Raw genomic sequence first — 55751 nt, 5'->3', positions numbered from 1 at the left:
CATCGTCGGCGAGGACAAGGTCGAGGGCGTGAAAGTGGTCGAGACCCGTCTCGGCGAGCCGGACGCTCGTGGTCGTCGCAGTCCCGAGCCGATTCCGGGCTCCGAGGAAATCATCCCGGCGGAAGCCGTGCTGATCGCCTTCGGTTTCCGTCCGAGCCCGGCGCCGTGGTTCGATGACTTCGACATCCGTATCGACACCCAGGGCCGTGTGGTGGCGCCGGAAAAGGCTACCTTCAAGCACCAGACCAGCAACCCGAAAGTGTTCGCCGGCGGCGACATGGTGCGTGGTTCTGACCTGGTGGTCACCGCCATCTACGAAGGTCGTAACGCGGCGGAAGGGATTCTCGACTACCTCGGTGTCTGATTCATCCGCTTCCCGACGAGGCCGGCGCATTGCCGGCCTCGTCGTATCTGCACCTTTGCTGACCTGAGGCAATGCGCCGCGTTTTCACCGCCCATACCTTACCTCCAGTGCATTTCTCCGGAGGTTCCCATGCTCACCACTGCCATCTTCCCCTCCCGTTACGTACAGGGCCGTGGGGCGCTCGAACAGCTCGGCTTCGAGCTGTCGCGTTTCGGCAGCAAGGCGCTCGCGCTGCTCGACCCGTTTGCCGACGATCACCTGGGCGGCGTGGTGGAAAGTAGCTGTGCCGGGCAGCTCGACTGCCAGCGCGTGCGCTTTGCGGGGGAGTGCAGCGACGAGGAAATCATCCGCCTGGTGACCCTGGCGCGGCAGGTTGGGCCCGAGGTGATCCTTGGCATCGGTGGCGGCAAGGCGCTGGATACCGCCAAGGCCCTTGCCTATGAACTGCGCCTGCCCGTGGCGGTGGTGCCTACGCTGGCCTCCAGCGACGCCCCCTGCAGTGCGCTTTCGGTGATCTACACCGCAGAGGGCGCCTTCAAGCGGTATCTGGTGCTGCCGCGCAATCCCGACCTGGTGCTGGTCGACAGCCAGGTGATCGCCCAGGCGCCGGTGCGTTTTCTGGTGTCCGGTATGGGCGATGCCCTGGCCACCTGGTTCGAGGCCGAGGACTGCCGCCTCAGCGGCGCCGCCAACCTGACCGGCCGCCAGGGGCCGCGTACCGCCCACGCGCTGGCGCGTTTCTGCTACGACACCTTGCTCGAATATGGCCTCCTGGCCCTGCAGGCCTGTCGCCAGCAGGTGGTGACGCCAGCGCTGGAGCACATCATCGAAGCCAACACCTTGCTGTCCGGCCTGGGTTTCGAAAGTGGTGGCCTGGCGGCTGCCCATGCCATTCACAACGGCTTTACCGCTCTCGAAAAGACCCATGGCTATTGGCATGGTGAGAAAGTCACGTTTGGCGTGCTGAGCATGCTGATGCTGCGCGACAGCGAGCCGAAGCTGATCGATGAGGTCTACGGCTTCTGCCAAACCGTCGGCCTGCCCGTCACGCTGGCTGACATCGGGCTTGCCGATGCCAGCGACGCCGACCTGCTGCGCGCTGCCAGACTGGCTTGCGCCGCCGGTGAAAGCATCCACAACGAGCCCTTCGCGGTGGATGCGCAGAGCGTGCTGGCCGCCATGCGCACTGCGGATGCGGAGGGGCGTCGACGCAAGGCGGCCTAGCCGCGCACCTTCTCTGCCTGCGGCACGGCGTCCCACGCCGTGCCTTTTGGTGCCTGCTCTGCGACAATGTGCACACTTTTTGCTCACCGCTTCTGCCCGGGAAAGCCCATGACTGCCTTGAAGAACGACCGATTCCTGCGTGCCCTGCTCAAGCAGCCCGTCGACGTCACGCCGGTGTGGATGATGCGTCAGGCCGGTCGTTATCTGCCGGAATACCGGGCCAGCCGTGCCAAGGCGGGCGACTTCATGAAGCTGATGATGAACCCCGAGTTCGCCTGTGAGGTGACCCTGCAGCCGCTGGACCGATATCCGCAACTGGACGCGGCCATCCTGTTCTCCGACATCCTCACCATCCCCCATGCCATGGGCCAGGGCCTGTATTTCGAGACGGGCGAAGGCCCGCGCTTTCACAAGGTGATCAGCAGCGCGGCGGATGTCGACGCACTGCCGATTCCCGATCCCGAAAAGGACCTGGGCTATGTCATGGATGCGGTGCGTACCATCAAGTCGGCGCTGGGCGGCCGGGTACCCCTGATCGGTTTTTCCGGCAGCCCCTGGACCCTCGCCACGTACATGATCGAGGGCGGCTCGTCGAAGGACTTTCGCAAGTCCAAGGCGATGCTCTACGACAACCCCGAGGCCATGCACGCGCTGCTCGACAAGCTGGCGCAGTCGGTCACGGCCTACCTCAATGGGCAGATCCGCGCCGGCGCCCAGGCGGTGCAGATCTTCGATACCTGGGGCGGCAACCTGTCGTCAGCGGCCTATCAGGCGTTCTCCCTGGCTTACATGCAGAAGATCGTCGATGGCCTGATCCGCGAGCATGACGGGCGCAGAGTTCCGGTCATCCTGTTCACCAAGAACGGCGGGCTGTGGCTGGAGTCGATGGCGGCAACCGGCGCCGACGCGCTGGGCCTGGACTGGAGTTGCGACATCGGCGAGGCGCGCCGCCGCGTCGGCGCCCAGGTGGCGCTGCAGGGCAACATGGACCCTACCGTGCTGTACGCCAAGCCGGCGGCCATTCGGGCCGAGGTGGCGCGCATCCTGGCCAGCTACGGCAGCGGCAGCGGCCATGTGTTCAACCTGGGCCATGGCATCACCCCGGAAGTCGACCCGGCCCACGCCGGTGCCTTCCTGGAAGCCGTGCACGAGATGTCAGCCCAGTACCACCGCTGATCGCCGTCACTGCGTCTGCGGCTTGCCGCGTGGCTGGCGCAGGCGGATGGTGATCAGCGTGTCATCCTCGCCGTGCTCGAACTGGGCATCCACCGGCTTTGGTTTGCCCTTGAGCAGGGACGGATTGCCGGAAAAACCGACCGGTTCGAGCGGAATACCGCGCGGGCTCAGGTCCAGCCTGCCGTTGCCGTTGCTGTCCTGGAACAGCTGCAGGGCGAATCGCCCCGGCGGCACGCCGCCCATGATCAGTTGTTCTCCACTACCTTGCAGCGCCTGCAGGCTCGGCTCCCAGCTTTTCTGCCCGGCCGGCACCAGTGCCACGTACAGCGTGGCCTCGCTCTGATTGCCCTCGACACGGATCAGCAGGTCACCCGCCTGGGCCGACAAACAGCCAGACAGGAGAACCACTGCGCATACCTTGCAGCGTTTGGTTACGATTTGAAGAATTCTCTGTGGCATAATCCGCCTATTTTGCAGGGATTGGCATTCAAATGCGCCGGGTTCTCGTCGTTCACTTCTCACAGACTGGCCAATTGAACCGCGTGGTGCAATCGGTCTGTGCGCCGTTGCAGGCGAGCGATGGCGTGCAGGTGGATTTCCTGGCGCTGCAGCCGGCCAAGCCGTTTCCCTTCCCGTGGCCGTTTCTCGGCTTCTTTCGCATTTTCCCCGAAACCGTGCTGATGAAGCCGCAGCCACTGCTGCCGCTGGCGGTCGACGCGAGTCTGGATTACGACCTGATCATCCTGGCTTACCAAGTGTGGTTCCTGTCGCCGTCGCTGCCGTTCACCAGTTTTCTCGCCTCCCCCGAGGCCGCGCGCCTGTTGCAGGGCAAACCGGTGGTGACCCTGATCGGCTGCCGCAACATGTGGCTGATGGCCCAGGAAAAGGTCAAGGCACGGCTGCAAGCCCTCGGTGCGCGGCTGGTCGACAACGTGGTGCTAACCGATGCCTGCGGCACCGCCGCGAGTTTCCTGGCAACCCCGCTGTGGATGTTCACCGGCCGGCAGAAACCCTACAGCTGGGTGCCGCGCGCCGGCATCGACGAGGCGGAGATGGCCGCTGCCAGCCGTTTCGGCGCCGCCATGGCGACCCGCCTGCTGGCCGACGATCTTGCCATCGATCGGCCGATGCTCAGGGGCCTTGGCGCGGTGAAGGTGGACGAAAAGCTGATTGCCAGCGAGAAGGTCGGTAATCGCAGCTTCACCCTGTGGAGCCGCTTGCTAAGCGCGCTCGGCCCGCAGCAAAGCAGGCGCCGTGGCGCCGGGCTGGTGGTATACATCGTGTTCCTGATCTGCCTGATCGTGACCGTGGTACCGATCACTGCCCTGTTGAAAAAGTTGTTGGCCCCGCTGTTCAAGGCGCGAATCCAGCGTGAAAAGGCCTATTTCGCTGGCCCGTCCGGCGAATGATGTAACCGAGGTAGTCCCGTGGCATCACCTGTATTCATCAACCGCATCAGTGCGTTCCTGCCCCATGACCCGGTCGACAACGAGCAGATGGAAGCGCGTCTCGGTCTGGTCGGCGGCAAGCCGTCGCGTGCCCGCAAGCTGGTGCTGCGCCGTAACGGCATCCAGCAGCGCCATTACGTGATCGACCCGCACAGCGGTGAGCCAAGCATGACCAATGCGCAGCTCAGCGCGGCGGCGATTCGCGGGCTTGCGGGGCCGGGCTTTGCGCTGCAGAGCCTGGATTGCCTGGTCGCCAGCACCTCGTCGCCCGACCAGGTGATGCCCGGCCACGCGGTGATGGTGCACGGCGAGCTGGGCAATCCGCCCTGCGAAGTAGCGACCACCGCAGGTATCTGCCTGTGTGGGATGACCGCGCTGAAGTACGCCTGGATGAGCGTGGCCAGTGGCGAAAGCCGCAATGCGGTGGCCTGTGGCTCCGAGGTCGCCTCGACGCTGATGCAGGCGCACAACTTCAACGCCGAATACGAAAGCCGCGTCGAGGAGCTGGAAAACCACCCGGAAATTGCCTTCGAGAAGGATTTCCTGCGCTGGATGCTGTCCGACGGTGCCGGCGCCGTGCTGCTCCAGGATCGCCCCAACGCCAGCGGCCTGAGCCTGCGGGTCGACTGGCTGGACATCCTCTCGTTCGCCGACCAGATGCCAGCCTGCATGTATGCCGGCGCCGAAATGGAAAACGGCAACCTGCGCGGCTGGAGTCGTTACGACGCCGACGAGCGCGCGCGGCAGTCGGTCATGGCGGTCAAGCAGGACGTCAAGCTGCTCAACGACAACATCGTCAAGTACACCGTGGAAGAGGCGCTGCGGCGCATCATGGCGCGCCGTGAACTGCGCGTGGAGGACATCGACTGGTTCCTGCCGCATTATTCCTCGGAGTTCTTCCGGGATCGTCTGGCCGTGGGCCTGGCCAATGTAGGGCTGCCGATCCCGGCCGAGCGCTGGTTCACCAACCTGACCCGCAAGGGCAATACTGGCGCGGCGTCGATTTTCATCATCCTCGAAGAACTGTTCAATGGCGCACAGCTGCGCAGTGGCCAGACGCTGCTCTGTTACGTACCGGAAAGCGGGCGCTTTTCCAGTGCCTTCATGCACCTCACGGTGGTCGGCAATGAAGCTTGACGAGGTACCCCAGGACCACAGTTCCACCTATGGCGGCCACAGCAAGCTGGTCTACGCCGTGGACGCCAGCGGCCATTATCAGGGCACCCAGAGCGATGGCTGGGAGCCGGAAGCCTATGCCACGCAGCTGGCGGTAGCCGAGCTGGAAACCCAGGAGGCCGAAGCCGAGGCTGCCTGGCGGCGCGGCGAGCTGTCGCCGTTGAAGTGCCTGATGTACCGCTACCGTATGGATGAGCCGGCACTGGCGCAGATCGCCGGGCTCTGGCAGTGGCGCGTGCGGCGGCATTTCCGACCGGATATCTATCGGCGCCTGAGCCCCGCGCTGCTGGCGCGCTACGCCGAGGCGTTCGGCCTGCCTGTCGATGAACTGCGGCGCTACCAGAAGGAATTGCCATGAACGCATTCGAGCACCGCCAGAGCGCCCATTGCGAAAGCGGTGTGATGGCCAGCCTGCTGACCCATGCCGGCCTGCCGATGAGCGAACCGATGGCCTTCGGCCTGGCGTCCGGGCTGGCCTTCGCCTACCTGCCGATCATCAAGCTCGGCGGCATGCCGCTGATTGCCTACCGCATGCCGCCCCGACACCTGATCAAAACCTTGAGCAAGCGCCTCGGCGTGCGCCTGACCAGTCGCACCTTCGCCAATCCCGAGCAGGGGCGCATCGCGCTGGATCAGGCGCTGGACAACGGCCGCCTGGCCGGGCTGCAAAGTTCGGTGTTCTGGCTACCGTACTTTCCGCCGGAGATGCGTTTTCACTTCAACGCCCACAACCTGCTGGCCTACGGCCGCGAGGGCAACGAGTACCTGCTCAGCGATCCGGTGTTCGAGGCGCCGGTGCGCTGCGCCGCTGAAGACCTGCAAAAGGCGCGCTTCGCCAAGGGCGCCCTGGCAGCCAAAGGGCTGATGTACTACCTGGACGATGTATCGCCAGAGCAGGATTGGCAGCGCCTGATTCGCACCAGCGTGCTTTCTACCGCGCGCATCCTCGACGGCATGCCGCTGCCGTGGATCGGCATCCGTGGCATCGGCCACCTGGCCAGTCGTGTCGAAGCACTCGACCCGGCCAATACCAAGTACAACCGCCTGTACCTCACCCACATCGTGCGCATGCAGGAAGAAATCGGCACCGGTGGTGCGGGGTTCCGCTTCATGTATGCGAGCTTTCTGCAGGAGGCCGGCGAGAAACTTGGCGACGCCACGCTGCAGGAAGCCTCGGTGCGCATGACCGCGGTGGGCGATGACTGGCGGCAGTTCGCCTCGGCCTGTGTGCGGGCCAGTCGCAGCAAGGGCGAGGCGCCGGACTTCAGGCCGATCGCCGACAGGCTGCGCGGCATCGCCAGCCAGGAACGGGTGTTGATGAAGGAACTGGGCGCCTGGGCCAAGCGCAAGGGCTAAGTTAGCGCTGCAGGAAGGCAGAGGCGGCCTGTTGTAGGGTGGACGACGCTTCATCCGTCCACCGTTCTGCGATCGCAATGGTGGATGAAAAGAGCGTCATCCACCCTACATAGCTAGCGGCTGCTTTCGCCACAATGCCGCCGCTGCTTTTATAGCTGCAAGTGCAGTACGTCGATGCCCATCGTCAGCTCGGCAAAATCGGCTGCCTGGCTTGGCTTGTCGATCAGCACCGCCTTGGCCTCGAACCCAACGTTCTCGTCGATCACAACCAGCAGCGCCTGGCTGATCAGCCCGTCTACCAGGTCCAGTCCGGCCAGCGCCTGCAGCTGTTTCCAGGTGTCAGGACCGGCGCCGATGAAGAGGTTCGGCCCCTCAAGCCCCAGTTGCGCGGCAACATGAAAGCCCGCCGCGTTGCTGACGCTGTTGACGAACTCGAACGGCTTGGGCTGCAGCTGATGAACGCACACCGCCTCCAGCAGCGAGCCCATGGTGCCCCGGGCCGGGTGGCGCGACGCCAGGTACAGCCCGCAGGTGCGGCCTATCTTTGCCCTGAGTGGTGCGGTGCACAGCAGCGCCTGCAGGATCAGGCGGTCGATGCGCCGTGGCGTGCTGGGTAGCCAGTGGATCAGCGCGGCCTTCAGGTCCTTGTCGGAATTGTCCGCGTCTCCGCGCACGCTACAGGCGGCTATCACGTTGTGCATGGTGCGCTCCCCGAGCAGCCTTGCAGTACCAGGCTGGCATTGTTACCGCCAAAACCGAAGAAGTTGGCCAGCAGCAGGCTGTGGTCGGCGACTTCGAGCGGCTCTGCCAGCAGTGGCAGCAGGGCTTCCCCTGCGTAGTCACAGGCCGGCAGATGGGCCAGGTTCTGCACCAGCAGCAAGGTTTCGGTCAGGCCGCAGGCGCCCAGGGTGTGGCCCAGCCAGGGTTTGAGCACGCACAGCGGTGGCAGCGCCTCGCCGAACAGCAGGCGCACGCCGTTGCTTTCGGCGCGGTCGTTGGCGCCGGTCGCGGTGCCGTGCAGCTTCACCACGCCGATCTGCTGAGCCTGAGCGCCAGCACTGCGCAGCGCTTCGCGCATCACCCAGTCGATATGGCTGCCGTCTTCGCGGGTGGTGGTCAGGTTGCTGGTGTCGCAGGCGCTGAACCCGCCGAGCAGGCGGGCCAGCGGCGCGGGCCCGGGTTCGAGTGCCAGCAGCGTGGCCGCGTAGGCCTCGCCCAGCACCAGGCCATCGCGCTGCGGGTGGAAGGGCCGGTAGTCGCCGCTGGGCGACACCAGCCCCAGAGCACCGAAGCCTTGTTGGGCGATAGCGCTGGGTGTTTCGAAGGCCAGCACCAGGGCGCGGCGATACAGGTTGGCGCCGACCATCCGCGCGCCGTAAAGCAGCCCGTTGGCGGCGCTGGTGCAGGCGGTGTTGAGGGTGAAGGCAGCGGCGAAGCCCCAGCGCTCACGCAACTGTTCGGCGATCAGGTCGAGGGAGGTCGAATGGTCGGGATGAAAGCCGCCATGCTGCCTGGCGAGCGCTTCCAGCTCATCGATATCCAGGCTGGTGCTGGCGACGATCAAAAGGCAGTCGTCCAGCGCCGCGGGGTCATCGCCCAGGGTTTCGTGAATCAGCCGGTCGAAGTGCTGGTCGCGGCTCTCGTCGCTTGCCACGGCCAGGTATTGCCGCGGCTCCTGCAGCTCATGGAGCATGAAGGTGGTGGTGTGCGGCCGCGCTGCGCTGCGCATGGCCTGGCTGGCCGTGCACAGGTCAGCGCCGAGGGCACTGTGCAGGGCGCCTCGCTGCAGGTAGACGGGCGTCACTGCTGCTGCCTGATGAAGGCCGCGATGCTGGCGATGCTGTTGAGAATCCGCCGGCCGTCCTTGGCGCCTTCGATACGTACGCCGTAGTGTTGCTGCAGCGCCAGCGAGACCTGCAGGGCGTCGAGGCTGTCCATCTGGATGCGGCTCTGCTGGCCGAACAGCGGCTCGTCGTCGTCGATGCTCTGCCAGTCGATGTCGTCTTCCTTGTCGCACTCGCGAATCAGCAATTGCTTGAGCTTTTCTTCTAGTAGTGTGTGGTCCATTGCGTTTGCTGTACTCGTTTGTGGAACAGGAACAAGCCGCTGGCGCCGGCCAGTGCTGCGAACAGCAACAGGCGTACGCACCACGGGGCTACGTCGTTCAGTGAGCCATGGCCCACCAGCAGGGTGAGAAAGGCGTCGAGGGCCCAGCTCATCGGCGATGCGTCCGCCAGTTGGCGCATGGCCTCCGGCATCACGCTCTTGGGTACCATGATGCCGCCTATGGCTGCGAGGATGATATTGATCCCGCCGCCAAGCAATAGGGCTTGTTCACTACTGCGCGCCAGGGCGGCAAGCAGCAGGCCCAGGCAACTGGTGGCCAGTGCGATGCTCGCCGCCAGCGCGGCGTACGCGGCCAGGCTGCCGTTGAGCTCGAGCGCCGACAGGCCAAGCAGCGGCAGGCCGTGCATGCCAATGCTCAAGAGCACGACGAATTGCAGCAGGTTGATGGCCAGGTAAGGCAGCATCTTGCTCAGCGCCAGGGTGCCGAGGCCCAGGCTCAGGCAGCGAAAACGTAGCAGCGCGCCGCTCTGCTGCTCGCGCTGGAAGCTGCCGGCCATGGGCAGAACCACGAAGAACATGCCGAAGATCAGCCACGCCGGCACGCTCATCTGTGTGGCATTGGCCTGATTGCCCAGGTCGCCGCTGGCCAGGCGCTGCCGTTCGTCGATCCGGCTCTCGGTGCGTTGCTGGACCAGTTCGAGCTGCTCGGCCGGTGTCAGGCCTTCCTCCAGCGCGCCGCTGTCCTGCAGGTAGGCGCGCAGGCGGGTCTGCGCCAGTGCGATGGTCACCGCAGCGTGCAGGCGCTGGCGCGAAAGGCGGTCGAACTGCGCAGGGAAACTCAAGCTCGGGCCCTGGTGGGGCGTGTCCAGCAGGCGCTCGTCGAAATCGGCGGCGAGGCGAATGCGGGGCATCTCCGCCGGACCGCTGCCCAGTAGCTGGCTATCTGGCAGTTGCGCCTGTAGCGCGCTCTGGAAGAAGCGGCTGGAATCGCTCTGCTGCGGCGCTTCGAGTACCAGCTCCAGTGGCGGCAGGCGATCCTGCAGGTAGCTGGACATGGCGCCGGCCATGATCACCAGGAACAGCGTCGGCATGATGAACAGCACGGCCAACGCGTGGGGATCGCGCAGCAGCAGGAGTATTTCCTTGCGAACCAGGGCGCGCAGTCTCATAGCCGACCTCCGTTGAGGCGCAGGTAGAGCTGCTCCAGTGACGGGCGGCCGAAGCGCAGCAGGCTGGGGGCCTGCGGCTGCTCGGCGATGAAACGGGTGATCGCCAGCAACTGCGTCACGTCCAACGCGGCTATCCGCACGCCATTGGGCAGGTGTTCGGCGCTGAGACCGAGGCTGGCGAGCAGTGGCGACAGGGCTTGGGGCGCGTGGTGTGGCCATTCCAGGAACAGGCCTGGCTGGTCACCCAGCAGCTGGTGTTTGTCGATGTCGAGCTGCACGCGTCCTTCGTGAAGCAGCAAGATGCGATCGGCCACCTGTTCCACCTCATCGAGGTAGTGGCTGGTGTAGATCACCGCCTTGCCGTCGGCGATCAGCTGCCGGACGGCGGCGAGCAGCAACTGCCGGCTGCTGGCATCGACACCTACGGTGGCTTCGTCGAACAGGTACAGCTGCGCCGGTTGCAGCAGGCCAATGGCGAAGTTGAGGCGTCGCTGTTCGCCGCCGGAAAGCCGCTCTGCACGACGTTCGAGTTTGTCTTCCAGGGCCGTACTGGCGATGCAGCGATCCAGGCGCTGGCGCCGTTCGGGGCCGCGTAACCGATAGAGGTCGGCGAACAGCGCGAGGTTTTCCTTCACCTTCAACCCGCTATAGAACGCCAGTTGCTGCGGTACCAGGCCGAGGCGGCGTTCGCCCTGCCAGGTAATTGCGCCGTTCGAGGGGCGCAGCACGCCGCTGAGCAGTGACAGCAGTGTCGTCTTGCCGGCACCGTTGCTACCCAGCAGGCCCAGGCACTGGCCGGCCTGCACCTGCAGGTCGATTGCGTGCAGCGCCGCCTGCGGGGCATCAGGGTAGCGGTAGCCGAGGTTGCTGAGCTCAAGCACGGACGAGCACCAGCAGCAGTTTGCCATCGAGCAGCAGACCCTCCTCGGCGTGCACGCTGAACGCGTACAGGGCGCCGGCCGGGCTGAGCGCTTCCTGCGCGGCACGGATCTGCAATTGCCCCTCGCGCTGCGAAGGATGTTGATGCAATTGCAGTTGCGAGAGTTTGCCAACCAGGGCCATTTCGATGGCGCTGTCGCTGCCGTATAAGGCACCATGCGCGGCACACAACTGGGCGGCGGCTTCGAACAGCAGGCACGGCGAAGCGTGCTCACCCAGACTGTCGAGGTGGTGCCAGCCGCTCAGGCCACGGATGGAGCTCGCATCGTGTTCGAGCAGCGCATCCAGCCAGAGCGCTTTGCCCTGGTGCGGCAGCAGTGTATGCAGTTGGGAGCGATCCATGGCGGGTATCTGGGCGTGCGAGCGCAGCAGTGTAACAGAGGGCGATTAGGGAGACGTGTGGTGGAGGTCTGGCAATTACTGGTTTTCGTGGCGCTGAGCGTGGTTCTCACGGCGCTGTCCTGGCGGTCGCTGGGCAACCCGCGCAGCCATGGCTTTTACCGCTACATCGCCTGGGAACTGATGGCGGTGCTGCTGGTGCTCAATGTGCCGTTCTGGTTCGAGGACCGCGATGCGGCCCATCAGCAGGTTTCCTGGGTGTTGCTGACCACTTCTCTGGCGGTGCTGTTCGCCGGCATTTACCAGATGCGGCGCTTCGGGCAGGCCGGCGAGCGGCGGCAGGATGACGAGCTGTTCGCCTTCGAGCGCACCTCGGCGCTGGTCACCAGTGGCATCTTCCACTACATCCGCCACCCCATGTACTGCTCGCTGTTGCTGCTGGCCTGGGGCATCGCCTGTAAGCAGCCAACCAGCGTGACGCTGGTGCTGGCGGTGCTGTCGAGTATCGCGCTGTGGCTCGCGGCCCGCTGCGAAGAGCGCGAATGTCTGGCCTATTTCGGCGACGCCTACTGCGGCTACATGGCACGCAGCCGGATGTTCATACCGTTCGTGCTTTGAGAGCCTGTTCATAATCTTTCAGCCCAGATTCGCCGATTTTGGCAGCTAAGTGGCGATAGGGGACATTCGTAGGGTGGACGGCGCTTCATCCGTCCACCGCTCTGCAACCGCAATGGTGGACAAAAAGAGCGTTGTCCACCCTACGCAGTGATCGGCTGCTTTTGCCTTGTAGCTGCTACTTCAGGCGCATAAAGATCGTGAACAGGCTCTGAGAGCTGCCATAAGCCGGTCGCCGAGAGCCGGAGCGCTCGGCGACCACTTCGCTTACTTGACGCTGGCGTACTTACCCTTCAGCGCAACGCCAGCCATGATGGCGCCAGCGTGGCATTCGAATTTGCTGCTGTCGCGGTATTCCTTGTTCTTGTAGTTGCTGGCCAGGTCGACCACGGCATTGGCGCCTGCGGCCTTGGCCGAGTTCTGCAGCTTCACCAGTGCCGATTGCAGCACCCAGCGGCAGGCTTCCTCATCGCTCTTGTTGAAGGCGTTGGTCTTCTGGCTGGTGGTGACGTTGGGATTGATGATCTTGGCGCCGCCCGGTGTCTTGTTCAGGTAGAACTTCACCGAACCGTCGAGACGGCCAGCCTGGGTGGCTTCGTTGACCACTGACTGGAAGTCCAGGAAGTGGGCGGTATCTCGGGCCTGGCTGACGGCTGGCAGCAGGGCAGCGGTGAGAAGGGCAACAGCGGTCCAGGTTTTTGCTTTCATGGGTATCTCCTTGATTTTTACTGGGGCATGTAAAGGGAAGGACTGCTCAATTCCTGCTGGATGCCGCGATCCAGGTTCTGTACCCACCGGTTGTAATTACGGTGGATCTTGCCTCTGCGGTAGTCGAGGTTGTGACTGTCGCGGTAACGGATCGCGTAGGTCGATGCGGTGTAGGGGATGGTCACTTGCGCTTGATGGCTGCGCCGGGTGATCAACGCCAGGATCTGGCCCTGGTCCGCACGCTCAACCGTCCACTGACGGCGCTGCAACGCGGTGAGGATGGCGCGGCGCATGTCGTCCTCGCCCCTTACGGCAGCCGGCGGTGCGCTGTTTTCGATGTCCACCACGGGCTTCGAGGTGCACGCGGTGATGCCCAGAAGCAGGAGGGCGAGCAGGGCGATACGGTTGAAACGAGACATCATCCATGTTCCTTGTCAGTGAACGGTTCGGTTAGCGCCAGCGACGGAAAACCAGCGAGGTATTGACACCGCCAAAGGCGAAATTGTTGTTCATCACGTACTCGTTGCTCATCTCGCGGAACTCGCCGCGCAGGTAGTCAAGCTCGCCGCAGGCCGGGTCGACCTGGTCCAGGTTGAGGGTGTGCACGTAGCTGTCGCGGTTGAGCATCTCGATGCTGAACCACGATTCCAGCGAACCGCAGGCGCCAAGGGTGTGGCCGAAGTAGCTCTTCTGCGAGCTGATCGGCATGCGTGTGCCGAACAGGCTGCTGGTGGCCTGGGTTTCCGCCACGTCGCCCTGCTCGGTGGCGGTGCCGTGGCCGTTGACGTAGCCGATCGCCTCGGGCGCCAGTGCGGCGTCTTCCAGGGCCAGTTCCATGGCGCGGCGCATGGTCGCCTGCACCGGCTTGGTGGCGTGCTGGCCGTCGGCGTTGCAGCCGAAACCGACGATCTCGGCGTGGATGGTCGCGCCGCGGGCCAGTGCATGTTCCAGTTCTTCGAGCACCAGCATGCCGGCACCTTCGCCGATCACCAGGCCATCACGGCCGGCGTCGTAAGGGCGCGGGCTGGTGTGCGGTGCGTCGTTCTTCAGGCTGGTGGCGTACAGCGCGTCGAACACCATGGCTTCGGTGGGGCACAGCTCCTCGGCGCCGCCGGCGAGCATCAGGGGCAGGCGGCCGAACTTGATTGCCTCATAGGCGTAGCCGATACCCTGGCTGCCGCTGGTGCAGGCGCTGGACGTGGGAATCAGCCGGCCGGTGAGGTTGAAGAAGATGCTGATGTTGGCCGCCGTGGTGTGCGGCATCATGCGGATGTAGGAGTTGGCGTTGAGGCCGTCGGCCACCGAGTTGAGCAGCATATTGCCGAATGCCTTGATCTCGTCGGTGCTGCCGGTAGACGAGCCGCAGGCCACGCCCATGCGGCCATCCTTGATCGAATCGTCACCAAGCAGGCCGGCGTCGGTCAGTGCGCGTTCGGCGGCGTACACCGACAGGCGCGACACGCGGCCCATGCTGCGCAGCTGCTTGCGCGTCCAGTGGGCGGGTACGACGAATTCGTCGACCGGGCCGCCCAGGCGGGTATTCAGTTCGCTGAAGCGATCCCACTCGTGCATGACACGAATACCGCTGCGGTTGGCGCGGAAATTCGCGGCGATGCTGTCCCAGCTATCGCCCAGGGAGGTAATGCCGGCCATGCCGGTAACGACTACGCGCTTCATGCCACTTCACTCTTGATCAACACAGACCGCCATTCACGGCGATTACCTGGCGGGTAATGTAGGCCGCCTCTTCGGACATCAGGAAATTCACCGTACCGGCCACTTCTTCCGGGGTGCCCATGCGCGCAGCGGGGATCATCTTGAGAATCTCCTCCAGCGGCACATGCTCGTCGAGGATTTCGGTATCGATCAGCCCCGGAGCGACGCAGTTGACGGTGATCTTGCGTTTACCCAGCTCGATGGCCAGTGCCTTGGCGGCGCCGATGATGCCGGCCTTGGAGGCACTGTAGTTGACCTGGCCGCGGTTGCCGATCAGCCCGGACACCGAGGTGATGCAGACGATACGCCCTGGCTGGCGACGGCGCACCATGGGCATCGTGAGGGGGTGCAGGACGTTGTAGAAACCGTCCAGATTTGTGCGCAGCACCACATCCCAGTCCTCCTCGCTGAGCGCCGGAAAAGCGCCGTCGCGGGTCAGGCCGGCGTTGCACACCACACCGTAAGGTGCGCCATGGGCCTCGACGTCGGCTTCCAGGGCCGTGCGGCAGGCGTCGCGGTCGGCCACGTCGAACTGCAGGATGCGCGCGCGTTGGCCGATGGCTTCGATCTGCGCCTGCACGGCTTCGGCTTCGTCGCGGCGCGAACGACAGTGCAGCACCAGGTCGTAACCGGCACGCGCCAGGCGCAAGGCAATGGCACGGCCGATACCGCGGCTCGATCCGGTGACCAGAATGGTCTCGCTCATGCAGACGGCTCCTGAGTTAAAGGGGGTTCCTGAATATAGGTGGCCACGTCGCGGGGCTGAAACACGTTCAGCCGGGCCTCGACGAGAATGTCCGGGCCTTGCAGGCGGCACTCGAAAACGCACATGCCGTTGTCGTCCTGCAGCGAGCGGGTGGCGCTGATGTGCAGTGTACTGCCGGCCGGGAAACGATCCACGTTGCAGGCGAAATTGCGTGTGCCGAGTAGGAAGCCGAGCTCCACCGGGTGGTTTTCCTGTCGGGCATGGCAGCCGGCGAAAGCCGCCACGCTCTGCGCCATCAGCTCGATCCCGACGCTGGCCGGCAGGCTGCCATCGGCGTTGCTGAACAGGCCGCCCGAGCGCACCACGAGGCGGGTCTCGATGTGGTCGGTGCCGAACTCCAGCACCTCGTCGATCAGAATCATGTCGCCAGCGTGAGGCACCAGCTCGGCGACGGGCCATACACTCACGGCAGGTCTCCTAAAATCAAGGACAGGTTGTTGCCGCCAAAGGCGAACGAATTGCTCATCAGGTAACGCCCGCCGCGGGCGGGCAGCTGTTCGGTGGTATCGGCGGGCACCAGGTTCAGGCGCGGCAGCTGCGGGTCGCCCTTGCCGTCCCAGATGTGCGGTGGCAGTTGCCGGCCTGTGTTGTGCTCGCTCAGGCTCAGCCAACAGAAGGCCGCTTCCAGCGCTCCGGCGGCGCCCAGGGTGTGGCCGGTCAGCGACTTGCTCGACGAGCAAGCCACGCCCGCCGGGAACAGCGCCTGCACGGCGAGGCTCTCCATGGCGTCGTTGTGGGTAGTGGCCGTGCCATGCAGATTCAGGTAGCTGATCTGCTCGGCTGCCAGGCCCGCTGCCGCCAGCGCCTTGCGCATGGCCTGCTGGGCGCCGATGCCCTCCGGGTGGGGCGCGGATATATGGTGCGCGTCGCAAGTGGCGGCGCCGCCGAACAGGGCGATACCGGGCGCCTTATCGGCCTGCTTCGCGTCCGCACGGGTCATCAGGAACAGCGCGGCGGCCTCTCCGATATTGATGCCGTGGCGGTTCACCGAGAACGGCTTGCAGCGCTCGTCGGAGACTGCCTCCAGGCTGGCGAAGCCGTTCAGCGTCAGCTTGCACAGGCTGTCGACGCCGCCGCACAGCACGGCGTCGCAGACGCCCAGCTGCAGCAGGCGCTGGGCGCTGAGCAGCGCGCGAGCGCTGGACGTGCAGGCCGTGGACTGGCAATACACCGGCCCGCTGAGCCCCAGCCAGTCGGCCAGGAAGCTGGCCGGCGCGGTGATTTCCTGTTGGCTGTAGCGGTACTCGTCAGACAGCACGCCGGTGTTCATGAAGCCGGCGATGTGCTCGCCCGCTTCAGCGATGCCCGACGTGCTGGTACCCAGCACCACGGCGATGCGACCGGCACCATGGCGGGCGATGGCGGCCTGGATCTCATCGTGGATCTCCAGGGCGGCGGCCAGCAGCAGGCGGTTGTTGCGGCTTGCCGCCTGTTCGAAGCCAGCGGGCATTGCCGGCAATGGCGCATCCACCGCACCGACGGTGACGCTGCGCCCGGGGATCCAGCCCTCCTGGCGACGCATGCCGCGTGTGTCACCGGCGAACAGGGCGTCGGCCACGGCCTGCTTGCCCTGGCCAAGGGCGCAGACCACGCCAAGGGCATCGAGTCGGGCGATCATGGTTGTGTCTCCAGCGGGCGCACGCGGTACTGCTGCGTGGCGGTGCTCAGTTCGATGGCGCGGCCGGCGCCGTAGCGGATGCGCCAGTCCGGCGCCAGCTGGCGACCCTCGGCGCCTTGCCGCCAGTGTTTGCCGGCGTAGCTGACCGCCAGTTGCTCATCCGGGGTAAGGGCGAACAACAGGGCGGCGAACAGTTCACGAGCAGCGCCATTGGGCGGCAGCAGGCCGTCATTGTGCCAGGTGCCGCCTGCCAGCGACTGCCGCGCCAGCGGCACGCCGAGCGGGTCGAACAGCGACCAGCGAAGGGCTGCGCCCTCGGCCTGGATCACCAGCAGCCAGTCCTGGCCATCGGCGGTGCTGACCTGCAGCGATATCGGTAGCGGCTGCGCCAGTTGCGGGGACGCCTCAGGCAACGGTGTGCGGGCGGCGCATGCGGTCAGCAGCAGGATGCAGGCGAGGGTCAGCAGGTGCTTCATGCCGGCTCCAGCGGTTTGCGCACCGCGGCGTTGACCAGGGTCTCGTTGCGCTGGCCAAACGGCTTGGCCCTGCGAATACCCCAGCGCTCCAGCAGGCCGAAATCCTCCGAGCGGCTCCACCACAGGTAGGGGTACGACACATTGCGCGGGCTGAATGCGAAGCCCTGCTGGCGCAGCATGGCCAGGTACTCGTCGGCGCTTTTCTGCACCTCCATCGGGTGGCGGAACAGCCAGCGGATCACCCAGGTATCGATGTAGTACTTGGTCGACTCGGCGAACAGCAGCAGGCCGCCGGGCTTGAGCACGCGCCAGAATTCGGCAAGCGCCTGCTGCTGCTCGACCAGGTGGTGGAAGGTCTGGTGACAGAAGAGCATGTCGACGCTGGCGTCGGGCAGCTGGATCGCCGCGCAGTCGCTGGCGAGCAACTGCACATCAAGCCCCAGGCGCTGGGCTTCGGCCCGCGAGCAGTCGAGGCTGTGCGGGTCGGCATCCAGGCCGATAATGCGGGTGGGCGCGAAGGCGCGCTGCAGCAGGCCGAAGGATTTGCCCTGGCCGCAGCCGGCGTCGAGCAGCACCGGAGCCTGCGGCAACGGGCCGTCGATCAGGCCGCGCAGGTCGTCGATCGCCACGCGCAGTACATGGTGCTGCCAGACGCGGCTTTGCAGAAACCAGAAACCGAAGCCGGTCTCCTCGACGTAGGTGGCCGCGGCGCGGTTCATCGAAGCGTTCTCAGGCACTGGCGCACAACTCCGCGAGCACCCGCAGGCGACGACGGGGTTCGGCGACGTAAGGGTTGCGCTCGTCCCAGGCATAGCCGGCGAGGATGGAGCTGATCATGGCGCGGATCTCGGGCGATGCATTGGGGTAGTAGATGACGTCCTGGAAGCTGCCGTCGTACCAGCCTTCCACATACACGCGGAAGGTGTCGACGCCGCGTTTGAGCGGGATCGCAAAGTCCTGTTCCCAATCCACCTGCTCGCCACTCAACTGGCGGTGCAGCAGGTTGGCCGCCATGCTCGCCGAGCGCATGGCGATGGTCACGCCGGAGCTGAACACCGGGTCGAGGAATTCGGCGGCATTGCCCAGCAGCGCGAAACCCTTGCCGTGCAGCGCCTTGACGTTGGCCGAGTAGCCCTTGATCTCGCCGACCGGGGTGTCCCACACGGCGTTGCCCAGCACCTTGGTGAGGCTCGGCGTCTCGGCGACGAACTGCTTGAGCGCGGCGTCCTTGTCCTCGGGGTAGCCGTCGAAGCGCTCGGCCAGGCCGACCACGCCCAGCGAGCAGCGGCCGTTGCTGAAGGGAATGGTCCAGAACCACACGTCGCGCAGGGTCGGGTGGGTGGTGATGAGGATCTTCTCGCGGTCGAAATCCGGGTGATCGATACGGTCTTCGATGTGCGTGAACAGCGCCTTGCGCATCGGCAGGTTGGACGGCAGCTCCAGGTCGAGCAGGCGCGGCAACAGGCGGCCGTAGCCGCTGGCGTCGAGCACGAAGGTGCAGCTCACCTGGTACTCATGGCCATCCGCGAGGCGGCGTACCGACAGCAGCGGCTGCGCGCCGCTGAAGTCCACGGCGACGATTTCCTCCTCGTAGCGGATGGTCACGCCCTGGCGCTCGGCCTCGTCAGCCAGCACCTTGTCGAAATTGGCGCGCTGCACCTGGAAGGTCGAACCGAAGCTTTTCGTGAAGGTTTCGCGGAAATCGAAGTCGGTATAGCGGTCGCCCCAGGCGAAGGCCGCGCCGTGCTTGGTCTGGAAACCCGCTGCGCGCACTGCGTCGATCATCCCGGCCTCTTCGACGAAGTCCAGGCAATGGGAGAGCAGGCTCTCGCCGATCGAGAAGCGCGGGAAGCGCTGGCGTTCGAGGATCAGCACCTCGTGACCCTTGCGCTTGAGAATGGCGGCGGCAATGGCACCGGCTGGGCCAGCACCGGCTACGACGATCCGATGCTGTTGGACTTCAGGAGACTTCATAGCGGCGTTTCGCCTCGCTTGTGTAAGCGTGCCGGCCGATCACGGCGGGCAGCAGGGTGGAGAACAGACTCATCAGCAGCAGGCCGAAGTACACCATGGCATCGATCAACTGCAGCTGCAGGAGCAGGTTGAGAAAAACGATTTCGGTCAGGCCGCGGATGTTCAGCAGCAGGCTTTCGTGCCACTTGATCCGCGCCGAGGCGCCGGGCTCGGCCCAGTGCAAACCCAACCAGCTGCCCAGCAATTTGCTGGCCACCGGAGCCACCAGCAGCACGCCGACCACGAACCAGGAATCGGCTGCGCCGATGCCGGCGAAGTCGACCCGCAGCACGCCGCAGGTGAGGATCAGTGGCACCGCCAGGCCGTTCATCAGCAGCTTCCACTGGCGCTGCGGCAGCGGCAGGCGAAACGCCACGCCGAGCGCCGCGAGGCACAGCATGTAGGCGATGCCGAATACCAGGGCGTTGAGCGTGAGCGTGTGCAGCAGCACCATCAGGGCGAAGAACGGCAGGCTGTAGAACAGCGGGTGGCGCACCTTCAGCACGTTGAGCAACAACGGCAGGGCGGCGGCCAGCAGCGGCCACAACAGGCTGGCCGGGTGGCTGCTGCCCTGGGCCAGGCCGAACAGGCTCCAGCACATGAAATCCATGAGGATCGCCGCGTGCAGCAGGCGTTTGGTGGCCGCTGGCGGGTAGCCGATGCTCTGCAGGAACAGATAGAGCACCGGAATCGCGGTGATCGAGAACAGCAGGCCGATACCCACCGCGCTGAGCCAGCTGTACTCGCCCGGCAGCACCCACAGCGCGCAGGCCAGGCCGGCCATCAGCGGTAGCAGGAAGCTTGGCAGGGCGATCTTCAGGCAGGCCGGGCTGAGTTCGAGGTCAACCACGTCGCTGAGAATGTACCCAAGCAGCAGGGCGAAGCTCAGGCCGTAGAGCAGGTCCACCCAGGCCGGTGCCAGCAGGTCCGCTGCGGTCAGGTGCAGGTGTGGCTCGACCCAGCCCAGCAGCAGCGCGGGTATCGCCAGGCTGGCGACCAGCAGCTGGACGACGATGGGGATCAGCCGCCGACCAGCGAGGATGCTCGCGAGGGCATACACCGCCAGTGCCAGTAGCCAGAAACCGAGCACGTTCATGCTGCAGCCTCCCGTTCAGGGTGTGGCGCCGCCCAGGGCGACAGCAGGAAGCAGAACATCAGACCGAGGCTGATCGCCAGGCCGAAGTTGGCGATGGCCGGCGTCTGGCTGATCAGCAGCAGGCCGAACGACAGCCAACTGGAGATGGCCGAGAGCAGCGTGCCGAGCAGGCTGACCGCCGGCCCACCGATGTTCTCGCGCATCAGGATGGCGTAGTCGACGCCGATCGCCGTGATCAGCAGCAGGCCGAACAGGCTGAACAGGGTCAGCGGCTGGCCCAGCCAGCCCAGGCAGGCCAATGCCGCCAGCGCCGCCAGCAGCGGCAGGCAGACCACCCGCAGGGCGCCGCCGATGCCGAACGGGATGCACAGCAGCAGGACGATGGCCAGGCAGGAAATCAGTTTGAGTTCGGCGGCGCTGATCTGGGTGGCGGCAAACAGGCTGTTTAGCTCGCCCAGGCGGTCGACCAGTTGCACCCCTTCCAGCCCATCCGCGGCGCCTTGCAGTACGGTGCTGTCGGTCTGCCCCTGCAGGCTGACGATGGCGGCCACGCCCTGTTCGTCGCGGCCCAGCCATAACCCACGCCAGGGCTCGGCCAGCGGGCTGGCAATGGCCTGTTGCAGGTCAGGCTGAGGCTGCTCCAGCAACTGCTGCAGCTCGGCCTGCAGGGCTTCGGCGGGAATGCCCAGGTCCAGCAGCGGCTGCCAGTGGGCGGGCAGCGCGCGCAGGGCTTCGCGTGCGGCATGCAACTGGTCGGCCGGGGCCAGCAGCTCGTTGAGCGACAGGTAGCTGCGCAGCTGGCCGCTGCCAACCAGCGCGTCGAGACGGGTGCCCAGCGCCTGCTGGCGCTGCAACAACTGCCCTTCGTCGCTGGCGCGAACCAGGAAGAACTGGCTGGTGGGCTGTTGACCGGTGAGTTCGACGATGCGCTGGGACTGGGCGAACAGCGCAGGGTCCTTGCCCAGCCACTGGCGCACATCGTTCTGGCTGTGCAACTGCCAGATGCCGGCCATGCAGAACGCCAGGAACAGCCCCAGCAGCCAGTAGGTGCCATTGCCCTGGCGCAGGCGCCCATGCCAACTCAGCGCCCGCGTGGCCGCGGCCAGCAGGCGCGGCGCCGGGCGTAGCTGCAGGCCGCTGAGCCAGGCGGGCAACAGGCACACCGAGCACAGGTAGGCGCCGATCAGCCCGGCGGCGGAGAACGCGGCGATCTGGGTCAGCGCCGGGAACGGCGTGAAGGCCAGCGCCAGGTACCCGATCAGGTTGGTGCCCAGGCTCAGGCTCAGGCCCGGCAGGGTGCTGCGCAGCGCGCTCCAACTGCGCCATTGGGCACGGCCCCAGCTCTTGCTCAGGTAGTGCAGCGGGTAGTCGGCGGCCACCCCGATCAGGCTGGCGCCCAGCACCAGGGTCAAGGCGTTGATCTGCCCGAAGATCAGCACGCAGGCGGCGCTCCCGGCCACCAGCGCCACGCCGACGGGCAGCAGGCTGAGCAGCACCCGCGGGCGCCGGAAGGCGATCAGCAACAGCAGCAGGGTACCGAGGCTGGCGGCGCCGCCGATCAGCGTCATCTCGCTCATCGCCTTGTTCTGGCCGGCTGCGGCGTACAGCACGCCGCCGGTGGCGAGCAGTTGCCCACCGTCCGCCTCGACGCGCTGGCGCGCCGCGTCGATGCCCCGGGCGATCACCAGTGGCGCCTGCATGTCGAAGGCATCGCCATGGCTGCGCAGGTGCAGCACGGCCCAGCTCATGCCCGCCTCGTTGACCAGCAGGGTGCCGCTGGCCAGGTCCGGCTGTACCCGGCCACCGAAGTTCAGCGCCTGCTGGGCGCGGGCGCCGAGGCCGAACCAGTCCTGTTCCGGAGGCAACAGGCTGAACGAGGCGAACGGGTCGAAAAGCGCCGCGGCGCGTTGTCTGACGAAGGTGTCCGGCTGTTCGATCAGCAACTGGCGGTCGGCGGCGGGCAGCAGGCTCAGGCGGCTGTCCTTCACGTGCTGGCGCAGGGCGTCGAGGTCGCTGTCGAGCTGCCAGCGCACCTGTGCGAAGTGGCCGCTATCGCGCCATTGCTGGCCGAGGGCGGCGGCCAGGGCGACGGCACGCTCGCGCTGCGGGTGGCCTACCAGCACCAGCAGGTCGCGTTGAATCGGTTCCTGCATGCGCGCTTCGGCCTGTTGCAAGCGCGCGTCGCCGGCGCCGCTGGGCAGCAGGGCGAGCATGCTGGCCGCCACCGGCGGGCCGTTGCGCCATTGCCAGGCACTCAGCGCCAGCAACACCAGCAGCAGCACCGCGAACAGCCGCGGCAGGCGGCGTTCGATCAGCGCGTGGCCTCGTTCAGCGGGCAAAATCGCTGCGCTCCTGCTCGCTCAGGGCATCGGCGGTGACACTCGCCGGCATGCGCATCAGTGTGCGGTCGCCCTGGGTTTCGTGCAGTTCGATGCGTTCGACCAGCTCACCACCACTGATGTCGATGCGGCTGAACACCTGCTTGAGCAACAGCGAGGTCGGCGTCAGCGCCAAGGTCCAGGCTTTGGCGTCGCCGCTCAGTCGTAGCCCGAAATCGCGCGACAGGCCGCTGTGGTTGCCCTTGAGCACGTCCAGAAACAGCTTGCTCTGCTGGGCGGCGACATCGCGCCCGGGCTGCATCTGCCAGCCCTCGGCGGTGCGCTTGGCGATGCCGTTGGCGTCGATGCGATAGTGCTGCTGCAGCGGTTTTTCCAGCGTCCATAACAGGCCGGCGTCGGCCGCCAGTACGAAGGTGCCGCTGCTGGTCAGTGGTTTGGGCAGGGCCCGCAGGTGCTTTTCCTGGATGAACGGGCCGCGCACCACCGGGTGTTGCGACAGCTGCCGGCCCAGTTGGTCGAGGGTGAGGGGCTCGGCCTGGCTGCTCAACGCCGTGAGCAGCAGGCCGATCATCAGGGCGATGCGTGCCAGGGCCTTCATCCGATCACCCGCTGCACGGCATCGATGAATACCTTGGGTGAGGCCAACTGCATCTCCCGGCTGGCGATTTCCACTGCCACCTGCACGCTGCTGCCGCGGGTCATGCGCTCGCCGGTAGCGGTGTCGCTGATCAGGTAGTGGATCTTCAGACGGTTCTCCCACTCCACCAGGTCGGCGCACACGGTGATGCGTTGGCCGAACTGGGCGCCGCGGATGTAACGCAGCTGCAGGTCGATCACCGGCCAGGCGTAGCCGCTGTCGCGCATTTGCGGGTAACCGTGGTCGAGGCGGTCGAGCAGCGCACAGCGCGCCTGCTCGAAGTATTTGACGTAGTGGCCATGCCAGACGATTTCCATCATGTCCACGTCGAAGAAGGGCACGAGGATTTCTACCTCTGCCTGCAGAACGCCTTTAGCGCGCATGGGTAGCGTCCTCGAGAGCGATGGCTATCCCTGTGGGAGCGCGCCATGCGCGCGAATCGTGGGCATGGCCCACTCCCACGACAGTCAGATCAGGCATACAGGCTCCAGTGCTGGGCGCGTATGCGTTGCAGGCACAGGCGCAGCTCGCCTTCCAGGGCGCGGTCCTCGATCAGCGGCGGGAAGTCCTCGCCCAATTGCCCATGCATGTCCGCCAGGGCGCTTGGCAGGTGCGTGGCTTCGGCGCGTTGACGCAGCCATACGCCCTGGTTGGCGGCGAGCAGCGTGGCGGCCGCGACTTGCTCGGCCAGCTCCAGGCTGCGCAGGGCGTCGCGGGCGGCGATGGTGCCCATGCTCACCTTGTCCTGGTTGTGGCACTCGGTGGAGCGCGAGAACACGCTCGCCGGCAGGGTGTTCTTCAGTGCCTCGGCGGTCCAGGCGCTGGCGCCGATCTGCACGGCCTTGAAGCCATGGTTGATCATCGCGGTTTCCACCGGGGCGCCGGACAGGTTGCTGGGCAGGCCGTGGTTGTAACGGGTGTCGACCAGCAGCGCGAGCTGGCGGTCGAGCAGGTCGGCGAGGTTGCCGATCAGGTTCTTCAGGCTGTCCATGGCGAAGGCGATATGCCCGCCGTAGAAGTGCCCGCCATGCAGCACGCGCTCTTCGTCCGGGTCGATCAGCGGGTTGTCGTTGGCGCTGTTCAGCTCGGTTTCGATGAACTGGCGCAGCAGCCCCAGGCTGTCGGCCAGCACGCCCAGCACGTGCGGGGCACAGCGGATCGAGTAGCGATCCTGCAGGCGATGCAGTGGTGCGGTCGGCGCGTCGATGGCCAGGTCCTGGCGAATCCACGCGGCGACCTGGTTCTGGCCGGGGTGCGGTTTGGCGGCGAACAGGCGCTCGTCGAAGTGCTCCGGGTTGCCCTGCAGGGCAATCACGTTGAGCGCAGTGATGCGCGTGGCCAACTTGAGCAGGTAGTCGGCGCGGGCATAGGCCTGGCAGGCCAGGGCGGTCATCACCGCGGTACCGTTCATCAGCGCCAGGGCTTCCTTGGGGCGTAGCACAAGGGGCGTCCAGCCCAACTCTGCGTGTACGTCAGCGGCGCTGCGGCGCTCGCCGCGATACATCACCTCGCGCTCGCCACACAGGGTCGCGGCGATGTAGGACAGCGGCGTCAGATCGCCACTGGCGCCCACTGAGCCTTCTTCCGGGATCAGCGGCAGCACGTCGTGTTCGATGAACGCCTGCAGGCGCTCAAGCAACTCCAGGCGAACCCCGGACATGCCCTGGCACAGCGACTGCAAACGGGCAGCCAGCACCGCACGGGTGGCCTGCTCGTCGAGCAGCTTGCCCAGGCCGCAGCCGTGGAAGGTGTACAGATGACGCGGCAGCGCCTCGACCTGATGCAGCGGCACTGCCACCACGCAGGAGTCGCCGTAGCCGGTGGTGATGCCGTAGATCATGCCTTCGCGGTCGAGCAGGCTGTCGACGAAGCGTGCGCCGCGGCCGATGCGATCGCGCCATTCGGCACTGCTGTCCAGCGCGCCGCGCGCCGTGCGCTGGGCCAGGCCGACGATCTGCTCAAGACGCAGCGGCTGTGCGCCGAAGGTAACGGTTTCAGGCTGCTTTGTTGTCATGGTCATTCCAGAACGGATAGAAGTTGAACCACTGCTGCGGGGCTTGCAGGCAGCGTTGTGCCAGGTGGTCGGCGTAGCGTTGCGCCCACCCCTGGATGACCGCCTGGCGCTCGCTGCGCTTCCACTGCACGGTATCGGTGAAGGGTTGCAGCATGACCTGGTAGCGGCCGTCGATCTTCAGGCAGTCGATCAGGTTCACCGGGCACTGCAGCAGCCCGGCGAGCAGCCAGGGGCCTTGCGGCAGCGGCGCCGAGTGGCCGAGAAAATTCACGTCGACGGTGCGCTCACCGTGCAATGGCACGCGGTCGCCGGCGATTGCCAGCCATTCGCCGCGCTCCAGGTGATCGGCCAGGCGCATCATCACTGCGGGGTCCAGCTCGCTGACCTGGATCAGCCGCAGGTTGTTGGCGCCGCTTTCCTTGAGCAGGCGGTTGAACTGCTCCGCGTGGCGGGTGTGCACCAGCACGTTCATGCGCACCTGGGCGCTCAGCTCGGCCAGGGCGCGGCACACCTCGAGGTTGCCCAGGTGCGCGCCGACCAGCAGTTGGCCGCGAGTGCCGCTCATCTGCCCGTGCAGGCCATGGGGGTCGATCAGCTCGATATCGCTGAAATTCAGGCGGCCACTCCAGACGTCGAGCTTGTCGAGCAGGCTGTCGGCGAAGGCCATGAACTGGGCGAACACCGAGCGGCGGGTCGGGCGCAGCTCGGCGCGACCGCTCCAGCTCGCCAGATTGTGTTGATACTGGCCAATGCTGCGGCGCGCCTTGGCGCCGAACAGGAAGAAGTAGGCGACGATCAGGTACAGCAACGGGCTCAGCACGCGGCGGCCGAGGTAACGGGACGCCAGGGCGGTGAACTTCATCGCCGCGAAACTGCCGCGCTCACGCTGCCCGGCCCAGTGCTTGCTCTGGTCCATCAACGCCACCGCCGGTAGAGCAGCACGGGCGCGCGGCAGAGCATGCCGAAGAACAGCCGGGTGTGCATTTTCGAGATCAGCACGTTGTCCTGCCAGAGGCGAAAGTGCGAAACGCCGTCCTCGGGGTAATGCACCCGGGTCGGCAGCCAGCGCATTGGCTGCTGTCGCCAGGACAGGCGCACGAGAATCTCCGAGTCGAAGTCCATGCGCGAGCCCAGTTTCGCCGAATCGATCAGCGCCACGCTGGCGGCCAGCGGGTAGACCCGAAAGCCGCACATGGAGTCACGAATCTGCAGCGACAGGCTGTTGATCCACACCCACACGTGGGTCAGGTAGCGGGCGTACAGGCGGCCCTTGGGCACGCTGGCATCGTACTGGGGGTAGCCACACACGATCGCGTCGGGGTGGGCGCGCGATTCGTCGAGAAAGCCGGGTACCGCTTGCAGATCGTGCTGGCCGTCGGCATCCACCTGCAGCGCGTGGCTGAAGCCCAGGCGCTGCGCTTCACGCAGGCCGGCCATCACCGCGCCGCCCTTGCCCCGGTTCGCCGGCAGGCGCAGCAGGTAGGTATCGGCCTCGCCGGCCAGCCGGTCGATCACCGCGGCGCAGGCCGGGCCGGAGGCATCGTCGACCAGCAGGCAGGGCAACCCGGCGGCCAGCAAGGTGGCGACCACGCCAGGCAGTGGCCCTTCGTGGTTGTACACCGGGATCAGCGCGCAGGGGCGATGGTTCAGGCCGCTCATGACGCCGCCCTGAGCAGGATGCGCCCGGACGAGCAATTGGCCTCGCCGTTGCGGAAGGTGAAGTACAGCTTGCTGCGCTCGACGTCGAAACGCAGGGTCAGTTGCAGGCGGTCGCCGGGGCGAACGAGTTGCTGGAACTTGAGCACTTCCATGCCACCGAACAGCGGTGGCAAGTCGCTGATCAGGGCGCGGGCGAGTTGCTGCGCCCAGTCGATCTGCACTACGCCCGGCAGCACCGGGGTGCCGGGAAAGTGGCCGCTGAAGTGCGCCAGGTCCAGCGGCACGTCCAGCTCCAGGTGCCATTCGCCGGCCTCTTCCCGGGCGCTTGCCGGTTCGACCCGGGTCGGCCTGGCGGCAGCCAGCAACTCGTTGACCTGCGCCTGGCCCAGCTTGCCCTGGCTGCTGTACGGCAGGTGCGGTAGCAGGCGCCAGCGGCGCGGCAGGGCGATTGCTTCGCAGTGGCCGGCCAGGTGCTCGCGCAGGCCTTCGGTCAGCTTGCGGCGGCCCTGGTTGCGCAGCACGTGCAGGCCCTCGGGCGACAAGGCCACCAGTGCGCCGAGAAAGGCTCGGCCCTGCTGCAGCACGCCCAGGCGCGCTTCGCTCACCCAGGCATGCAAGGCCAGCGCCTGTTCGAGCAGCGGCAGGGAGATGCGTTTTTCCTCCAGCTTGACGATGCGATCCAGGCGCGCGCCGAGCGTGAAGCGGCCGTCGGCACCGATCTGCACGGCGTCGGCCATCTGCTCCCAGTGGCCGGCCGGCAGGTAGGGCGAGCTGAGACGCAGGGCGCCTTCGTCATTCAATGCCAATTGCACATCGGCGAATGGTTGCCACTGTTCGCCGCCCTGGCGCCAGGCGATACCGCCGGTCTCCGAGCTGCCGTAAATTTCCGTCGGCCACTGCCCCAGGCGCTGCTGCACCGAGGCAGCGGCCTCTGCCGGCAGCGCGCCGCCCGAGGAGAACACCTGGCGCACGCGGCCCAGCGCTGCCCAGTCGAGGTTGTCGCCCATGCGCTTGAGCAGCGCCGGGCTGGTGACCCAGGCAAAAACCGGGTGCGGCAGGCTGGCCAGTTGCAGGTCTTCCGGGAAGGGCAGAGCCTTGGGCAGAAACACGCGGCCGGCGCACAGCGGCCAGAGCACACGGAACAACAGGCCGTAGATATGCTGGGCGGCCACGCTGCCGATGATCAGGGCATCGCCGAGGCGCTCGCCCCACAGTGCTTCCAGCGCCTGCACTTCATTGGCCAGTTGGCCGAGGCTCTTGTCGATCAGCTTGGGTTCGCCACTGGAGCCTGAGGTGCACAGCGTCAGCCGGCAGCGTTCGCGGTCGAGCTGCCTGGCGTGCAGCGGCGCAGCGGTCGTCGCCTCGTCGAGTCGTTCGACCCACAGGTCGACCTGGGCACCCAGGCGCTGGCGGGTCTGCGGCTGCGCATCGGCGGGCAGCAATACGTGGATGTCGGCCTGCCAGGCGGCGAGCAGGGCGATGGCCAGCTCGGCGGCATCCTCCAGGTGCAGGGCCACGCGCCGCACCCCTGCCGTCTGCCAGCAGGCGGCGAGGCTCAGGGCGCGCTGGCAGAGCTCGGCATGGTTCAGTTGCGGCGTGACCGGGCGACTGGCATCGGCCTTCAGCAGCAGGTCTTCGAGGTTCAGCCAGCTCATGCGTATCTCCTCACGCGTTGACGTACCAACCATTCGCCGGCGAACAGCAGGCCCATCAGGAGGTAGGAAATCAGGCCGGTATACAGCGCCCACCAGGCCAGCGGCGCCCATAGGTTCAGCGCCACCACCAGCAGACCGTTGGCGAGCATGAACACGGCCCACACCTCGGTGACCCGGCGGGTATAGCGCACGGCGACCTCGGGCAGCTCCGGCTCACGCAGGCGGGCCAGGCGCTCGGCCATCGGCATACCGATCTTCAGGCTGCTGGCGAACAGCAGGCCAAGCAGCACGCTGACCAGCACCGGGTACCAGCGCAGCAGTGCCGGCTCGTCGGCGAGCACCAGCAACAGGCAGAACACCAGCACGGCGCCGGTCATCTGCTGGCTGTTGCGGTCACGCGGGTTGCTGAGCAGCCGGGCCAGCCACAGGCCGCCGAGCAGGGCAGCGAAGAGTGTCGGCGACAGGTGGCCGGCACCAAAGTACACGGCGAACGGGTAGGCCACGCTGACCAGCGCGACCAGCAGGCCAAACAGACGGCTCATGCCGGTTCCGCGTTGACCAACTGGTACACCGCTTCGACCACGTCACCGACGGTGCGTACCGACTTGAACGCTTCGGCGGCGATTTTCTTGCCGGTCTGTCGTTTGATGTGGTCGATCAGGTCAACGGCATCGATGCTGTCGATTTCCAGGTCCTCGTAAAGGTTGGCATTCAGGCTGATGCGCTCGGGGCTCAGCTCGAACAGCTCCACCAGCGCGTCCTGCAAGGTGGCGAAGATTTCGTCACGGGTCTGCATGCGGGTGTCCTCAGGCTGCCTGGCGACTGGCAACGAAGGCCGCCAGGCTGGCCACGTTGGCGAAATGAGTGCGCGTATCCTTGGCTTCGGCGTCGATCTTGATGCCGAAACGCTTCTGGATCGCGAGGCCCAGCTCCAGGGCGTCCACCGAGTCCAGGCCCAGGCCCTCACCGAACAGGGTGAGGTCGTCATCGATGTCCTGGGGGGTTACATCCTCCAGGCCGAGCGAGTCGATGATCAGGTGTTTGATCTCAAGCTGTAGAGCGCTCATCTGTGGCGAGCTCCTTTATGAAATGCTGATGCAAGTGGTCGTTGAGTTTGCGGGACGCGACAGGCGCCGATCCCATGGCCGTGAACTGCGCCGGATCGATGTCCTGGCCCACTCGCAGGTGAATGTGAAAACGTCGCGCCGGAATGCGGTACCAGGGTTCCGCCTTGGTGAGCGTGGTGGGTGTGACGCTTATCACCACCGGGGTGATCACACGGGCGCCACGCAAGGCGATGGCCGCGGCGCCGCGGTGGAATTCGGGCGGGCTGCCGGGCGTGGTGCGCGTGCCTTCCGGAAAGATCACCAGGGTCTGGCCCTGCTGCAGCACCTCGGCGGCTTCGTCGAGCATGTCCATGCTGCCGCTGTTGCTGATGTACCCCGCCGAGCGGATTGGGCCGCGCATGCAGGGGTTGTTCCACAGGCTTTGCTTGACCACGCAATTGGCGTTGCGGGTGAAGGCGATGGTGACCACGACATCGATCAGCGAGGGATGATTGGCAATGATCATCTGGCCTGGGCGACCGAGGCGCTCGGCACCTTCGACCTGATAGGTGAGCACGCCACTGCGGTGCATGAACTTGACGAAGGTACGGAAGTTCCAGCTGACCACCTGGCGGGCACGGCGTTGCTGGGCCGCGGCGTCGCCGGGCAGCAACGACAGTACCGGAAACACCAGCACACGCAGCAGGACGCCGCCGATGCCGAACAGGGTGAAGCTCGCCGCTGTTGCGATAAGGCGCCACCAGTAGGGTGGGCTGTAGCGCTTCACGGGGTCTTGTGTGACCAGGTCCATTGGCGCTCTTTCCAGGTGTGTTCAAGGGTTTCACAGTCGTTGCACAGCCCCTGTATCAGGCTCAACGGGTGCGGCCAGTCGGCGCGCGCGCCAGTGCCCGTGCGCAGCTGCAGTTGCCAGTCGTCACCCGGCACCAGCAACAGGGCCAGGGCATAAGGGAACGGAACATCGTCAATGAACGGCGCGTAAAGTTCCGGCTGGCCCTCTTCGCCGATCACCAGCAGTACCGCTGGGGCACCCTCGGCAAGCAGGGTGGCGGCCTCCAGCATGGCCATTTCCAGGGCGTCGCCCTCGCCGGCCAGCGCCGTCATTTCGCTGGTGTCGCCCCGCATGATCGACCACTGACCGATGATCGCGTTGTGCACGGAAAGACTGAACTGTGTGGGTGACAGCGGTTCTGCTGCTGCAAGGTCCTGAAGAATGCTGAGGCTGCGCGGGGTCTCGCCGTGGCGCGAAACGTACACCAGCGGCAGCGCCGAATGCCCTTCGGCCAGCGGCCACGCCACCTGGAAAACCATGCGCGCGAGGCGACTCAATCGGCGCCGCTGCAAGGCAGGAAGGAAGCTGACATCGGGTTGCTCACCGCCGTCGGGCAGCCGTCGGGGTGCCTTACTCCAACCGAGCCAGTCATCCGTACTATCCAGGCCGGGAGCCCAGGCACGCCATTGATCGATCCTGAAATGCATGTCTTGATGAAACTCTGCTTGGCCCGCCGGGCATTTCCTTGTCTGGACGACTGCCCTGTGCGACAAGAGCCTTGTCGATGGGAGCGATGCTGCGTGGCATTATCCGGGTGATGTCCTGGCCTCGCAAACATTAAGTAGCGATTTTCTGATAGATGACGCGTTTCGCTTGTTTCTCGCGACTGTCACGTGGTTATGCCTAGTATCAATGTACTAGTGAGGGAGGTGCCGATGCGACGTGTGGTGTTCAATCAGAAGGGCGGGGTGGGCAAATCCAGTATTGCCTGCAACCTGGCAGCCGTGAGTGCATCCCAGGGGTACCGGACGCTGTTGGTGGATCTGGATGCGCAGGCCAACTCGTCCCATTACCTGACCGGGCTGACCGGCGATGACATTCCGATGGGCATCGCCGATTTCTTCAAGCAGACGCTTTCCAGCGGGTCCCTTTCCAGGAAGGGCAAGGTGGATATCTACGAAACGCCCTTTGACAACCTGCACGTGATCACTGCCACCGCCGAGCTGGCGGAGCTGCAACCCAAGCTGGAGCAGAAGCACAAGATCAACAAGCTGCGCAAACTGCTCGACGAGCTGGCCCCGGATTACGAGCAGATCTACCTCGATACCCCTCCGGCGCTGAATTTCTACACGGTTTCTGCGTTGATCGCTGCTGATCGTGTGCTGATCCCCTTCGACTGCGACACCTTCTCGCGCAACGCGCTGTACGGCCTGCTGCGCGAGATCGACGAATTGAAAGAGGATCACAACCAGGCGCTGGAGGTCGAGGGCATAGTGGTCAACCAGTTCCAGCCACGGGCGACGCTGCCCCAGCAACTGCTTGACGAGCTGCTGGCCGAAGGCTTGCCGGTATTGCCCGTCAACCTGATGAGTTCGGTGAAGATGCGCGAATCCCACCAGGCCTGCACGCCGCTGATCTACCTCGACCCGCGGCACAAGCTGACCCAGCAATACGTGGAGCTGCACGACCTGCTGCAACAGCGCTGAGCCGGCCGCTTCGAGGGGTGGCCGTTCGCCGTCGCAGGTTGGCCCGGGGCGCCGCGATCGTCAGATGCCCTGGGTATTGAGCCAGGCGAGCAACTGGGGCAGCGGCAGGGCGCCGCTTTGCCGGGCCACTTCCCGGCCGTCGCGAAACAGAATCAGGCTGGGGATCGAACGAATGCCCAATTGCGTGGAGAGCTGCGCATTGGCCTCGCTATCCAGTTTGCCCAGGCGGCAGCGGGTACGCAGCTCGCCCGCCGCCTGCGTAAACGTTGGCGCGAAGCTGCGGCACGGGCCGCACCAGGACGCCCACACATCGACCAGCAGTGGCAGGTCGCCCTTTAGCTGCGCGGCGAAGTTGCCTTGGTTCAGGTCGAAAGGTGTACCTGGCAACACCACCGCCTTGCAGTGGCCGCAGCGTGGGGTTTCGGCCAGGCGCTCGGCGGGAATGCGGTTGAGGCTGCTGCAGTACGGGCAGGGGATGATCGGTGAATCGCTCATGACAGGCTCCGGGCAATCGTTCTACCCGAAGCCTATGGCCTGACAGTGCTCATCGCAAGGCGCAACGAAGCCCTCAGGTCAGGCTGGCGTAGATGTTGTAGCCGCTGATCAGGGTGATCAGGCAGCCGACGATGGTCAGCAGCGTGCGCGCCGACAAGGTCTTGCACAGCAGTGCTGCCAGCGGCGCCGCGAACATGCCACCGAACACCAGGCCGGCGACCATCAGCCAGGTATCCGGTTGCCCGGCCAGCAGGATGAACGAGGTGGCGCTGGTGATGGTCAGGAAGAACTCGGCGAAATTCACCGAACCGATGGTGGTGCGCGGGTCGCTGCCCGAGCCCAGCAGGCTGCTGGTGACGACGGGGCCCCAGCCACCGCCGCCAGCGGCATCGACGAACCCGCCGAACAGCGCCAGCTTGCCGACGTGCCTGGGCTCCTTCCTGACCAGGCGCACATGGCGGTAGGCCTTGTGCAGGATGTACAGGCCCATCAGCAACAGGTAGGCGGAGATGACCGGCTTCATCACGTCGCCATCGAAGGTGGTGATCAGTACGGCGCCGAGAATCGCGCCGATCATGCCTGGTAGCAGCAGGCGCAGGAACAGTGCTTTATTGACGTTGCCCAGCTTGGCGTGGGATATCCCCGACAGCCCGGTGGTGAACACCTCGGCGATGTGCACGCTGGCGCTGGCCGCTGCCGGCGTGGCGCCAGTGCTGAGCAGAAAGGTGGTCGCGGTGATGCCATAGGCCATGCCCAGGGCGCCGTCGATCACCTGGGCGAAGAAGCCGACTGCCACGGCGCTCCAGAACGCGCGACTGGTCAGCGCATCTTCGATGATCTCCAGCCCGGTGCTTTCATGGTTGCCGAAGAACAGTCGCCAGGCGAGGAACAGCAGCAGGCCGGCCAGGGTGAGGATGGCGAACCACATTGCGGCCCGCAGGACCGGGTGATTGTCCGGATGGGAGACGTGGTCTTCCAGAGGCGGCAATCCCAGTGCCTGATGTTCGTCGTTGACCGGGCTGTTGCTGAGATCGAGGTTGCGTATTTTCATGCGGTGTAAAGGCCTGACAGCGGGTGGTGGAACAGGCGATTGAGGCGGCGCCGACGATAGACGGCTTTGCCGGATCAGTCTAAGAATCTTTGGAAAGGTCTATATGCCTATTCGGTTTAATAGATAAGCGCTCGCCCGAGGTACCGGCTATAACCGCCGGTATCCCAGCGGTGGCGAGCGGTGGCGGTTATCATCAGGCGTTTGCGGGCCGGGAGAGCGGGCATGAGGGCAGTGGCGAGTAAATGGATACGCCTCACCGGGCTGGTCATCGTCGTGACCGCGCTGACCTTCTTCGCCCTGCGCATTTACGATGCCCAGAGCAAACCCGACCTGAGCCCCTGGCACACCTTCGCGCCCCGCGAGCTGAGCGCCGGCGAGCTGGACGAGGCCACCTGGCAGGACTACATGCTCGCCGAACAGACGCTGTTCGCCTCGCTGCCGGAGCGTGTCTACCAGCACCTCGACGATGCCGAGCGGGTGCCGGACAACCGCTATTTCGCCGGCAGCCCGCTGAATGCCTCGCGCTTCGAATGGGACTGGAACCGCTCCTACGTCATGGAGCCCGACGGCGTACCAAAAGGCGCTGCAGTGATGCTGCACGGGCTGACCGACTCGCCCTACAGCCTGCGTCATATCGCCCGGCTGTACCGCGACGCCGGATTCATCGTCATTGGCCTGCGCCTGCCGGGGCATGGCACCACGCCGGGTGCGCTGACCAACGTCGTCTGGCAGGACTGGCTGGCCGCCACGCGCCTGGCGGTGCGTGAAGCAAGGCGCCTGAGTGGCGGCAATCAGCCGTTGCATCTGGTCGGCTACTCGGCTGGCGGCGGCCTGGCGCTGAAGTACGCCCTCGATGCCCTGGGCAACCAGGCGCTGGCCCGCCCTGATCGGCTGACGCTGATTTCGCCGATGATCGGCGTGGCCGGTTATGCCCGTTTCGCCGGCCTGGCAGGCTTGCCGGCAGTGTTTCCGGCGTTCGCCAAGGCCGCCTGGCTGGACGTGCTGCCCGAGTACAACCCGTTCAAATACAACTCCTTCGCCCTCAACGCGGCGCGTCAGTCCTACCTGTTCACCTCGGCGCTGCAGGGGCAGATCGCCACACTGAGCGAGCGTGACGGCTTGCAGGAGCTGGCGCCGCTGCTGACCTTCCAGTCGCTGGTCGACTACACCGTGAGCACGCCCGCAGTGGTGAATGCTCTTTACGACCAACTGCCCGACAACGGCAGCGAACTGGTGCTCTTCGACCTCAACCGGGTCGTCGACTTCGGCCCGTTGCTCGGTGCTCACGCCAAATCGCCGGACGACCTGCTGCCGCCCGCGCCACGGCGCTACCGCACTACGTTGGTCGGTAACGCGTCGCCGCAGACGCTCGATGCCGCCGCTCGCATTACCGAAGCCGGGGCGGTCGACGAGCAGGTTGAGCCGCTTGGCCTGGCCTTTCCGCGCGAGGTGTTTTCCCTGTCCCATGTCGCCCTGCCGTTTCCGCTGAGCGATTCGCTGTATGGCCTGCAGCCGGACGAGAAGGATGACTACGGTGTGCACCTTGGCGCGCTTTCAGTGCGCGGCGAGCGCGGTGTGCTGCTGGTCAGCATGGAGGCGTTGCAGCGGGTGACGTCCAACCCGTTCTACCCGTATCTGGTCGAACGACTGCGTGAACACGGGGGCCTGCAGGCACGCTAGCCGCTTACCGGCGCGCTTTCTGCGCGAGCGCGCCATGCGCGTGAGTTACCGGCGTGGCCCGTTCCCGCAGGGTTGAAAGACGGCCGCTTGCGCTGCGGCTCGCCCTCCAATGGGCGTCTCCATCACGCGCCTGGCTTGCTTTCCTCCGAGTCGCTCTTTTCCTTTTTTTCCTTGACCACGAAGTAGAACTCTTCGCCGTGTTTCACTGCGCCGTAGAGCACCGCCTTCTCGATCAGCTCGGTACCACGCAGGTTGCGCAGCATCATCGGGTCCTTGCGCAGGTCGCGGTACAGGGCCACGCACAGCAGGGCCATCACCACCACGAAGGGCAGCGCCACGACGATGGTCAGGTTTTGCAGGCCGCTGAGTGCCGCACCGGGGTCGCTCGGGTCGCCGATGGCCAGCATGATCGCCGCCACCGCGCCGGTCAGTGCGCCCCAGAAGATCATCGTGCCGCGCGATGGCTCGGTGGTGCCGTGTTCGGACAGCGTGCCCATCACCAGTGACGCCGCATCAGCGCCGGAGACGAAGAAGATACCCACCAGAATCATCACCAGTACCGAGGTGAGGGAGATGAGCGGGTAGCTTTCCAGCAGTTCGTACAGGGCGATGTTGCTGTCCACCGCGCCATTGGTCAGGGTGAACACGCCGTCGCGCAGCGCCTCGATGCCGGCGGCGCCAAAGATCACGAACCAGATCAGGCTGACCAGGCTCGGCACCAGCAGCACGCCGGTGACGAACTGGCGGATGGTGCGGCCGCGGCTGATGCGCGCGATGAACATGCCCACGAACGGTGTCCAGGAAATCCACCAGGCCCAGTAGAAAACGGTCCAACTGGCCAGCCAGCTGTCCATGCTGTCGCCGCCGCTGGCATTGGTGCGGGCCATCATCTCCGGCAACAGGTTGATGTAGTCGCCCAGCGAGGTGGGCAGCAGGTTGAGCATGAGCAGGGTCGGGCCGGCGATGAACACGAAGGCGGCGAGCAGCAAGGCCAGCACCATGTTGGTGTTGGACAGCCACTGGATGCCCTTGTCGATACCGGACACCGCCGAGGCGACGAAAGCCACGGTCAGCAGGGTGATCAGGCCGATGTAGAACAGCTTGCCGGGATTCTCGACCCAGCCGTTGTACTCCAGCCCGCCTGCGATCTGCAGGGCGCCGAGGCCCAGCGAGGCCGCGGAGCCGAACAGCGTGGCGAAAATCGCCATCATGTCGATGGCACGACCGATAGGGCCGTTGGCGTGCTCGCCCATCAGCGGCCGGAAGGCGGCGGAAATCAGCTGCGAGCGGCCGCGGCGAAAGGTGCCGTAGGCGATCGCCAGGCCGACGATGGCGTACATCGCCCAAGGGTGCAGGCTCCAGTGAAACAGCGTGGTCGCCATGGCGATCTGCATGGCGGCGTTGGTCTGCGCCTCGGCAGTGCCCGGAGGCGGGCTCACGTAGTGCGAGAGGGGCTCGGCCACGCCGAAGAACATGAGGCCGATGCCCATGCCGGCGCTGAACATCATGGCAATCCATGACGTGGTGCGAAATTCCGGTTCTTCGCCATCCTTGCCCAGGGGGATCTTGCCGTAGCGGCTGGCTGCCAGCCACAGCACGAAGACCACGAAGATCGTCGACGTGAGCACGAAGAACCAGCCGAAGTTGATGATGACCCAGCCCTGCGCCGTCGCGGCGTTTTTCGCCAGGCTGGCCTGGTTGAGAAAGCCCCACGCCACGAAGGCCAGGGCCAGCAGGCTGGTGAAACCGAACACGATCCAGTCGAGCTTGCCTTCGAGGTGGCGATCACGCCTGGCTTCTTCGGTCTGCGACGGGTCCGTTACACCGAGCTCTAGTGTTTCAAGGTTGTCTGGCGTTGCCATGGGTGCCCTCTATGGGTTCTTGTAGGTTGTCGTCACGCAAGTTGAGGCATGCCCTGGCCTGTCGCGCCTGCACGGTGTGCGCGAGTTGCATGAACGATGATGAGTACCCATCGCCGCCTGTCCCTGTCTGGTAACGCCCTGCGCCGTCCTTGTAGCGACGTTTCGCTGTCGTAAAAACCAGGAAAGCACCCGAAGGTGCTTTCCTGTTGACGCTCGCGGTAGGCCTATTGGCTGGCCAGGCCTGCAGCTCTTGCCCGTGCAGCGTGCAGTTTCCGGTAGCTGTCGACCAGGCGCTGGTGGCGGTCCAGCCCCTCCAGCTGCAGGCTGGTCGGCGTCAGGCCATGGAAGCGCACGCTGCCGTCCACCGAGCCGATCACCGCGTCCATCCGCTCGTTGCCGAACATGCGCCGGAAGTTGGCTTCGTAGTCGGCCAGCTCCAGGTCTTCATCGAGGCGCATTTCCAGCACGGCATTCACGGCCTGGTAGAACAGCCCGCGCTCGACGGTGTTGTCGTTGTACTGCAGGAACATCTCCACCGCTTCCTTGGCCTCGTCGGTCTTTTGCAAGGCGAGGTAGATCAGCAGCTTGAGCTCCAGAATGGTCAACTGGCCCCAGGCCGTGTTTTCATCGAACTCGATGCCGATCAGGGTTTTGATGTCGGTGTAGTCGTCCAGCTCGCTTTCCACCAGGCGCTCGGCCAGGGCTTCCAGCTCCTCGTCGTCGAGGCGGTGCAGGTTGAGGATGTCGGCGCGGAAGAATAGCGCCTTGTTGGTGTTGTCCCAGATCAGGTCGTCCACCGGATAGATTTCCGAGTAGCCGGGCACCAGGATGCGGCAGGCCGTGGCGCCGAGGTCGTCGTACACCGCCATGTACGTCTCCTTGCCCATGGCCTCGAGGATGCCGAACAGGGTCGCGGCCTCCTGAGCGTTCGAATCGTCGCCCTGGCCGGAGAAGTCCCACTCGACGAACGCGTACTCCGGTTTGGCGCTGAAGAAGCGCCACGACACCACGCCGCTGGAATCGATGAAGTGCTCGACGAAGTTGTTCGGCTCGGTCACCGCGTGGCCTTCGAAGGTCGGTTGCGGCAGGTCGTTGAGGCCCTCGAAGCTGCGGCCCTGGAGCAACTCGGTAAGGCTGCGCTCCAGCGCCACTTCCAGACTCGGGTGTGCGCCGAAGGAGGCGAACACGCCGCCGGTGCGCGGGTTCATCAGGGTCACGCACATCACCGGGAATTCACCGCCCAGCGAGGCGTCCTTCACCAGTACCGGAAAGCCCTGGGCTTCCAGGCCCTGGATGCCGGCGAGGATCGCCGGGTACTTGGCCAATACCTCTGCCGGGACGTCCGGCAGGGCGAACTCACCTTCGATGATCTCGCGCTTGACCGCCCGCTCGAAGATTTCCGACAGGCACTGCACCTGGGCTTCGGCCAGCGTGTTGCCGGCGCTCATGCCGTTGCTGAGGTACAGGTTCTCGATCAGGTTGGAGGGGAAGTACACCACCTCGCCATTCGACTGGCGCACGAAGGGCAGCGAGACGATGCCGCGCGCTTCATTGCCGGAGTTGGTATCGAACAGGTGCGAGCCTCTCAGCTCGCCGTCGCGGTTGTAGATTTTCAGGCAATACGGGTCGAGGATCTCGCCGGGCAGTTCGTCGTTGGGCCCAGGCTGGAACCAGCGCTCGTTCGGGTAATGCACGAACGACGCGTTGGCGATCTCCTCGCCCCAGAACTGGTCGTTATAGAAGAAGTTGCAGTTCAGCCGTTCGATGAACTCGCCGAGCGCCGAGGCCAGCGCGCTTTCCTTGCTGGCGCCCTTGCCGTTGGTGAAGCACATCGGTGAGCTGGCGTCGCGGATATGCAGGGACCAGACGTTGGGCACGATGTTGCGCCACGAGGCGATTTCGATCTTCATCCCCAGCTCGGCGAGGATGCCCGACATGTTGGCGATGGTCTGCTCCAGCGGCAGGTCCTTGCCGGCGATGAAGGTGCGGGTCTGCGCGCCGTCGCCGGGAATCAGCAGTGCCTGGGCATCGGCGTCGAGGCTCTCGACTTCCTCGATGATGAATTGCGGCCCCTGTTGCACGACTTTCTTCACCGTGCAGCGGTCGATGGAGCGCAGGATGCCCAGGCGATCCTTGTCGGAGATGTCGGCAGGCAACTCGACCTGGATCTTGAATATCTGCGCGTAGCGGTTTTCCGGGTCGACGATGTTGTTCTGCGCCAGGCGGATGTTCTCGGTGGGGATGTTACGCGTCTGGCAGTACAGCTTGACGAAATAGGCCGCGCACAGCGCCGACGAGGCCAGGAAATAGTCGAACGGCCCCGGCGCCGAGCCGTCCCCTTTATAGCGGATGGGCTGGTCGGCGATCACCGTGAAGTCGTCGAACTTGGCTTCAAGTCGAAGGTTGTCGAGAAAGTTGACCTTGATTTCCATGGGGGCACCGGCGAGCAAAACGAATGGCCGGCATTATCCGGGTTTTCGTCAGGAAGTCTCGCCGCCGGTCAGAATACCCCTTGCCTGGACGAGGAGGGCTTGCCGCGCAGAGGCCGGCAACGGGCAACTAGTACACCTGCGCTATGTTTTTCATGGGGGCTGGTCGCCATGATCAACGTCTGACGACGTTAAACCATGCCTGGAGGATGCCCCCTCATGTTCAAGAAGATTGCCCTGACGTTTGCGATTGTCACCACGTTGGCGGGTTGCAACAGCCTCGCCAGCTCGACCAATACCCTGAATGACGAGCGCATCAAGTCGATCAGCGGCGGCGCCCTGGGCTATTCCCCCGAAGAACTGACCCTGGTCAATCGCCGCACCGAAGGCACCAATACCTTTGCCACGCTGAAGGCCAACGACAACAAGGAGTTCGTCTGCATCATCAATGGCGGCAACATCATGACCTTCGGCATGACCAACCCGCCGCAATGCGGGAAGAAGGGCGAGCCCATCAAAGGCATGCCGTTCTAGGTGAGTGCGGGTGGATGGCGGCGCGTGCATCCACTCAACCCCTCTGCGCTTCAAGGCGCTTACCCGGCCGTCGGCACTCGGCCGTGGCGATGCGGGCGTTCAGCCGTTGACGTGCCAACCGCTCTGGCGCCTCACGACGAACAGCTGATTTCCAGATGCTTGCCCCAGTCCGGTGGCCGCTGCGCGTAGCGCTGCTTGCCGGCCTGTTCCTCGAATGGGTGGCTCAATACCGCGTGCAGTTCGCGCACGGGTGCGTAATCACCCTGTTCGGCGGCAGCGATGGCTTCCTGGGCGAGGTAGTTGCGCAGCAGGTACAGCGGGTTGACGGCATGCATGCGTGCCTGGCGCTCGGCTTGCTCGAAGCCTTCGCGGCCGAGGCGGACCAGGTAGTCGGCGCCCCAGGCATCGAAGCCATTGAGGTCGACGAAATCGTTGCGCACCACCTGCAGTGCGGCGGCGGGGGCCTGCTCGCCCAGGTGGCGGAAGAACAGTGAGTAATCCGTGGCCTTGCCGGCCTGCATCAGCGTCAGCAGGCGCTGGATCAGTTCTTCGTCGCCATCCTCGGCGGTGGTGAAGCCCAGGCGTTTGCGCATCAGGTCGTGATAGTGGGCCTGATACAGCGGCAGGAACAGGTCGAGGGTTTCGCGCAGTGTGTCCACCTCCACCAGCGGCGTCAGCGCCTGGGCGAGGGCCGAGAGGTTCCAGTGGGCGATGGGCACCTGATTGCTGAAGCTGTAGCGGCCGCTGTCGTCGGAGTGGTTGCAGATGTGCTTGGCATCGAAGTCGTCGAGGAAGGCATAAGGGCCGAAATCGAAGGTGATGCCGAGGATCGACATGTTGTCGGTGTTCATCACCCCGTGGCAGAAGCCGTAGGCCTGCCACCAGGCGATCATCTCGGCGGTGCGCTCCAGCACCGCTTTAAGCAGTGCGGCGTAGGGCTGCGGCTCTTCGCCACAGGCAGGGTAGTGGTGCGCGATCACATGGTCGGCAAGCTGCCTGAGGGCGTCGTGCTGGCGCGTGTAGTAGAAATACTCGAAGTGGCCGAAGCGGATGTGGCTGGGAGCCAGGCGCACCAGCATGGCGGCCGTTTCCTGCTTTTCGCGCCACACCGGCGTGCTCGAACCGGTCACGCACAGCGCCCGTGAACTGGGGATGCCGAGGGCATGCAGGGCTTCGCTGGCGAGAAATTCGCGGATCGAACTGCGCAGCACCGCACGGCCATCGCCCATGCGCGAGTAGGGCGTCATGCCGGCGCCCTTGAGGTGCAGGTCCCAGTGCTGGCCAGCATTGTTCAGCACCTCGCCCAGCAGCAGGCCCCGACCGTCACCCAGCCGCGGGCTGTAGCCGCCGAACTGGTGACCGGAATAGACCATGGCGCGAGGCGCCGCATCGCTCCACAACTGGTTGCCGGAGAACAGCTCGGCGAATACCTCACGCTGCGCTTCCTGCGGGTCGAGATCGAGCAAGGCCAGGGCGTCCTGGCTGACCACCACCAGGCGCGGTTCGGCGATCGGCTCGGGCAGCACCTCGGTCGAGAAGCTGTCGCCGAGCCGGGCGAATCGATTGTCGAAGGTCAGCGTGTCGAGCGTCTTCACGGTTTGCTCCCACCTTTTTCAGCAGCTGCGAGTTGCGCCTCGTCGAGCTTGAGGGTGTCTTCAGGCGCGCTTGCCCGGCTCAACACGATATCCATCTTCGGTGTGCCGGAGAGATTGATGCCGTTGTCGGCGAACAGTTGGTCGACACGGCGATTGAGCTCGTCGGTTGCCGCACCGCGGTCGCCCAGCTCCTTCACGTAGAATTTCAGCTCGTGGGTCAGGTCGCTCGGCGTGTACAGGCTCAGTTGAGCAGTCGGCGCCGGGTCGCGCATTACCCGCGAGTTCTCCTGGGCCGCCTGCAGCAGCAGGGTGCGAACCTTCTCCAGATCCGCACCGCGGTGGACCACGAAGGTCAGCACGATACGGGTCACCGTATCGGTCAGGGTCCAGTTGATCAACTGGCTGGTGACGAAGGTCTTGTTCGGCACGATCACTTCCTTGCGATCACTGTCGATGATGTGCGTGGCGCGAATGTGGATGCGTTTGACCGTGCCGGTCACACCGCCGATGGTCACCAGGTCGCCGATGCGCACCGGGCGCTCGAAGAGGATGATCAGGCCGGAAATGAAGTTGGCGAAGATCTCCTGCATGCCGAACCCGATCCCCAGCGACAGGGCGGCAACCAGCCACTGCAGCTTGTTCCAGCTCACCCCGAGGGTCGACAGGGTGACCACGATGCCGGTGCCGAAAATCACGTAGGACAGTAAGGTGGTGATCGCGTAGGCGCTGCCCTGGGCCAGGCGCAGGCGCGAGAGCACCAGCACTTCCAGTAAACCGGGCAGGTTGCGCCCCAGCGCCAGGGTGATGGCGGCGATGATCAGCGCGTACAGGACATCGAACAGGCTGATCGGGATCAGTGAGGCGGCGCTGCCCACCACGTTGCTGCTGTTGTATTGGTAGAGGGTGATGTTGTCGAGGTAGGCGAATACCGAGATCAGGTCCGCCCACACCCAGTACATGGCCGCGATGAAGGTGCCCAGCAGGGTCAGGCGGATCAGGCGCAGGGACTGCTGGTTGACCTGCTCGATGTTGAGGGTCGGCGCCTCCAGCTGGATCTCCGTGCCTTCGCCGTCCTCGGTGGTCTGCGCCTCACGCTTGGCCGTGGCGCGCTGATAGGCCAGGCGCCGTGCGGCGACGGCCAGGCCGCGGACGAACACCGCTTCCACCACCAGCCAGATGAGCAGCAGGTACAGGGTGTCGATCAGTCGGTCGCTGAGCTTCAGCGCGGTGTAGTAGTAGCCGAAGCACACCGCCAGGAACAGACCCAGTGGCAGCATGCTGAACAGCACGCCGATCAGCATGCGGAAGGTCGAGGCATTCTCGCGGGCAGGGCCGCGCAGCAGCAGTTTCTGCAACAGCCAGATCATCAGGCCGTAGCAGGTCAGCACCACGCCGATGCCGATCACGTCATCGGACAGGCTCGACGGCTGGTGCTCGGCCACGGTGACCACGGCCACCAGTGCCATCACCACCACGCCGAGCCAGCGAATCTGCCGGTGCAGGTAGGCCACGTGGGCGCGTGCCCAGTGGAAGTGCAGTTCGGCCACGCCGCCCGGAGTGAAAATCCGGTACACGGTATAGAACACCAGCCAGGCCTGGGCCATGCCGAGGAAGGCCGAGCCGAGGTTGACGTTCAGGCCGCGAGCGTCCATCTGCAGGGCGAAGCCGCACAGCGCCAGCAACAGCGTGCCGGGCAGCGCCAGCAGCACGTTGAGGAAGATCGCCACAGGCGTGTGCAGTTGGCTGTCACGCTTGAAGTGGCCGATGTCCTTGTGCAGGTCGGTGAGCTTCTGGCTCAGGTAGCGGCGCTTGTAGAGCAGCAGGCCCATGACCAGCAGCAGGGGCAGGAACAGCAGCGGCCGTTCGATCAACCCGGCACCGAGCTGGCTGAGATTGTCGCGCCAGGGCAGATCGGCGATCTGGCGCTGCAGCAGATTGGGAGCGTTCTTGAACCAGTCGAGGTTGAGCGGGTTGTTGCTGGGGATCCAGAACATCTGCTCGTCGAGCGTGGCGCGTAACGCACTGGCGGTGTCCTGCAGCTGCTTCTGGTTCAGTTGCAGGGTGATCGATTCGTTGAGCAGCGCGTTCAGTTCGCGGTTCAGGCGGTCGTGCAGCACGCGGCGGGTGTCGATCAGCTCCAGCAGGGCGCTGCGCAGTTGCGGTGTGACGCTTTCCGGCGGCTGCGTGGCGAGCACCTTGTCGACGTAGGTACCCGGGTTGGCGATCTGCTCGCGCTGCTGGTTGAGCTCGAACTGGTAAAGGCGAATGTCGGCAATTTCATCGGCCAGGTTGCTGTCGAGCTGCAGTTTGGGCAGCGCCTGCTTCTGCTTGTAGAGGATCTTCGACAGCAGCAGGCTGCCCTGCAGCACGCTGATCTGCTCGTCGAGGGCCTGGTCGGTCTGGGTCAGGGTGTCGAGCTGCTGCTGGGTGCGCAGGTTGAGTTGGGTCAGCTCGTTGAGGCGATCGGTGCCACGCAGCAGGTAGTCGGAGAGCTTGACGTTGATGGCACTCTCGCGCGCCAGCAGGCTGTCTGAGCCACCCACCTTCTGCGCTTCCATGGACTGCTCGGCGACGGTGCGCTCGGACTGGTCGCGGCGTTTATCGTTGATCAGCGTCTGCAGGTCCTGCAGCTCGGTATCGAGCCGCTTGATCTGTTCCTCTAGCAAGTCGCGCTGGGCGGTGCCCAGGTCCTGCAGCACACTGTTGCCGGCCATTTCCTGGCGGCGCAACTGGGTCTGGGCGCCAAGCTGGGCCAGCTCCGCTTTTAGCTGGTTGCTGCGTTCGGGGCTCAGCGGCTTGCCATCTTCGCGGCCGCTCTTGAGCAGGTTGTTGATCTGCTGGGTGCGCGTCTGGTTGCTGCTGATCTCTGCCTGAGCGCGTTCCGGGCGGGTCTGCGCGGTAATGACCAGGGTGTTGGCGTCGTTGATCTGCTTCTGCCAGTCGCTCAGTTGCGCACTGCGCTCGCTGAGGATCTGCTCCAGCTGATTGACGCTGCTGTTGGCATAGCGCTGCGCCACCGGCACCACACTGCTGGCCTTGAGCTTCTGCAACGCGCTGTGCGCGTCCTGGGTCTGCCTGGGTGCCTGGGCCAGCTGCTTTTCCAGCGCCGCCAGCTTTTCCTTGCTTTGCGCCTGGGCATTGAGCGAAGCCAGGGTCGCTTCCAGGGTCTGGCGTACCAGTGACTGTTCCGGCTCCACCAGCTTGCGCTCGGCGAGGGTATCCAGGCTGCGCTGTACGGCCTCGGTGGTGGGGTTGGCATTGGCCCACACGGGGGACTGGACCAGGCACAGGCCCAGGAGGGAAACGGCTAGAAAACGACGGAAAGAGAGCATGATCATGATCGCGGGGGTGGAGTCCTGCTGAGTCTACAGACTGGCACGAGGTCCCGCGCGACGATCTATCAGAAGCCGTTCACGATCTGCCGTGCGCCAGCCCTGCCGGGTGTTGGCAGGGTGTCGGTCAAGGCAGTCTCGCGCAGGTCAGAACGACAGACCGGGGCCCGGGCGGGCGCCTTCGGGGAATCTGACGCCTACCTTGCGGATCTTGTTCCCGTCCATCTCGGCGACCGTCCAGGTCAGGCCGTGCCACTCGACCTGGTCACCGATGACGGTTTCACCGCCTATCAGGTGGCCGATGAACTCGGCCAGCGACTGACCGCGATCCGCCTCTTCCAGTGGCAGGCCGTAGAGGGACGCGACTGCCTCGAGTTCGGCGTCGCCTTCGAGCACGAAGTCGCCGAAGAAACGCAGGTCCTTGGCGCGTTTTGGCGCCTGACTGAACAGATTGCCGAGCGCAGGCAGGTTGTGCTCGTGGCCGATGACGCACAGCAGGTCATCGGCCTCCAGACGGGTGCTGCCGGACGGGTGCAGCAGTTGATGGTCGCGAAACAGGGCGGCGATGCGGGTGTCCTTGGGCATGTTCAGCTCACGCAGCGGTGCGCCGATGCACCACTTTTCCGCGCCGAGACGGTAGATGAACATTTCCCACTGGCTGGTGCGGTGGATCATCAGGCCGCTGCGTGAAATCGGCGAAGGCGCCGGCGGAACTTCCACCTTGGCCTTGCGCGCTGCCCAGCCAAGCGAGGTGCCTTGCAGCAACAGCGACACGAGGACGATGAAGAACGCCACATTGAAGAACAGCTGGGCATTCTCCAGGCCGGCCATCAGCGGAAACACCGCGAGAATGACGGGCACCGCGCCGCGCAGACCAATCCAGGAAATGAACAGCCGCTCGCGCAGGTGGAACACCTTGAACGGAAGCAGGCCGATGAACACCGACAGCGGCCGGGCGAACAGAATCATCCACAGCGAGAGGGCCAGTGCCGGGATGGCAATGGGCAGCAGGTCGCTCGGCGTGAGCAGCAGGCCGAGCACCAGAAACATGCCGATCTGGCTCAGCCACGCCAGGCCGTCGAACATGTGCAGGATGCCGTTGCGGTTCTGGATCGGCTGGTTGCCGAGCAGCAGGCCGCAGACATACACGGCCAGAATGCCACTGCCGCCGAGCGTGCCGGACAGGGCATAGATGAGAATGCCACCGCTGACAGCCAGTAGCGGGTAGAGACCCTCGGCGATGGTCAGGCGGTTGATCAACTGCAGCAGCAGCCAGCCGCCGACCACACCAAGCACGATGCCGACGCCGAACTGCCAGACGAGGTCGCTCAGCAGGCTCCAGCTGAAACTGGTTTGACCGCTGGCCAGCATGGCGATCAGCGATACGGTCAGGAACATCGCCATCGGGTCGTTGCTGCCCGACTCGATTTCCAGTGTGGAGCCAACGCGCTCGTTGAGGCCCTTGCCATTGAGCAGGTTGAAGACCACTGCGGCATCGGTTGAGCCGACGATCGCGCCGATCAGCAAGCCCTCGATGAGCGTCAGGTTGAACAGCCATGCCGCTGCCAGGCCGGTGAGCCCCGCCGTAATGGCCACGCCGACGGTAGCCAGCGAGAGTGCGGGCCACAGTGCCACACGGAATGTCGCCTTGCGTGTGCGCATGCCTCCGTCGAGCAGGATCACGGCCAGCGCCAGGTTACTCACCAGATAGGCAAGCGAGTAATCGTTGAACGCGATGCCGCCGATGCCGTCGACGCCCGCCAGCATGCCCACCGCGAGAAAGATGACCAGGATCGGTACGCCCAGGCGGGTGGAAAGGGAACTGACGGCGATGCTCGCACCCACCATTAAGGCCCCAATCAGAAATAGGCTGTTGACTGTGATGCTATCCAACGTCGTCTCTCTTGATCAGGTGGGGTGAGGGCGATCCCGATTCTATCCCGATGGGTATTGAAACTGTCAAAAATAGGTGATTGCGGCGCATTACCGCCCATGCCGACGCACGCGAGAGTTCGGCCGCCGGCATCGTGCATCCCGGCTCATGGTGCGATGACCGCGGCGCACAGCGTCGTGGTTTGCGAGAACCGCTGGCGGCGCCACGGCGAGCCGGAGATGGGCAATTAGCCGGGGCAGTCGCCCAGGCACAGGCCGACGCTCGATCGGGCCGCCCGGAGCTGGTCTGAAGAGTCGTCTGGCTCACTGGGCGTAGGCAACACCTCGTGGCGTGTACCTGCCGGGCACGGCTGTGGGTGCATCGGTGAAGTGGCGCGAGTCCGGCAGCTCGCTTTTGGCGAACCAGGCGCTGCGGGTACCGTATGGCAGCCCGGCGAACACGGGATGGATTCGCGAGCGCCCGTGCCGGAAACGCCGCGCAAGGCTAAGGCCTGGACGGCTCAACGGCAAATGCTTCCTGCACCGTGCGAGGGCAAAAAACACCGAGCGCGGCGTCGGGCGTGACGCGTGCCGGCTGTGATCAGCGCACGGTCAGGGTCATGTCGATACGCTTGAGCCACTCGGCTTCGCTCTCGAAGTCCGCGTGGGTCAGCGGGTTGGCGGCCAGCCAGCCATCCGGAAACTGGATCGCCAGGCTGGTCGGCCCGGCCTTCAAGCGCACCGCGGGCATGTTCTGGCTGCCGCGAATGTGGTGGAACAGGATGGCGAAGCGCAGCAGCACGCACAGGCGAACCAGCTTGACACCTTCCTCGCCGAATTCGGTGAGCTTGTCCTTGGGGATGTTGCGGCGATGGCCGCGTACCAGCAGGGCAAGCATCTGCTGATCCTGGCGCGAGAACCCGGCCAGGTCCGAATGCTCGATCAGGTAGGCACCATGCTTGTGATACTGATAATGGGCGATGTCCAGGCCGACCTCGTGGACCTTGGCTGCCCAACTGAGCAGCTCGCGGTGCCAGTCGTCGGTCAGCTCCCAGTCGCTGGCGACCTTGTCGAGCGCGGAGAGCGCCTTCGCCTCGACCCGAGCGGCCTGCTCCTGATCGACGTGATAGCGCTCCATGAAGGCTGACAGGGTGCGCTCGCGTACGTCCTCATGCTGGTGACGGCCCAGCAGGTCATAGAGCACACCTTCGCGCAAGGCGCCTTCTGAGTGGCTCATGCGGTTCAGCTCGCAGGCGTCGAAAATCGCCTCGAGAATCGCCAGGCCAGCCGGGAAAATAGGCCGCCGATCCGGCTTGAGGCCTTCCAGGTCGAGGCGTTCGACGTCGCCGCTCTTGAACAGCTTGCGCTTGAGCCAGGCCAGCCCTTCCCGGGTCACTTCGCCGTTGCTGCTGAGCCCGGCGGATTGGATCGCCAGGCCGATCGCCTTGATGGTGCCCGAGGCCCCCACCGCATCCTGCCAGCCGAGGCGGGTCAGGCCGTGTTCGATGCCCATGATTTCCAGGCGGGCCGCGGTGTACGCCTGGGCGTAACGGGCAGGAGTGATCTTGCCGTCCTTGAAGTAGCGCTGGGTATAGCTCACGCAGCCCATCTGCAGGCTCTCGCGCAGCAGCGGCTCGAAACGCTGGCCGATGATGAACTCGGTGCTGCCGCCACCGATATCGGCGACCAGGCGCTTGCCCGGCGTGTCGGCGATGCTGTGGGAGACCCCGAGGTAGATCAGCCGCGCTTCTTCGCGCCCGGAAATGACCTCAACCTGATGGCCCAGCAGCGCTTCGGCGCGGCGGATGAATTCGGCGCGGTTGCGTGCTTCGCGCAGCGCGTTGGTGCCGACGATGCGCACGGCCCCCTGCGGCAGGCTGTTGGTCAGTTGGGCGAAGCGGCTTAGGCAGTCGAGGCCGCGCTGCATCGCTTCCTCGCTGAGCTGGCGCTGGTCGTCGATACCCGCGGCCAGCTGCACCTTGTCGCCAAGGCGCTCGAGAATGCGAATTTCGCCATGATCGGCCTTGGCCAGCACCATGTGGAAGCTGTTGGAGCCCAGGTCGATGGCGGCGACCAGGGGAAAGGACTCGGCATGGGAGTGCGGCATGATCAGTCTATCTCGAGGCAGAACCCCGTCATCGTGCCACGATAGGGCGCGCGCGCCAACGCATACCGCCTCCGCAGGCGCGCCGACCTGGCATGGCGGGGAGGCCGCAAGTGGCTACCGTGTGCCTGCGCAGGGCTCTGGCCCATCGCTGTCATCGATAGGCTATATAGCCACGCTCAATGGTGGGCGCCTTCCTGTGTCAGGCTAGCCGGGCTATGATGGTCGCCACTTTTATCGTTATGCCTGAACACGGAGACTTCCCATGAGTGAATTCATCACCAACGTCAGCGATGCCAGCTTTGACCAGGACGTCATCCAGGCAGAAGGCCCGGTACTGGTCGACTACTGGGCTGAGTGGTGCGGCCCGTGCAAGATGATTGCACCGGTTCTGGACGAGATTTCCAAGGAATACCAGGGCAAGCTGAAGATCTGCAAACTGAACATCGATGAAAACCAGGACACCCCGCCGAAGTATGGTGTGCGTGGCATTCCGACCCTGATGCTGTTCAAGAATGGCAGCGTCGAGGCCACCAAGGTCGGCGCCCTGTCGAAGTCGCAGCTGGCTGCCTTCATCGACGCCAACCTGTAAGGTCGTCCGAAAGGCCCCGTAGACAACGGGGCTTTTTTCTGTGTAAAGGCTAGACGCATTCGTAAAGCCGATGTTACATTCGGGTCCGTTGCTTTTCCTAAGCGACCCCCTGCACGCCGCTGCCGACGCATTCCCACTCGAACATTCGACAATAAAATGGGCGCCTGTCGCCTATCTGCGCCGCGGCCTCTCAAGCTCAATGCTTACCATCCCCTCCTTATACGATTACGTCATTCCTATATGAATCTGACTGAACTCAAGCAAAAGCCGATTACCGAACTGCTCGAATTGGCCGAACAGATGGGCATAGAAAATATGGCCCGTTCGCGCAAGCAGGACGTGATTTTCTCCCTGCTGAAAAAGCACGCGAAAAGCGGCGAGGAAATCTCTGGTGATGGCGTGCTGGAGATTCTCCAGGACGGCTTCGGCTTCCTCCGCTCTGCAGACGCTTCCTATCTCGCCGGCCCGGACGATATCTACGTCTCGCCAAGCCAGATCCGTCGCTTCAACCTGCGTACCGGTGACACCATCGTTGGCAAGATCCGCCCACCGAAAGAAGGCGAGCGTTACTTTGCCCTGCTCAAGGTCGACAGCATCAACTTCGACCGTCCGGAAAACGCCAAGAACAAGATTCTGTTCGAAAACCTGACGCCGCTGTTCCCCAACAAGCGCCTGACCATGGAAGCCGGCAACGGCTCCACCGAGGACATCACCGGCCGGGTGATTGACCTCTGCGCGCCAATCGGCAAGGGCCAGCGTGGTTTGATCGTCGCACCGCCAAAAGCCGGTAAGACCATCATGCTGCAGAACATCGCAGCGAACATCGCGCGTAACAATCCCGAGTGCCACCTGATCGTTCTGCTGATCGACGAGCGCCCGGAAGAAGTGACCGAAATGCAGCGCACGGTGCGCGGCGAAGTGGTGGCGTCGACCTTCGACGAGCCGCCGACCCGTCACGTGCAGGTGGCCGAGATGGTCATCGAGAAGGCCAAGCGCCTGGTCGAGCACAAGAAGGATGTGGTCATCCTGCTCGACTCCATCACCCGTCTGGCGCGTGCCTACAACACCGTGATCCCGAGCTCCGGCAAGGTACTGACCGGTGGTGTCGACGCCCACGCTCTCGAAAAGCCGAAACGCTTCTTCGGCGCCGCGCGTAACATCGAAGAAGGTGGCTCGCTCACCATCATCGCCACCGCGCTGGTCGAAACCGGCTCGAAGATGGACGAAGTGATCTACGAGGAATTCAAGGGCACCGGCAACATGGAGCTGCCCCTGGATCGTCGTATCGCCGAGAAGCGCGTATTCCCGGCCATCAACATCAACCGCGCCGGTACCCGCCGCGAAGAGTTGCTGACCGCCGAAGACGAGCTGCAGCGCATGTGGATTCTGCGCAAACTGCTGCACCCGATGGACGAGATCGCCGCCATCGAGTTTCTCATCGACAAGCTGAAAGCGACCAAGACCAACGACGAGTTCTTCATGTCCATGAAGCGCAAGTAAGAGGATCTACTGCGCGAAGGTGATGCTGCGTTGAAAACAGGCTCAGAAAGCCGCTTGCGGCTGACGCACTTTAGTGCGGCCCCGAAGGGGCGAGCGAAGCGAGTCATGCGGTGTACAACAGTACACACCGCTTTTTCGTCTGCTTCGCGGGGGCGCCTAGCCCTTGCCTGACCTTCGCTCGCTACGATCCAATGCTATTCGTTGCACTCCAAAAGCCGGGTAAACCCGGCTTTTGTCTGTCTGTACTACCGCTATTCTTCTGCAAGACCGACTTCGGCGCTAAACTTTGCGCCCCGATTCGAGAGGCTCCAGCATGCAGTATCGCGACCTGCGCGACTTTATCAGCGGCCTGGAAAAGCGCGGTGAGCTCAAGCGCATTCAGGCGCCGGTGTCGCCAATCCTGGAAATGACCGAGATCTGCGACCGCACCCTGCGCAAGGGTGGCCCGGCGCTGCTGTTCGAGAACCCCACCGGCCATAGCGTGCCGGTGCTCGGCAACCTGTTCGGCACGCCCAAGCGGGTGGCGCTGGGCATGGGCGCGGAGGAGGTGTCGGAGCTGCGCGAGATCGGCAAGCTATTGGCGTTCCTCAAGGAACCCGAGCCGCCGAAGGGCCTCAGGGACGCGTGGAACAAGCTGCCGATCTTCAAGAAGGTCATCAGCATGGCGCCCAAGGTTCTCAAGGATGCGCCGTGCCATGAAGTGATCGAGGAGGGCGATGACGTCGACCTCGCCAAATTGCCGATCCAGCATTGCTGGCCAGGCGATGTGGCGCCGCTGATCACCTGGGGCCTGACGATCACCAAGGGTCCGAACAAGGAGCGCCAGAACCTCGGCATCTACCGCCAGCAGGTGATCGGTCGCAACAAGGTGATCATGCGCTGGCTCAGCCATCGCGGCGGTGCACTGGATTACCGCGAGTGGTGCGAGAAACACCCGGGCAAGCCGTACCCCGTGTGCGTGGCGCTGGGCGCTGACCCGGCGACCATCCTCGGCGCGGTGACGCCGGTACCCGACACCCTCTCCGAATACGCCTTCGCCGGCCTGTTGCGGGGCCATCGCACCGAGCTGGTCAAGGCCATCGGCAGTGACCTGCAGGTGCCGGCCAGCGCCGAGATCGTCCTCGAGGGCGTGATCCATCCGGGCGAGACCGCGCCGGAAGGCCCGTACGGCGATCACACCGGCTACTACAACGAGGTCGACACCTTCCCGGTGTTCACCATCGAGCGCATCACCCGTCGTCGCGACCCGATCTACCACTCCACCTACACCGGTCGTCCGCCGGATGAACCGGCGATTCTCGGCGTGGCGCTCAACGAAGTGTTCGTGCCGATCCTGCAGAAGCAGTTTCCCGAAATCACCGATTTTTACCTGCCGCCGGAGGGGTGCTCTTACCGCATGGCGGTGGTAACCATGAAGAAGCAGTACCCGGGTCACGCCAAGCGCGTGATGCTGGGTGTGTGGTCGTTCCTGCGCCAGTTCATGTACACCAAGTTCGTGATCGTCACCGATGACGACATCAATGCCCGCGACTGGAACGACGTGATCTGGGCCATCACCACGCGCATGGACCCCAAGCGCGATACGGTGATGATCGAGAACACGCCGATCGACTACCTCGACTTCGCCTCGCCGATCTCCGGCCTCGGCTCGAAGATGGGCCTCGACGCCACCCACAAGTGGCCGGGCGAGACCAGCCGCGAATGGGGCCGGGCGATCGTCAAGGACGAGGCGGTCACGCGTCGGGTGGATGAAATCTGGAGCCAGTTGGGAATCGATTGATGAAGGTCACCTTGCAACCCTCCGGAGCCGTCCTCGACGTCGCGGCCGGCGAGCCTATTCTCGATGCAGCCCGGCGCCTCGGCTACACCTGCCCGCAGAGCTGCCGCAACGGCAACTGCCATGTGTGCATGGCATTGCTGGTCGAAGGGCGCGTGCGCCAGGGCGGTGCCGAGCTCGATCACGGTGAGCTGTATACCTGTATCGCCGAACCGCTGGAAGACTGCGTGCTGCACTGGGACGGTGTGTTGGCGCCGGGTGAACTGGCGGTACGCAGCCTGAGCTGCCAGGTGCTGGAATGCATCGACGCCGGCGGCGATGTCTGGCGCGTGCGCCTGCGTGCGCCCGCGGGCAAGCCGCCGCGCTACCACGCCGGCCAGTACCTGCTGATCGAACGCCAGGACGGCGAAAAGTCGGCATTCTCGCTGGCCTCGGCGCCCCAGGACGGCCGCGACCTGGAGTTGCATATCCTCGGCCGTGAAGCGAGCGCCCTCAACCTCCTGCAGCAACTGCGTGAACAGGGCATGGCGCGGGTCCAGCTGCCGTTTGGCGACGCTCACCTGGCCGAGCTGCCGGACGGGCCGTTGGTGTTGATCGCCGCGGGTACCGGCATGGCGCAGATGCACAGCCTGATCGAGGAGTGTCGTTCGCGCGGCTTCGCCCATCCTGTGCACCTTTATTGGGGCGCACGCCGGCCGGAAGATTTCTACCGCCTGCCGCACTGGGAGCAGTGGCAGGCGCTGCCCAACCTGTTCCTGCATCAGGTGGTCAGCGACCAGTGTGGCTGGCAGGGCCGTTGCGGCCTGCTGCATGAGGCGATCTGCGAAGACTTCGACACGCTCGGCGCGTTGCACGTGTACGCCAGCGGCTCACCGAACATGGTCTACGCCACGCTGGACGCGCTGGTCGCGGCCGGCATGGACGCCCACCAGATGCGCGCCGACGTGTTCGCCTACGCGCCGCGCGGCTAGCCGACGGCCGGTTCGGCACCCGGTGGTGGCGTGAGCGGCCCTCGTGCCGCGCACGCCGCCAGGGTGGCGATCAGAAGGCCAGTGAGGTCTGCAGGTAGACCGTGCGTGGCTGGCCGAGGTACTTGCCGTTGTTGTTGTCGTCGAACGAGCGGGTGTAGTACTCCCGCGCAAAGACGTTCTTGACCCCCGCCGCGACCGTCAGGTCGGACAGCTGCGGGCCGAAGTCGTAGGCACCGCGTAGCCCCCAGACCATGTAGCCGGGAATCTCGCCGTTGTTGCCGGCCGCCGTTTCGGCTCGGGTATTGGCGTTGTCGGCGAACTGGCTGCTCTGGTAGCTGCCATCCACCCCCCACTGCCAGGGGCCGGTTTCATAGCGGGCGCCGATAACGCCCTTGTGGCGCGACGAAAACGGTACCTGGTTGCCCTTGTTGAGGCCGTCTTCACGAATCTGCGCATCGACGAAGGTGTAGGTGGCGTACACCGACACGCCGGCGAGTGCCGGGTCGAGGGCTTCCAGTGCATAGTTGACGCTGCTCTCCACACCGCGGTGGCGCGTCTCGCCACGCGCATACACGTCGTTGGTCTGCTGGTTGCTCTCGTATTGGTTGTCGAAGTTGATCAGGAACGCGCCGATCTCGGCCTGCACCAGCCCGTCGTCATAGCGGGTGCCGATTTCCCAGGTACGTGCCTTCTCCGGCTCGACATCGCCGCTGGCGATTGCCTTGCCCATCTGGCTGTACTGCACGGCGCCGAACGAGCCTTCGGTATTGGCGTAAAGGTTCACCCGGTCATTGACCCGGTACAGCACGTTGAGCGCCGGCAGGGCGGTGTTGTAGCGCCCGGCTGCACGGGTGCCATTGATCTTGTCGTCCTGGCGGGAAGCGATCTTCTCGTAGCGCACGCCGGGGGTGATGGTCCAATTGCCGATATCGATACGGTCATCGATGTACACCGCGCTTGCTTCTGTTTCACCACGGCTGTTGCGATCGCGACGGCTGGCCGTGCTGGGCAGCACGCCGGTGCTGGTCGGGTTGCGGAAGCGCTGTTCGTGGCTCGACTCGCTGACATAGCGGTAACCCACGCCCACTTCATGGTGCAGGGCGCCGGTGTCGAAGGCTTGCGAATAGCGGGTTTCGATACCGCGTACCCAGTACTCGCGCGGCGACAGCGAGAGGAAGTTGCCCTGCTCGAGGAAGCCGCTGCGCAGGGTCTTGGTGAAGAAGCTGGTGACCGTCAGTTGCCGATCGGCATCCGGCGTATAGGCGTAGGTGGTGCTGGCCAGGGTGCGGCGGCCCCAGAAGCTGTCGTAGGGGCGCGTGGACTGATAGGGGTCGGCAGCGAAGTCGGCGGTGCTCAGGCCGCCGGGCATCTCGGCCTCGCCCTCGTAGTACTGGCCCATGGCCGAGAAGGTGTGCACACCATCGGCGCTGTACCTGCCCTTGAGGATCAGGTCGTCGATCTGCGTGTCGCTGTGCTCGCGCCAGTCGCTGCCCCGGGTACCGGAATAGAGCAGGGCGCCGCCCAGGCCGCTGTCGTTGGTGCCACCGATCAGCAGATTGCCGGTGTTCTTCAAACCATCCTGGCTGCTGGACGGGCTGACCTCGCTCTGCAGGCCGCCCTTGAGGGTCGGCTGGTCGGGAATCGCCCGGGTCACGAAGTTGACGATACCGCCGACGTTCTGTGGGCCGTAGCGCACCGCACCGCCGCCGCGAACCACATCGATGGCGTCCATGTTGCCGAGCGATAAGGGGGCCAGGGACAGCTGCGGCTGGCCGTAAGGCGCGAAGGGCACAGGAATGCCATCCATCAGCACTGTCGAGCGCGAGGCCAGGCGTGGATTGAGGC

53 protein-coding genes (2 of these 53 running past the window's edge) are annotated in these 55751 nt (G+C 65.0%); 15 read left to right on the top strand and 38 right to left on the bottom strand.

Annotated elements, in window-relative coordinates:
- The 3 genes from ACZ0AV_RS11980 to hemE all read left to right on the top strand — a co-directional run.
- Positions 1-364: the 3' end of an FAD-dependent oxidoreductase gene (locus ACZ0AV_RS11980; RefSeq protein ID WP_499151226.1), read on the top strand. The gene continues 1055 nt to the left of window position 1, outside the view; only the last 364 of its 1419 coding nucleotides appear in the window; the start codon falls outside the window, past its left edge; its stop codon occupies positions 362-364.
- 129 nt (positions 365-493) lie between these two features.
- Positions 494-1588, top strand: coding sequence for a glycerol dehydrogenase (locus ACZ0AV_RS11975; RefSeq protein WP_499151225.1), 1095 nt, complete (start codon positions 494-496; stop codon positions 1586-1588).
- Between the two features lie 108 nt (positions 1589-1696).
- On the top strand, positions 1697-2764 hold the full coding sequence (hemE, locus tag ACZ0AV_RS11970; protein WP_499151224.1) for a uroporphyrinogen decarboxylase: 1068 nt from the start codon (positions 1697-1699) through the stop codon (positions 2762-2764).
- 6 nt (positions 2765-2770) lie between these two features.
- On the opposite strand, the gene ACZ0AV_RS11965 is transcribed toward hemE, so the two are convergent.
- Positions 2771-3172, bottom strand: a complete 402-nt coding sequence (locus ACZ0AV_RS11965; RefSeq protein WP_499151223.1) for a DUF2141 domain-containing protein — start codon at positions 3170-3172, stop codon at positions 2771-2773.
- An 83-nt stretch (positions 3173-3255) separates the two neighbouring features.
- Between ACZ0AV_RS11965 and ACZ0AV_RS11960 the strand changes: the two genes are divergently transcribed.
- Genes ACZ0AV_RS11960 through darH form a run of 4 tightly spaced genes read left to right on the top strand, consistent with a single transcriptional unit; the run spans position 3256 to position 6744 of the window.
- Positions 3256-4173: a dialkylresorcinol condensing enzyme gene (locus ACZ0AV_RS11960; protein ID WP_499151222.1), complete on the top strand. Its 918-nt coding sequence runs from the start codon at positions 3256-3258 to the stop codon at positions 4171-4173.
- Positions 4174-4191: 18 nt separating this feature from the next.
- Complete coding sequence (locus ACZ0AV_RS11955; RefSeq protein WP_499151221.1) at positions 4192-5349, top strand: beta-ketoacyl-ACP synthase III; 1158 nt, start codon at positions 4192-4194, stop codon at positions 5347-5349.
- Entirely contained in the window at positions 5339-5746 is a 408-nt protein-coding gene (locus ACZ0AV_RS11950) for a DarG family dialkylresorcinol biosynthesis protein (protein WP_499151220.1), read from the top strand. Before ACZ0AV_RS11955 ends, ACZ0AV_RS11950 begins: the two co-directional genes overlap by 11 nt.
- Positions 5743-6744, top strand: coding sequence for a BtrH-related acyltransferase DarH (gene darH, locus ACZ0AV_RS11945; protein WP_499151219.1), 1002 nt, complete (start codon positions 5743-5745; stop codon positions 6742-6744). Before ACZ0AV_RS11950 ends, darH begins: the two co-directional genes overlap by 4 nt.
- Before the next feature lie 149 nt (positions 6745-6893).
- Here the strand turns inward: darH and ACZ0AV_RS11940 are convergent, their stop codons facing one another.
- The 6 genes from ACZ0AV_RS11940 to ACZ0AV_RS11915 are packed head-to-tail and all read right to left on the bottom strand — an operon-like array spanning position 6894 to position 11261.
- Positions 6894-7445, bottom strand: a complete 552-nt coding sequence (locus ACZ0AV_RS11940; RefSeq protein WP_499151218.1) for a hypothetical protein — start codon at positions 7443-7445, stop codon at positions 6894-6896.
- Positions 7433-8548: a beta-ketoacyl synthase N-terminal-like domain-containing protein gene (locus ACZ0AV_RS11935; RefSeq protein ID WP_499151217.1), complete on the bottom strand. Its 1116-nt coding sequence runs from the start codon at positions 8546-8548 to the stop codon at positions 7433-7435. Before ACZ0AV_RS11935 ends, ACZ0AV_RS11940 begins: the two co-directional genes overlap by 13 nt.
- On the bottom strand, positions 8545-8811 hold the full coding sequence (locus tag ACZ0AV_RS11930; protein ID WP_308841621.1) for an acyl carrier protein: 267 nt from the start codon (positions 8809-8811) through the stop codon (positions 8545-8547). The genes ACZ0AV_RS11935 and ACZ0AV_RS11930 overlap by 4 nt, the downstream gene beginning before the upstream one ends.
- Positions 8793-9980: an ABC transporter permease gene (locus ACZ0AV_RS11925; protein ID WP_499151216.1), complete on the bottom strand. Its 1188-nt coding sequence runs from the start codon at positions 9978-9980 to the stop codon at positions 8793-8795. Before ACZ0AV_RS11925 ends, ACZ0AV_RS11930 begins: the two co-directional genes overlap by 19 nt.
- Positions 9977-10861, bottom strand: a complete 885-nt coding sequence (locus ACZ0AV_RS11920) for an ABC transporter ATP-binding protein (protein ID WP_499151215.1) — start codon at positions 10859-10861, stop codon at positions 9977-9979. Before ACZ0AV_RS11920 ends, ACZ0AV_RS11925 begins: the two co-directional genes overlap by 4 nt.
- A complete protein-coding gene (locus tag ACZ0AV_RS11915; protein WP_499151214.1) occupies positions 10854-11261 on the bottom strand; it encodes a beta-hydroxyacyl-ACP dehydratase in 408 nt (135 codons plus the stop codon). Before ACZ0AV_RS11915 ends, ACZ0AV_RS11920 begins: the two co-directional genes overlap by 8 nt.
- Positions 11262-11321: 60 nt before the next feature.
- On the opposite strand from ACZ0AV_RS11915, the gene ACZ0AV_RS11910 reads away from it, so the two are divergent.
- Positions 11322-11876, top strand: coding sequence for a methyltransferase family protein (locus tag ACZ0AV_RS11910; protein ID WP_499151213.1), 555 nt, complete (start codon positions 11322-11324; stop codon positions 11874-11876).
- Between the two features lie 264 nt (positions 11877-12140).
- Here ACZ0AV_RS11910 and ACZ0AV_RS11905 read toward each other — a convergent pair whose 3' ends face one another.
- The 22 genes from ACZ0AV_RS11905 to ACZ0AV_RS11800 form a co-directional block, all read right to left on the bottom strand.
- The gene (locus ACZ0AV_RS11905) at positions 12141-12581 is read right to left on the bottom strand and encodes an excinuclease (protein WP_499151212.1); all 441 of its coding nucleotides are present in this window, start codon (positions 12579-12581) and stop codon (positions 12141-12143) included.
- 17 nt (positions 12582-12598) lie between these two features.
- Entirely contained in the window at positions 12599-13000 is a 402-nt protein-coding gene (locus ACZ0AV_RS11900) for a hypothetical protein (protein ID WP_499151211.1), read from the bottom strand.
- A gap of 31 nt (positions 13001-13031) precedes the next feature.
- Positions 13032-14258 (bottom strand): beta-ketoacyl-ACP synthase, encoded by a 1227-nt coding sequence (locus ACZ0AV_RS11895; protein WP_499151210.1) that lies wholly within the window; start codon positions 14256-14258, stop codon positions 13032-13034.
- Positions 14259-14274: 16 nt separating this feature from the next.
- Complete coding sequence (gene fabG / locus ACZ0AV_RS11890; RefSeq protein WP_499151209.1) at positions 14275-15003, bottom strand: 3-oxoacyl-ACP reductase FabG; 729 nt, start codon at positions 15001-15003, stop codon at positions 14275-14277.
- Entirely contained in the window at positions 15000-15470 is a 471-nt protein-coding gene (locus tag ACZ0AV_RS11885) for a hotdog family protein (protein ID WP_499151208.1), read from the bottom strand. Before ACZ0AV_RS11885 ends, fabG begins: the two co-directional genes overlap by 4 nt.
- Positions 15467-16681 carry a beta-ketoacyl-[acyl-carrier-protein] synthase family protein gene (locus ACZ0AV_RS11880; RefSeq protein ID WP_499151207.1) on the bottom strand — a complete coding sequence of 405 codons (1215 nt, stop codon included), beginning with the start codon at positions 16679-16681 and terminating at the stop codon, positions 15467-15469. The genes ACZ0AV_RS11885 and ACZ0AV_RS11880 overlap by 4 nt, the downstream gene beginning before the upstream one ends.
- The gene (locus ACZ0AV_RS11875; RefSeq protein WP_499151206.1) at positions 16678-17157 is read right to left on the bottom strand and encodes a DUF3261 domain-containing protein; all 480 of its coding nucleotides are present in this window, start codon (positions 17155-17157) and stop codon (positions 16678-16680) included. Before ACZ0AV_RS11875 ends, ACZ0AV_RS11880 begins: the two co-directional genes overlap by 4 nt.
- Positions 17154-17876 carry a class I SAM-dependent methyltransferase gene (locus ACZ0AV_RS11870; protein WP_499153349.1) on the bottom strand — a complete coding sequence of 241 codons (723 nt, stop codon included), beginning with the start codon at positions 17874-17876 and terminating at the stop codon, positions 17154-17156. Before ACZ0AV_RS11870 ends, ACZ0AV_RS11875 begins: the two co-directional genes overlap by 4 nt.
- Before the next feature lie 10 nt (positions 17877-17886).
- A complete protein-coding gene (locus tag ACZ0AV_RS11865) occupies positions 17887-19131 on the bottom strand; it encodes an NAD(P)/FAD-dependent oxidoreductase (protein ID WP_499151205.1) in 1245 nt (414 codons plus the stop codon).
- On the bottom strand, positions 19118-20266 hold the full coding sequence (locus tag ACZ0AV_RS11860; RefSeq protein ID WP_499151204.1) for a cation:proton antiporter: 1149 nt from the start codon (positions 20264-20266) through the stop codon (positions 19118-19120). Before ACZ0AV_RS11860 ends, ACZ0AV_RS11865 begins: the two co-directional genes overlap by 14 nt.
- Positions 20263-22605 (bottom strand): MMPL family transporter, encoded by a 2343-nt coding sequence (locus tag ACZ0AV_RS11855; RefSeq protein ID WP_499151203.1) that lies wholly within the window; start codon positions 22603-22605, stop codon positions 20263-20265. The genes ACZ0AV_RS11860 and ACZ0AV_RS11855 overlap by 4 nt, the downstream gene beginning before the upstream one ends.
- On the bottom strand, positions 22595-23203 hold the full coding sequence (locus tag ACZ0AV_RS11850; RefSeq protein ID WP_499151202.1) for an outer membrane lipoprotein carrier protein LolA: 609 nt from the start codon (positions 23201-23203) through the stop codon (positions 22595-22597). The genes ACZ0AV_RS11855 and ACZ0AV_RS11850 overlap by 11 nt, the downstream gene beginning before the upstream one ends.
- Positions 23200-23625, bottom strand: a complete 426-nt coding sequence (locus ACZ0AV_RS11845) for an acyl-CoA thioesterase (RefSeq protein WP_499151201.1) — start codon at positions 23623-23625, stop codon at positions 23200-23202. Before ACZ0AV_RS11845 ends, ACZ0AV_RS11850 begins: the two co-directional genes overlap by 4 nt.
- An 89-nt stretch (positions 23626-23714) precedes the next feature.
- Positions 23715-25256, bottom strand: coding sequence for an HAL/PAL/TAL family ammonia-lyase (locus ACZ0AV_RS11840; protein WP_499151200.1), 1542 nt, complete (start codon positions 25254-25256; stop codon positions 23715-23717).
- Entirely contained in the window at positions 25237-26172 is a 936-nt protein-coding gene (locus ACZ0AV_RS11835) for a lysophospholipid acyltransferase family protein (RefSeq protein ID WP_499151199.1), read from the bottom strand. Before ACZ0AV_RS11835 ends, ACZ0AV_RS11840 begins: the two co-directional genes overlap by 20 nt.
- The gene (locus ACZ0AV_RS11830; RefSeq protein WP_499151198.1) at positions 26172-26915 is read right to left on the bottom strand and encodes a glycosyltransferase family 2 protein; all 744 of its coding nucleotides are present in this window, start codon (positions 26913-26915) and stop codon (positions 26172-26174) included. The genes ACZ0AV_RS11835 and ACZ0AV_RS11830 overlap by 1 nt, the downstream gene beginning before the upstream one ends.
- Positions 26912-28570: an ApeI family dehydratase gene (locus ACZ0AV_RS11825; RefSeq protein WP_499151197.1), complete on the bottom strand. Its 1659-nt coding sequence runs from the start codon at positions 28568-28570 to the stop codon at positions 26912-26914. Before ACZ0AV_RS11825 ends, ACZ0AV_RS11830 begins: the two co-directional genes overlap by 4 nt.
- Positions 28567-29112 carry a COG4648 family protein gene (locus ACZ0AV_RS11820; RefSeq protein ID WP_499151196.1) on the bottom strand — a complete coding sequence of 182 codons (546 nt, stop codon included), beginning with the start codon at positions 29110-29112 and terminating at the stop codon, positions 28567-28569. Before ACZ0AV_RS11820 ends, ACZ0AV_RS11825 begins: the two co-directional genes overlap by 4 nt.
- On the bottom strand, positions 29109-29366 hold the full coding sequence (locus tag ACZ0AV_RS11815) for an acyl carrier protein (RefSeq protein WP_499151195.1): 258 nt from the start codon (positions 29364-29366) through the stop codon (positions 29109-29111). Before ACZ0AV_RS11815 ends, ACZ0AV_RS11820 begins: the two co-directional genes overlap by 4 nt.
- Positions 29367-29376: 10 nt before the next feature.
- Positions 29377-29637, bottom strand: coding sequence for a phosphopantetheine-binding protein (locus ACZ0AV_RS11810; protein ID WP_499151194.1), 261 nt, complete (start codon positions 29635-29637; stop codon positions 29377-29379).
- A complete protein-coding gene (locus tag ACZ0AV_RS11805; RefSeq protein WP_499151193.1) occupies positions 29618-30427 on the bottom strand; it encodes a lysophospholipid acyltransferase family protein in 810 nt (269 codons plus the stop codon). The genes ACZ0AV_RS11810 and ACZ0AV_RS11805 overlap by 20 nt, the downstream gene beginning before the upstream one ends.
- Complete coding sequence (locus ACZ0AV_RS11800) at positions 30400-31113, bottom strand: beta-ketoacyl synthase chain length factor (RefSeq protein WP_499151192.1); 714 nt, start codon at positions 31111-31113, stop codon at positions 30400-30402. Before ACZ0AV_RS11800 ends, ACZ0AV_RS11805 begins: the two co-directional genes overlap by 28 nt.
- A 228-nt stretch (positions 31114-31341) precedes the next feature.
- On the opposite strand from ACZ0AV_RS11800, the gene ACZ0AV_RS11795 reads away from it, so the two are divergent.
- Positions 31342-32112 carry a ParA family protein gene (locus ACZ0AV_RS11795; protein ID WP_499151191.1) on the top strand — a complete coding sequence of 257 codons (771 nt, stop codon included), beginning with the start codon at positions 31342-31344 and terminating at the stop codon, positions 32110-32112.
- A 60-nt stretch (positions 32113-32172) separates the two neighbouring features.
- Here ACZ0AV_RS11795 and trxC read toward each other — a convergent pair whose 3' ends face one another.
- Positions 32173-32607: a thioredoxin TrxC gene (trxC, locus tag ACZ0AV_RS11790; protein ID WP_499151190.1), complete on the bottom strand. Its 435-nt coding sequence runs from the start codon at positions 32605-32607 to the stop codon at positions 32173-32175.
- A gap of 73 nt (positions 32608-32680) precedes the next feature.
- Positions 32681-33658 (bottom strand): sulfite exporter TauE/SafE family protein, encoded by a 978-nt coding sequence (locus ACZ0AV_RS11785; RefSeq protein ID WP_499151189.1) that lies wholly within the window; start codon positions 33656-33658, stop codon positions 32681-32683.
- Positions 33659-33880: 222 nt separating this feature from the next.
- On the opposite strand from ACZ0AV_RS11785, the gene ACZ0AV_RS11780 reads away from it, so the two are divergent.
- Positions 33881-35338, top strand: a complete 1458-nt coding sequence (locus tag ACZ0AV_RS11780; RefSeq protein WP_499151188.1) for an alpha/beta hydrolase — start codon at positions 33881-33883, stop codon at positions 35336-35338.
- A gap of 122 nt (positions 35339-35460) precedes the next feature.
- Here ACZ0AV_RS11780 and ACZ0AV_RS11775 read toward each other — a convergent pair whose 3' ends face one another.
- Positions 35461-37200 carry a BCCT family transporter gene (locus tag ACZ0AV_RS11775; RefSeq protein WP_499151187.1) on the bottom strand — a complete coding sequence of 580 codons (1740 nt, stop codon included), beginning with the start codon at positions 37198-37200 and terminating at the stop codon, positions 35461-35463.
- Between the two features lie 224 nt (positions 37201-37424).
- On the bottom strand, positions 37425-39632 hold the full coding sequence (locus tag ACZ0AV_RS11770; RefSeq protein WP_499151186.1) for an OsmC domain/YcaO domain-containing protein: 2208 nt from the start codon (positions 39630-39632) through the stop codon (positions 37425-37427).
- Positions 39633-39848: 216 nt separating this feature from the next.
- Between ACZ0AV_RS11770 and ACZ0AV_RS11765 the strand changes: the two genes are divergently transcribed.
- Positions 39849-40163, top strand: coding sequence for a hypothetical protein (locus ACZ0AV_RS11765; RefSeq protein WP_499151185.1), 315 nt, complete (start codon positions 39849-39851; stop codon positions 40161-40163).
- Positions 40164-40294: 131 nt separating this feature from the next.
- Here the strand turns inward: ACZ0AV_RS11765 and selO are convergent, their stop codons facing one another.
- The 4 genes from selO to ppx form a co-directional block, all read right to left on the bottom strand.
- Positions 40295-41758 (bottom strand): protein adenylyltransferase SelO, encoded by a 1464-nt coding sequence (gene selO, locus ACZ0AV_RS11760; protein WP_499151184.1) that lies wholly within the window; start codon positions 41756-41758, stop codon positions 40295-40297.
- On the bottom strand, positions 41755-45090 hold the full coding sequence (gene mscK, locus ACZ0AV_RS11755; RefSeq protein WP_499151183.1) for a mechanosensitive channel MscK: 3336 nt from the start codon (positions 45088-45090) through the stop codon (positions 41755-41757). The genes selO and mscK overlap by 4 nt, the downstream gene beginning before the upstream one ends.
- Positions 45091-45237: 147 nt before the next feature.
- Entirely contained in the window at positions 45238-46983 is a 1746-nt protein-coding gene (locus ACZ0AV_RS11750; RefSeq protein WP_499151182.1) for a potassium/proton antiporter, read from the bottom strand.
- A 580-nt stretch (positions 46984-47563) separates the two neighbouring features.
- On the bottom strand, positions 47564-49069 hold the full coding sequence (ppx, locus tag ACZ0AV_RS11745) for an exopolyphosphatase (RefSeq protein WP_499151181.1): 1506 nt from the start codon (positions 49067-49069) through the stop codon (positions 47564-47566).
- A 262-nt stretch (positions 49070-49331) separates the two neighbouring features.
- On the opposite strand from ppx, the gene trxA reads away from it, so the two are divergent.
- From trxA to ACZ0AV_RS11725, 4 genes are all read left to right on the top strand, one after another.
- Complete coding sequence (gene trxA, locus ACZ0AV_RS11740) at positions 49332-49658, top strand: thioredoxin TrxA (protein ID WP_042552299.1); 327 nt, start codon at positions 49332-49334, stop codon at positions 49656-49658.
- 240 nt (positions 49659-49898) lie between these two features.
- Entirely contained in the window at positions 49899-51158 is a 1260-nt protein-coding gene (gene rho / locus ACZ0AV_RS11735; protein WP_499151180.1) for a transcription termination factor Rho, read from the top strand.
- Between the two features lie 313 nt (positions 51159-51471).
- Complete coding sequence (gene ubiD, locus ACZ0AV_RS11730) at positions 51472-52938, top strand: 4-hydroxy-3-polyprenylbenzoate decarboxylase (RefSeq protein ID WP_499151179.1); 1467 nt, start codon at positions 51472-51474, stop codon at positions 52936-52938.
- A complete protein-coding gene (locus tag ACZ0AV_RS11725) occupies positions 52938-53906 on the top strand; it encodes a CDP-6-deoxy-delta-3,4-glucoseen reductase (RefSeq protein WP_499151178.1) in 969 nt (322 codons plus the stop codon). Before ubiD ends, ACZ0AV_RS11725 begins: the two co-directional genes overlap by 1 nt.
- 70 nt (positions 53907-53976) lie before the next feature.
- Here ACZ0AV_RS11725 and fecA read toward each other — a convergent pair whose 3' ends face one another.
- Positions 53977-55751 carry the 3' portion of a TonB-dependent Fe(3+) dicitrate receptor FecA gene (gene fecA, locus ACZ0AV_RS11720; RefSeq protein ID WP_499151177.1) on the bottom strand. 601 nt of this gene lie beyond the right edge of the window, so only the last 1775 of its 2376 coding nucleotides appear in the window; the start codon falls outside the window, past its right edge; its stop codon occupies positions 53977-53979.

The sequence above is a fragment of the Pseudomonas sp. AC532 genome, assembly GCF_979258965.1.
The sequence above is the reverse complement of the archived record's forward strand: the minus strand, read 5'-3'. Positions and strand labels throughout refer to the sequence as shown.

Coding starts and splice junctions, on each gene's coding strand:
- ACZ0AV_RS11975 (WP_499151225.1), top strand. CDS start 494: ATGCTCACCACTGCCATCTTCCCCTCCCGTTACGTACAGGGCCGTGGG.
- hemE (WP_499151224.1), top strand. CDS start 1,697: ATGACTGCCTTGAAGAACGACCGATTCCTGCGTGCCCTGCTCAAGCAG.
- ACZ0AV_RS11960 (WP_499151222.1), top strand. CDS start 3,256: ATGCGCCGGGTTCTCGTCGTTCACTTCTCACAGACTGGCCAATTGAAC.
- ACZ0AV_RS11950 (WP_499151220.1), top strand. CDS start 5,339: ATGAAGCTTGACGAGGTACCCCAGGACCACAGTTCCACCTATGGCGGC.
- darH (WP_499151219.1), top strand. CDS start 5,743: ATGAACGCATTCGAGCACCGCCAGAGCGCCCATTGCGAAAGCGGTGTG.
- ACZ0AV_RS11940 (WP_499151218.1), bottom strand. CDS start 7,445: ATGCACAACGTGATAGCCGCCTGTAGCGTGCGCGGAGACGCGGACAAT.
- ACZ0AV_RS11930 (WP_308841621.1), bottom strand. CDS start 8,811: ATGGACCACACACTACTAGAAGAAAAGCTCAAGCAATTGCTGATTCGC.
- ACZ0AV_RS11925 (WP_499151216.1), bottom strand. CDS start 9,980: ATGAGACTGCGCGCCCTGGTTCGCAAGGAAATACTCCTGCTGCTGCGC.
- ACZ0AV_RS11915 (WP_499151214.1), bottom strand. CDS start 11,261: ATGGATCGCTCCCAACTGCATACACTGCTGCCGCACCAGGGCAAAGCG.
- ACZ0AV_RS11905 (WP_499151212.1), bottom strand. CDS start 12,581: ATGAAAGCAAAAACCTGGACCGCTGTTGCCCTTCTCACCGCTGCCCTG.
- ACZ0AV_RS11900 (WP_499151211.1), bottom strand. CDS start 13,000: ATGTCTCGTTTCAACCGTATCGCCCTGCTCGCCCTCCTGCTTCTGGGC.
- ACZ0AV_RS11895 (WP_499151210.1), bottom strand. CDS start 14,258: ATGAAGCGCGTAGTCGTTACCGGCATGGCCGGCATTACCTCCCTGGGC.
- fabG (WP_499151209.1), bottom strand. CDS start 15,003: ATGAGCGAGACCATTCTGGTCACCGGATCGAGCCGCGGTATCGGCCGT.
- ACZ0AV_RS11880 (WP_499151207.1), bottom strand. CDS start 16,681: ATGATCGCCCGACTCGATGCCCTTGGCGTGGTCTGCGCCCTTGGCCAG.
- ACZ0AV_RS11875 (WP_499151206.1), bottom strand. CDS start 17,157: ATGAAGCACCTGCTGACCCTCGCCTGCATCCTGCTGCTGACCGCATGC.
- ACZ0AV_RS11870 (WP_499153349.1), bottom strand. CDS start 17,876: ATGAACCGCGCCGCGGCCACCTACGTCGAGGAGACCGGCTTCGGTTTC.
- ACZ0AV_RS11865 (WP_499151205.1), bottom strand. CDS start 19,131: ATGAAGTCTCCTGAAGTCCAACAGCATCGGATCGTCGTAGCCGGTGCT.
- ACZ0AV_RS11860 (WP_499151204.1), bottom strand. CDS start 20,266: ATGAACGTGCTCGGTTTCTGGCTACTGGCACTGGCGGTGTATGCCCTC.
- ACZ0AV_RS11850 (WP_499151202.1), bottom strand. CDS start 23,203: ATGAAGGCCCTGGCACGCATCGCCCTGATGATCGGCCTGCTGCTCACG.
- ACZ0AV_RS11845 (WP_499151201.1), bottom strand. CDS start 23,625: ATGCGCGCTAAAGGCGTTCTGCAGGCAGAGGTAGAAATCCTCGTGCCC.
- ACZ0AV_RS11840 (WP_499151200.1), bottom strand. CDS start 25,256: ATGACAACAAAGCAGCCTGAAACCGTTACCTTCGGCGCACAGCCGCTG.
- ACZ0AV_RS11835 (WP_499151199.1), bottom strand. CDS start 26,172: ATGGACCAGAGCAAGCACTGGGCCGGGCAGCGTGAGCGCGGCAGTTTC.
- ACZ0AV_RS11830 (WP_499151198.1), bottom strand. CDS start 26,915: ATGAGCGGCCTGAACCATCGCCCCTGCGCGCTGATCCCGGTGTACAAC.
- ACZ0AV_RS11825 (WP_499151197.1), bottom strand. CDS start 28,570: ATGAGCTGGCTGAACCTCGAAGACCTGCTGCTGAAGGCCGATGCCAGT.
- ACZ0AV_RS11820 (WP_499151196.1), bottom strand. CDS start 29,112: ATGAGCCGTCTGTTTGGCCTGCTGGTCGCGCTGGTCAGCGTGGCCTAC.
- ACZ0AV_RS11815 (WP_499151195.1), bottom strand. CDS start 29,366: ATGCAGACCCGTGACGAAATCTTCGCCACCTTGCAGGACGCGCTGGTG.
- ACZ0AV_RS11810 (WP_499151194.1), bottom strand. CDS start 29,637: ATGAGCGCTCTACAGCTTGAGATCAAACACCTGATCATCGACTCGCTC.
- ACZ0AV_RS11805 (WP_499151193.1), bottom strand. CDS start 30,427: ATGGACCTGGTCACACAAGACCCCGTGAAGCGCTACAGCCCACCCTAC.
- ACZ0AV_RS11800 (WP_499151192.1), bottom strand. CDS start 31,113: ATGCATTTCAGGATCGATCAATGGCGTGCCTGGGCTCCCGGCCTGGAT.
- ACZ0AV_RS11795 (WP_499151191.1), top strand. CDS start 31,342: ATGCGACGTGTGGTGTTCAATCAGAAGGGCGGGGTGGGCAAATCCAGT.
- trxC (WP_499151190.1), bottom strand. CDS start 32,607: ATGAGCGATTCACCGATCATCCCCTGCCCGTACTGCAGCAGCCTCAAC.
- ACZ0AV_RS11785 (WP_499151189.1), bottom strand. CDS start 33,658: ATGAAAATACGCAACCTCGATCTCAGCAACAGCCCGGTCAACGACGAA.
- ACZ0AV_RS11780 (WP_499151188.1), top strand. CDS start 33,881: ATGAGGGCAGTGGCGAGTAAATGGATACGCCTCACCGGGCTGGTCATC.
- ACZ0AV_RS11775 (WP_499151187.1), bottom strand. CDS start 37,200: ATGGCAACGCCAGACAACCTTGAAACACTAGAGCTCGGTGTAACGGAC.
- ACZ0AV_RS11770 (WP_499151186.1), bottom strand. CDS start 39,632: ATGGAAATCAAGGTCAACTTTCTCGACAACCTTCGACTTGAAGCCAAG.
- ACZ0AV_RS11765 (WP_499151185.1), top strand. CDS start 39,849: ATGTTCAAGAAGATTGCCCTGACGTTTGCGATTGTCACCACGTTGGCG.
- mscK (WP_499151183.1), bottom strand. CDS start 45,090: ATGCTCTCTTTCCGTCGTTTTCTAGCCGTTTCCCTCCTGGGCCTGTGC.
- ppx (WP_499151181.1), bottom strand. CDS start 49,069: ATGCCGCACTCCCATGCCGAGTCCTTTCCCCTGGTCGCCGCCATCGAC.
- trxA (WP_042552299.1), top strand. CDS start 49,332: ATGAGTGAATTCATCACCAACGTCAGCGATGCCAGCTTTGACCAGGAC.
- rho (WP_499151180.1), top strand. CDS start 49,899: ATGAATCTGACTGAACTCAAGCAAAAGCCGATTACCGAACTGCTCGAA.
- ubiD (WP_499151179.1), top strand. CDS start 51,472: ATGCAGTATCGCGACCTGCGCGACTTTATCAGCGGCCTGGAAAAGCGC.
- ACZ0AV_RS11725 (WP_499151178.1), top strand. CDS start 52,938: ATGAAGGTCACCTTGCAACCCTCCGGAGCCGTCCTCGACGTCGCGGCC.